This is a genomic window from Bacillus sp. FSL R5-0512, from assembly GCF_038593295.1.
Taxonomy (GTDB): Bacteria; Bacillota; Bacilli; order Bacillales; family Bacillaceae; genus Bacillus; species Bacillus safensis.
The window spans coordinates 2182199-2237411 of the sequence record NZ_CP151982.1 but is presented as its reverse complement, the minus strand read 5'-3'; the positions used below and the strand labels follow the sequence as shown (position 1 = coordinate 2237411).

70 protein-coding genes, 1 tRNA gene and 1 riboswitch (1 of these 72 only partly in view) are annotated in these 55213 nt (G+C 41.7%); of the genes, 58 read left to right on the top strand and 13 right to left on the bottom strand.

Annotated elements, in window-relative coordinates; translation table 11 throughout:
* Positions 1-177 carry the final stretch of a phosphate ABC transporter ATP-binding protein PstB gene (pstB, locus tag NSQ25_RS11480; protein ID WP_041106885.1) on the top strand. 606 nt of this gene lie to the left of the window's left edge, so only the last 177 of its 783 coding nucleotides appear in the window; the start codon falls outside the window, past its left edge; the stop codon is at positions 175-177.
* 43 nt (positions 178-220) lie between these two features.
* Here pstB and NSQ25_RS11475 read toward each other — a convergent pair whose 3' ends face one another.
* Positions 221-721: an endolytic transglycosylase MltG gene (locus NSQ25_RS11475; RefSeq protein ID WP_024422990.1), complete on the bottom strand. Its 501-nt coding sequence runs from the start codon at positions 719-721 to the stop codon at positions 221-223.
* On the bottom strand, positions 718-1065 hold the full coding sequence (locus tag NSQ25_RS11470) for a hypothetical protein (protein WP_024422989.1): 348 nt from the start codon (positions 1063-1065) through the stop codon (positions 718-720). Before NSQ25_RS11470 ends, NSQ25_RS11475 begins: the two co-directional genes overlap by 4 nt.
* 413 nt (positions 1066-1478) lie before the next feature.
* On the opposite strand from NSQ25_RS11470, the gene rpmG reads away from it, so the two are divergent.
* The 11 genes from rpmG to NSQ25_RS11415 all read left to right on the top strand — a co-directional run bounded on the left by rpmG (position 1479) and on the right by NSQ25_RS11415 (position 11117).
* On the top strand, positions 1479-1628 hold the full coding sequence (gene rpmG / locus NSQ25_RS11465; RefSeq protein WP_008360061.1) for a 50S ribosomal protein L33: 150 nt from the start codon (positions 1479-1481) through the stop codon (positions 1626-1628).
* A 48-nt stretch (positions 1629-1676) separates the two neighbouring features.
* Positions 1677-2237, top strand: a complete 561-nt coding sequence (locus tag NSQ25_RS11460) for a 5-formyltetrahydrofolate cyclo-ligase (RefSeq protein WP_061109354.1) — start codon at positions 1677-1679, stop codon at positions 2235-2237.
* 131 nt (positions 2238-2368) lie between these two features.
* Positions 2369-2635, top strand: a complete 267-nt coding sequence (locus NSQ25_RS11455) for a hypothetical protein (RefSeq protein WP_260983450.1) — start codon at positions 2369-2371, stop codon at positions 2633-2635.
* Between the two features lie 297 nt (positions 2636-2932).
* A complete protein-coding gene (locus NSQ25_RS11450) occupies positions 2933-3106 on the top strand; it encodes a hypothetical protein (protein WP_162176177.1) in 174 nt (57 codons plus the stop codon).
* An 86-nt stretch (positions 3107-3192) separates the two neighbouring features.
* Positions 3193-4731 (top strand): rhomboid family intramembrane serine protease, encoded by a 1539-nt coding sequence (locus NSQ25_RS11445; protein WP_144496221.1) that lies wholly within the window; start codon positions 3193-3195, stop codon positions 4729-4731.
* Positions 4732-4801: 70 nt separating this feature from the next.
* Positions 4802-5005 (top strand): YqgQ family protein, encoded by a 204-nt coding sequence (locus tag NSQ25_RS11440; protein ID WP_008342322.1) that lies wholly within the window; start codon positions 4802-4804, stop codon positions 5003-5005.
* A gap of 13 nt (positions 5006-5018) precedes the next feature.
* Positions 5019-5972 carry an ROK family glucokinase gene (locus NSQ25_RS11435; RefSeq protein WP_025092968.1) on the top strand — a complete coding sequence of 318 codons (954 nt, stop codon included), beginning with the start codon at positions 5019-5021 and terminating at the stop codon, positions 5970-5972.
* A gap of 213 nt (positions 5973-6185) precedes the next feature.
* Positions 6186-8105, top strand: coding sequence for an LTA synthase family protein (locus NSQ25_RS11430; RefSeq protein WP_046311768.1), 1920 nt, complete (start codon positions 6186-6188; stop codon positions 8103-8105).
* An 86-nt stretch (positions 8106-8191) separates the two neighbouring features.
* Positions 8192-9316, top strand: a complete 1125-nt coding sequence (locus tag NSQ25_RS11425; RefSeq protein ID WP_065214633.1) for a M14 family zinc carboxypeptidase — start codon at positions 8192-8194, stop codon at positions 9314-9316.
* Between the two features lie 156 nt (positions 9317-9472).
* The gene (locus tag NSQ25_RS11420) at positions 9473-10726 is read left to right on the top strand and encodes an MFS transporter (protein ID WP_065214634.1); all 1254 of its coding nucleotides are present in this window, start codon (positions 9473-9475) and stop codon (positions 10724-10726) included.
* Between the two features lie 76 nt (positions 10727-10802).
* Positions 10803-11117, top strand: coding sequence for an MTH1187 family thiamine-binding protein (locus NSQ25_RS11415; protein WP_024427984.1), 315 nt, complete (start codon positions 10803-10805; stop codon positions 11115-11117).
* Between the two features lie 23 nt (positions 11118-11140).
* On the opposite strand, the gene NSQ25_RS11410 is transcribed toward NSQ25_RS11415, so the two are convergent.
* Positions 11141-11314, bottom strand: coding sequence for a DUF2759 domain-containing protein (locus tag NSQ25_RS11410; protein ID WP_003217333.1), 174 nt, complete (start codon positions 11312-11314; stop codon positions 11141-11143).
* A gap of 157 nt (positions 11315-11471) precedes the next feature.
* Here NSQ25_RS11410 and NSQ25_RS11405 point away from each other — a divergent pair, with 157 nt between their 5' ends.
* Complete coding sequence (locus NSQ25_RS11405; protein ID WP_034280195.1) at positions 11472-12110, top strand: MBL fold metallo-hydrolase; 639 nt, start codon at positions 11472-11474, stop codon at positions 12108-12110.
* A gap of 44 nt (positions 12111-12154) precedes the next feature.
* Here the strand turns inward: NSQ25_RS11405 and NSQ25_RS11400 are convergent, their stop codons facing one another.
* Positions 12155-12397 carry a DUF2626 domain-containing protein gene (locus NSQ25_RS11400; protein ID WP_003217440.1) on the bottom strand — a complete coding sequence of 81 codons (243 nt, stop codon included), beginning with the start codon at positions 12395-12397 and terminating at the stop codon, positions 12155-12157.
* Positions 12398-12609: 212 nt separating this feature from the next.
* Here NSQ25_RS11400 and NSQ25_RS11395 point away from each other — a divergent pair, with 212 nt between their 5' ends.
* Positions 12610-12990 (top strand): Spx/MgsR family RNA polymerase-binding regulatory protein, encoded by a 381-nt coding sequence (locus NSQ25_RS11395; RefSeq protein ID WP_007501232.1) that lies wholly within the window; start codon positions 12610-12612, stop codon positions 12988-12990.
* Positions 12991-13045: 55 nt separating this feature from the next.
* Here the strand turns inward: NSQ25_RS11395 and NSQ25_RS11390 are convergent.
* A tRNA-Gln gene (locus NSQ25_RS11390) sits at positions 13046-13116 on the bottom strand.
* Between the two features lie 97 nt (positions 13117-13213).
* Between NSQ25_RS11390 and NSQ25_RS11385 the strand changes: the two genes are divergently transcribed.
* The 9 genes from NSQ25_RS11385 (at position 13214) to NSQ25_RS11345 (ending at position 18478) form a co-directional block, all read left to right on the top strand.
* The gene (locus tag NSQ25_RS11385) at positions 13214-14089 is read left to right on the top strand and encodes an STAS domain-containing protein (RefSeq protein ID WP_024422979.1); all 876 of its coding nucleotides are present in this window, start codon (positions 13214-13216) and stop codon (positions 14087-14089) included.
* A gap of 177 nt (positions 14090-14266) precedes the next feature.
* Positions 14267-15337 carry a competence type IV pilus ATPase ComGA gene (comGA, locus tag NSQ25_RS11380; RefSeq protein WP_041117979.1) on the top strand — a complete coding sequence of 357 codons (1071 nt, stop codon included), beginning with the start codon at positions 14267-14269 and terminating at the stop codon, positions 15335-15337.
* A complete protein-coding gene (gene comGB / locus NSQ25_RS11375; RefSeq protein ID WP_034280202.1) occupies positions 15318-16358 on the top strand; it encodes a competence type IV pilus assembly protein ComGB in 1041 nt (346 codons plus the stop codon). The genes comGA and comGB overlap by 20 nt, the downstream gene beginning before the upstream one ends.
* 16 nt (positions 16359-16374) lie before the next feature.
* A complete protein-coding gene (gene comGC / locus NSQ25_RS11370) occupies positions 16375-16668 on the top strand; it encodes a competence type IV pilus major pilin ComGC (protein WP_024422977.1) in 294 nt (97 codons plus the stop codon).
* Positions 16661-17107, top strand: a complete 447-nt coding sequence (comGD, locus tag NSQ25_RS11365) for a competence type IV pilus minor pilin ComGD (protein ID WP_070326501.1) — start codon at positions 16661-16663, stop codon at positions 17105-17107. Before comGC ends, comGD begins: the two co-directional genes overlap by 8 nt.
* The gene (gene comGE / locus NSQ25_RS11360) at positions 17091-17405 is read left to right on the top strand and encodes a competence type IV pilus minor pilin ComGE (RefSeq protein WP_034621606.1); all 315 of its coding nucleotides are present in this window, start codon (positions 17091-17093) and stop codon (positions 17403-17405) included. Before comGD ends, comGE begins: the two co-directional genes overlap by 17 nt.
* Positions 17317-17844, top strand: a complete 528-nt coding sequence (gene comGF, locus NSQ25_RS11355; protein WP_260983449.1) for a competence type IV pilus minor pilin ComGF — start codon at positions 17317-17319, stop codon at positions 17842-17844. The genes comGE and comGF overlap by 89 nt, the downstream gene beginning before the upstream one ends.
* On the top strand, positions 17841-18224 hold the full coding sequence (gene comGG / locus NSQ25_RS11350; RefSeq protein WP_326136240.1) for a competence type IV pilus minor pilin ComGG: 384 nt from the start codon (positions 17841-17843) through the stop codon (positions 18222-18224). The genes comGF and comGG overlap by 4 nt, the downstream gene beginning before the upstream one ends.
* 59 nt (positions 18225-18283) lie before the next feature.
* Positions 18284-18478, top strand: a complete 195-nt coding sequence (locus tag NSQ25_RS11345) for a YqzE family protein (protein WP_024422974.1) — start codon at positions 18284-18286, stop codon at positions 18476-18478.
* 34 nt (positions 18479-18512) lie between these two features.
* Here the strand turns inward: NSQ25_RS11345 and NSQ25_RS11340 are convergent, their stop codons facing one another.
* Positions 18513-18791, bottom strand: a complete 279-nt coding sequence (locus NSQ25_RS11340; protein ID WP_061109527.1) for a DUF3889 domain-containing protein — start codon at positions 18789-18791, stop codon at positions 18513-18515.
* 300 nt (positions 18792-19091) lie between these two features.
* Between NSQ25_RS11340 and tapA the strand changes: the two genes are divergently transcribed.
* Genes tapA through NSQ25_RS11325 form a run of 3 tightly spaced genes read left to right on the top strand, consistent with a single transcriptional unit; the run spans position 19092 to position 21102 of the window.
* Entirely contained in the window at positions 19092-19619 is a 528-nt protein-coding gene (tapA, locus tag NSQ25_RS11335; protein ID WP_144496218.1) for an amyloid fiber anchoring/assembly protein TapA, read from the top strand.
* Positions 19620-19671: 52 nt separating this feature from the next.
* Entirely contained in the window at positions 19672-20244 is a 573-nt protein-coding gene (locus tag NSQ25_RS11330; RefSeq protein WP_034280218.1) for a signal peptidase I, read from the top strand.
* A 57-nt stretch (positions 20245-20301) separates the two neighbouring features.
* Complete coding sequence (locus tag NSQ25_RS11325) at positions 20302-21102, top strand: TasA family protein (protein ID WP_034280222.1); 801 nt, start codon at positions 20302-20304, stop codon at positions 21100-21102.
* A 67-nt stretch (positions 21103-21169) separates the two neighbouring features.
* Here NSQ25_RS11325 and sinR read toward each other — a convergent pair whose 3' ends face one another.
* The 4 genes from sinR to NSQ25_RS11305 form a co-directional block, all read right to left on the bottom strand.
* Positions 21170-21505 (bottom strand): transcriptional regulator SinR, encoded by a 336-nt coding sequence (gene sinR, locus NSQ25_RS11320; RefSeq protein ID WP_024422969.1) that lies wholly within the window; start codon positions 21503-21505, stop codon positions 21170-21172.
* Positions 21506-21538: 33 nt separating this feature from the next.
* Entirely contained in the window at positions 21539-21703 is a 165-nt protein-coding gene (locus NSQ25_RS11315; protein ID WP_075623492.1) for an anti-repressor SinI family protein, read from the bottom strand.
* 183 nt (positions 21704-21886) lie between these two features.
* On the bottom strand, positions 21887-22684 hold the full coding sequence (locus tag NSQ25_RS11310; RefSeq protein ID WP_326136241.1) for a YqhG family protein: 798 nt from the start codon (positions 22682-22684) through the stop codon (positions 21887-21889).
* Positions 22685-22698: 14 nt separating this feature from the next.
* Positions 22699-24369, bottom strand: a complete 1671-nt coding sequence (locus tag NSQ25_RS11305) for an SNF2-related protein (RefSeq protein WP_326136242.1) — start codon at positions 24367-24369, stop codon at positions 22699-22701.
* Positions 24370-24622: 253 nt separating this feature from the next.
* Positions 24623-24729, top strand: a riboswitch (glycine riboswitch).
* A gap of 201 nt (positions 24730-24930) precedes the next feature.
* On the opposite strand from NSQ25_RS11305, the gene gcvT reads away from it, so the two are divergent.
* Genes gcvT through gcvPB form a run of 3 tightly spaced genes read left to right on the top strand, consistent with a single transcriptional unit; the run spans position 24931 to position 28844 of the window.
* Complete coding sequence (gcvT, locus tag NSQ25_RS11300; RefSeq protein WP_046311744.1) at positions 24931-26028, top strand: glycine cleavage system aminomethyltransferase GcvT; 1098 nt, start codon at positions 24931-24933, stop codon at positions 26026-26028.
* Between the two features lie 16 nt (positions 26029-26044).
* Positions 26045-27391, top strand: a complete 1347-nt coding sequence (gene gcvPA, locus NSQ25_RS11295) for an aminomethyl-transferring glycine dehydrogenase subunit GcvPA (RefSeq protein ID WP_034280234.1) — start codon at positions 26045-26047, stop codon at positions 27389-27391.
* Positions 27384-28844, top strand: coding sequence for an aminomethyl-transferring glycine dehydrogenase subunit GcvPB (gene gcvPB, locus NSQ25_RS11290; protein ID WP_034280236.1), 1461 nt, complete (start codon positions 27384-27386; stop codon positions 28842-28844). The genes gcvPA and gcvPB overlap by 8 nt, the downstream gene beginning before the upstream one ends.
* 44 nt (positions 28845-28888) lie before the next feature.
* Here the strand turns inward: gcvPB and NSQ25_RS11285 are convergent, their stop codons facing one another.
* Positions 28889-29269 (bottom strand): rhodanese-like domain-containing protein, encoded by a 381-nt coding sequence (locus NSQ25_RS11285; protein WP_024422963.1) that lies wholly within the window; start codon positions 29267-29269, stop codon positions 28889-28891.
* Between the two features lie 219 nt (positions 29270-29488).
* Here NSQ25_RS11285 and NSQ25_RS11280 point away from each other — a divergent pair, with 219 nt between their 5' ends.
* From NSQ25_RS11280 to NSQ25_RS11270, 3 genes are all read left to right on the top strand, one after another.
* On the top strand, positions 29489-30325 hold the full coding sequence (locus tag NSQ25_RS11280) for a biotin/lipoate A/B protein ligase family protein (RefSeq protein ID WP_065214638.1): 837 nt from the start codon (positions 29489-29491) through the stop codon (positions 30323-30325).
* Positions 30326-30410: 85 nt separating this feature from the next.
* Positions 30411-30845 (top strand): transcriptional regulator MntR, encoded by a 435-nt coding sequence (mntR, locus tag NSQ25_RS11275; protein ID WP_024422961.1) that lies wholly within the window; start codon positions 30411-30413, stop codon positions 30843-30845.
* Positions 30846-30949: 104 nt separating this feature from the next.
* Positions 30950-31825, top strand: a complete 876-nt coding sequence (locus tag NSQ25_RS11270) for a patatin-like phospholipase family protein (RefSeq protein WP_024422960.1) — start codon at positions 30950-30952, stop codon at positions 31823-31825.
* Here the strand turns inward: NSQ25_RS11270 and NSQ25_RS11265 are convergent.
* Entirely contained in the window at positions 31822-32217 is a 396-nt protein-coding gene (locus tag NSQ25_RS11265) for an SA1362 family protein (RefSeq protein WP_034280242.1), read from the bottom strand. The two genes, NSQ25_RS11270 and NSQ25_RS11265, sit on opposite strands and share 4 nt — an antisense overlap.
* A gap of 38 nt (positions 32218-32255) precedes the next feature.
* Entirely contained in the window at positions 32256-33212 is a 957-nt protein-coding gene (locus NSQ25_RS11260; protein ID WP_039179902.1) for a DUF1385 domain-containing protein, read from the bottom strand.
* Between the two features lie 223 nt (positions 33213-33435).
* Here NSQ25_RS11260 and NSQ25_RS11255 point away from each other — a divergent pair, with 223 nt between their 5' ends.
* The 26 genes from NSQ25_RS11255 to spoIVB all read left to right on the top strand — a co-directional run bounded on the left by NSQ25_RS11255 (position 33436) and on the right by spoIVB (position 55152).
* Positions 33436-33963 carry a YqhR family membrane protein gene (locus tag NSQ25_RS11255; RefSeq protein ID WP_034280245.1) on the top strand — a complete coding sequence of 176 codons (528 nt, stop codon included), beginning with the start codon at positions 33436-33438 and terminating at the stop codon, positions 33961-33963.
* Positions 33964-34071: 108 nt separating this feature from the next.
* The gene (gene aroQ, locus NSQ25_RS11250) at positions 34072-34515 is read left to right on the top strand and encodes a type II 3-dehydroquinate dehydratase (protein WP_034280247.1); all 444 of its coding nucleotides are present in this window, start codon (positions 34072-34074) and stop codon (positions 34513-34515) included.
* Positions 34512-35573 carry a Xaa-Pro peptidase family protein gene (locus NSQ25_RS11245; protein ID WP_041117955.1) on the top strand — a complete coding sequence of 354 codons (1062 nt, stop codon included), beginning with the start codon at positions 34512-34514 and terminating at the stop codon, positions 35571-35573. Before aroQ ends, NSQ25_RS11245 begins: the two co-directional genes overlap by 4 nt.
* A gap of 25 nt (positions 35574-35598) precedes the next feature.
* Positions 35599-36156 (top strand): elongation factor P, encoded by a 558-nt coding sequence (gene efp, locus NSQ25_RS11240; protein WP_007501192.1) that lies wholly within the window; start codon positions 35599-35601, stop codon positions 36154-36156.
* Between the two features lie 170 nt (positions 36157-36326).
* Complete coding sequence (locus NSQ25_RS11235; protein WP_024422953.1) at positions 36327-36608, top strand: YqhV family protein; 282 nt, start codon at positions 36327-36329, stop codon at positions 36606-36608.
* Positions 36609-36674: 66 nt separating this feature from the next.
* Positions 36675-37598, top strand: coding sequence for a stage III sporulation protein AA (gene spoIIIAA / locus NSQ25_RS11230; RefSeq protein WP_034280251.1), 924 nt, complete (start codon positions 36675-36677; stop codon positions 37596-37598).
* Complete coding sequence (gene spoIIIAB / locus NSQ25_RS11225; RefSeq protein WP_024428003.1) at positions 37592-38107, top strand: stage III sporulation protein SpoIIIAB; 516 nt, start codon at positions 37592-37594, stop codon at positions 38105-38107. Before spoIIIAA ends, spoIIIAB begins: the two co-directional genes overlap by 7 nt.
* A gap of 19 nt (positions 38108-38126) precedes the next feature.
* Positions 38127-38333 (top strand): stage III sporulation protein AC, encoded by a 207-nt coding sequence (gene spoIIIAC / locus NSQ25_RS11220; protein WP_003153142.1) that lies wholly within the window; start codon positions 38127-38129, stop codon positions 38331-38333.
* A complete protein-coding gene (gene spoIIIAD, locus NSQ25_RS11215) occupies positions 38330-38743 on the top strand; it encodes a stage III sporulation protein AD (RefSeq protein ID WP_087978339.1) in 414 nt (137 codons plus the stop codon). The genes spoIIIAC and spoIIIAD overlap by 4 nt, the downstream gene beginning before the upstream one ends.
* 19 nt (positions 38744-38762) lie before the next feature.
* Complete coding sequence (spoIIIAE, locus tag NSQ25_RS11210) at positions 38763-39956, top strand: stage III sporulation protein AE (protein ID WP_326136243.1); 1194 nt, start codon at positions 38763-38765, stop codon at positions 39954-39956.
* A gap of 14 nt (positions 39957-39970) precedes the next feature.
* Complete coding sequence (gene spoIIIAF / locus NSQ25_RS11205; RefSeq protein ID WP_034280256.1) at positions 39971-40603, top strand: stage III sporulation protein AF; 633 nt, start codon at positions 39971-39973, stop codon at positions 40601-40603.
* Positions 40596-41267: a stage III sporulation protein AG gene (gene spoIIIAG / locus NSQ25_RS11200; RefSeq protein WP_034280258.1), complete on the top strand. Its 672-nt coding sequence runs from the start codon at positions 40596-40598 to the stop codon at positions 41265-41267. The genes spoIIIAF and spoIIIAG overlap by 8 nt, the downstream gene beginning before the upstream one ends.
* Positions 41267-41899: a SpoIIIAH-like family protein gene (locus tag NSQ25_RS11195; protein ID WP_034280770.1), complete on the top strand. Its 633-nt coding sequence runs from the start codon at positions 41267-41269 to the stop codon at positions 41897-41899. Before spoIIIAG ends, NSQ25_RS11195 begins: the two co-directional genes overlap by 1 nt.
* A gap of 194 nt (positions 41900-42093) precedes the next feature.
* Entirely contained in the window at positions 42094-42576 is a 483-nt protein-coding gene (gene accB / locus NSQ25_RS11190) for an acetyl-CoA carboxylase biotin carboxyl carrier protein (RefSeq protein ID WP_034280261.1), read from the top strand.
* A gap of 11 nt (positions 42577-42587) precedes the next feature.
* Positions 42588-43937, top strand: a complete 1350-nt coding sequence (gene accC / locus NSQ25_RS11185; protein ID WP_065214640.1) for an acetyl-CoA carboxylase biotin carboxylase subunit — start codon at positions 42588-42590, stop codon at positions 43935-43937.
* A gap of 24 nt (positions 43938-43961) precedes the next feature.
* The gene (locus tag NSQ25_RS11180; protein WP_034280262.1) at positions 43962-44369 is read left to right on the top strand and encodes an Asp23/Gls24 family envelope stress response protein; all 408 of its coding nucleotides are present in this window, start codon (positions 43962-43964) and stop codon (positions 44367-44369) included.
* 210 nt (positions 44370-44579) lie between these two features.
* Positions 44580-44975: a transcription antitermination factor NusB gene (gene nusB, locus NSQ25_RS11175; protein ID WP_012010530.1), complete on the top strand. Its 396-nt coding sequence runs from the start codon at positions 44580-44582 to the stop codon at positions 44973-44975.
* A gap of 11 nt (positions 44976-44986) precedes the next feature.
* Positions 44987-45838 (top strand): bifunctional methylenetetrahydrofolate dehydrogenase/methenyltetrahydrofolate cyclohydrolase FolD, encoded by an 852-nt coding sequence (gene folD / locus NSQ25_RS11170; RefSeq protein ID WP_024422943.1) that lies wholly within the window; start codon positions 44987-44989, stop codon positions 45836-45838.
* A 70-nt stretch (positions 45839-45908) separates the two neighbouring features.
* Positions 45909-47255 carry an exodeoxyribonuclease VII large subunit gene (gene xseA, locus NSQ25_RS11165; RefSeq protein WP_065214641.1) on the top strand — a complete coding sequence of 449 codons (1347 nt, stop codon included), beginning with the start codon at positions 45909-45911 and terminating at the stop codon, positions 47253-47255.
* Positions 47252-47512: an exodeoxyribonuclease VII small subunit gene (locus NSQ25_RS11160; protein WP_003215880.1), complete on the top strand. Its 261-nt coding sequence runs from the start codon at positions 47252-47254 to the stop codon at positions 47510-47512. Before xseA ends, NSQ25_RS11160 begins: the two co-directional genes overlap by 4 nt.
* Positions 47502-48392, top strand: a complete 891-nt coding sequence (locus tag NSQ25_RS11155; protein WP_065214642.1) for a polyprenyl synthetase family protein — start codon at positions 47502-47504, stop codon at positions 48390-48392. Before NSQ25_RS11160 ends, NSQ25_RS11155 begins: the two co-directional genes overlap by 11 nt.
* A gap of 150 nt (positions 48393-48542) precedes the next feature.
* Positions 48543-50444, top strand: coding sequence for a 1-deoxy-D-xylulose-5-phosphate synthase (gene dxs / locus NSQ25_RS11150; protein WP_034280265.1), 1902 nt, complete (start codon positions 48543-48545; stop codon positions 50442-50444).
* On the top strand, positions 50441-51295 hold the full coding sequence (locus NSQ25_RS11145) for a TlyA family RNA methyltransferase (RefSeq protein WP_034280266.1): 855 nt from the start codon (positions 50441-50443) through the stop codon (positions 51293-51295). The genes dxs and NSQ25_RS11145 overlap by 4 nt, the downstream gene beginning before the upstream one ends.
* 163 nt (positions 51296-51458) lie before the next feature.
* Positions 51459-51908 (top strand): transcriptional regulator ArgR, encoded by a 450-nt coding sequence (gene argR / locus NSQ25_RS11140; RefSeq protein WP_024422938.1) that lies wholly within the window; start codon positions 51459-51461, stop codon positions 51906-51908.
* 33 nt (positions 51909-51941) lie between these two features.
* Entirely contained in the window at positions 51942-53675 is a 1734-nt protein-coding gene (gene recN, locus NSQ25_RS11135) for a DNA repair protein RecN (RefSeq protein ID WP_034280267.1), read from the top strand.
* A 199-nt stretch (positions 53676-53874) separates the two neighbouring features.
* Positions 53875-55152, top strand: a complete 1278-nt coding sequence (gene spoIVB, locus NSQ25_RS11130; protein WP_034280268.1) for a SpoIVB peptidase — start codon at positions 53875-53877, stop codon at positions 55150-55152.
* The last annotated feature ends 61 nt before the right edge of the window (positions 55153-55213 follow it).

The following is a 55213-nucleotide window of genomic DNA, read 5'->3' as shown; positions in this document are numbered from 1 at the left end:
AAAGAGAAATACACGATTGCCATTGTGACGCATAACATGCAGCAAGCGGCGAGGGTATCAGATAGAACAGCCTTCTTTTTAATGGGAGAGCTTGTTGAGGTCAATGATACGAATGTGATGTTCTCTGAGCCAAATGATCAAAGAACAAATGATTATATATCTGGTCGATTTGGATAACAAAAACCCCCTGGAGGTCAGCGCCGCCAGGGGGTTTTTGCTGTTATTTTGTTAAGGCTTTGACGATTTGTTTAAACGTCATCCCTGTTTTTAAATTGAACTTGCCTGCACGAATTTCTTTATGGTAGCCGGCGTCAATCACGTAATCATTAAAATCTTTAGACGAATTGATGATTCCGTCCTTTTCAAGCATGTCTGAAACATCACTTGTGCTCATCCCGTTTTTAATAACAAATTTGACCGATTTGCCTTTAGGCTTGTCTGATGTTTCTTTATCATTTTTAGAATCGCCGTCTTCATTTGCCTTCAGTGCTTTTTCTTTATAATCAAGAAGCTGCTGATATGTTTCACGGCTGACGGAGACTTCTTTTTTAGAGTCTAAATAGTTTTTCACATCAGTGTCTGTTACTTTCGCTGCGAGTGTTTCTTTTGTGGTTGTATCAGCCGCAGCTTCATCTTTTCCAGTGAGGAAAAAAACGATCGCCAGAACACCAGTTGCAAGAATCATACCTGCCGCAAACGTTTGGATGCTTTTTTTCGTCATACAAGCACCTTCTCGTTGTCTTTAATGATCATGTTGACTTCATCTACAGATACATGCTCAGCGCGCGCAATGGCCTCAGGAGACATGCCATTTTGATGCTTTGAAATGATTTGTCTTGCGATAGATGGATCAATTTCTGAATGTTTGCGGACGACAATGTTTGTTTCAAGCAATTCTTCTTCAAGAACCTTCATTTTCTTTTTCAGTTTATAGATTTCTTGCATTGCAGATAGTTGAAGTGTTTCAAGTTCCTGCTCGACTTCTTTAATCGGCTCTCTTTGAAAATATGAGAATGCGATCAGTACGATACTGACAACAAGCAATCCGATAATTGCAATTTCCATGTTTCATCACCTTTTATTCATATTTTAATGCTGAAAGCCATAAAAGGCTTTCATGATTGTTTCAGACAGTTTTCGACCCTTCTTTTTTATACCATAAAAAAGCTAGTTTCAAAAGGAATTGCTGAAAAAATCACCTTTTTTTCATCTTTTTTCTTTTTATATGAAAAACGAGTATGAAAATCTTGCTCGCTGTCAAAATAAAAGAGGGTTCCTCATGTATACAGTACGACAAAGATTGAGGTTTTATAGGGGAGCAGGCCATTTTTCATGAAATGACCGTGTGATATGGATCAGAACGTGGATGGATTGCACTGAAATTCAAATTGGTGAAAAAACATTCTAGCATTCCTAAGCTAGAAGTGGTATTATAGTTAGGTCTGAATGTGAATTGATTTTAGTTTGGAGGGAAAAACATGCGCGTAAATATTACTCTAGCTTGCACTGAATGCGGTGAGCGTAACTATATTACTAAAAAGAATAAGCGAAACAATCCAGATCGCGTTGAATTCAAAAAGTATTGCTCACGTGATAAAAAACAAACTTTACATCGTGAAACAAAGTAAGCAGCAGGGAATTTTCCTGCTGTTTTTTTATGAGGGGAGATGATCTGTGTGAAAAAAGAGCTTCGTCTTCAAACATTAGCCAAGCTGGACCAGATGAGTGCCGAGGAATTCAAGCGAAGCACCGCTTTACTTCATGAGCGCTTGTTTCAACTGTCAGCATGGAAACAAGCGGATACGATTGCACTCACCATGTCTAGAGGAAAAGAGGTACCGACAATGCCTCTAATTGAAAAAGCATGGCAGGAGGGGAAAACAGTATGTGTACCCACCTGTTTTCCGGAAACAAAAGAGATGACGTTTTATGAATATACACCGGAAACGAAAATGATATCCCGCTACTTTGGGTTAATAGAGCCAGACCCTCTGGCGTCGGCTGCTGCATCTAAAGAATCAATCGATTTGATCATTGTGCCTGGTGTGTGCTTCGATCGACAAGGCTACCGTATCGGATATGGGGGCGGCTATTATGACCGCTACTTAGCTGACTATCACGGCGAAACGCTTGCCCTTTGCTTGACAGTACAGCAAACTGAGCATATTCCGGCTGAAACGCACGACATCCCGGTCTCAATCATGGTCAGTGAGAAAGGTACCATATATCCAAAATAAAAGTCCGCTGCTTATACGTAAGAACGGGCTTTTTGTGTTGAGCGAAGGTCTTGTTTGTGATCAAAAGTCACAAGAAAGATAGCAATCAACATTCTTCATAAAAAGGCATTTTAGCTGACGGGGGATATGTTTTGAAAAAATTTCGTGGAAAGAAAAGATACTTCCGTCATATGTGGGAGGAAGTGAATACTTGTGACTTAAAACTTGATCGTGATCTATGGTTTTATTTTTGGCATACGCACCTTGATTTTTTTGGAGTCGGGGGAAATAGCTTAAAAATAAGAAGAGAGCATATCAAAGCTCATATCGCTTTATATTATAGGCTGCTAAAACAGCTAGAAGGCTTTGAAAAGCCATACCAAACTTGGATTTGTATTCACGAACATGACCCTGTTTAGACGCTGTATATGTTTATACACCAAATCCATACGACAGTTACTTTCCGCACAAGGTGGAGGAGTTAGAGCAGAATTGTAAGCTGCCTCATACTTTCATGGATTTAATCGACCTTCATCAATTTGACGTTTCTTATGATCAATCAGAGTGCGGAGAGGTCTATTATATTCAATCAAAAGAGCAAGGGATTAGATTGTGAAGGCCTGCTTATGAAAGGAACCTTTTAAGCGATAAAAACGATGGTTCATGCATAAACAAATCCTATTTAAGCCACGATACGAACATAGGAGGGAATATGGATGAATAAAATGATTTGGAGCATTGTGTTCACACTATTTGCATTCGTTCTCGTGCAAAATCGTTATCGGCTCATGAATTTGGTTTTAGGGCAAAATCAAGTCCGACACTTTTTGATTAAATGGCTGATGAAAATCCCATATTTTCGGACGAAATTTATTCGCCAAGCATTCTAATCCCGCAAAAGCCGGGATTTTTTTGTTTAGAAATGCGGATAAGAACGATTCTTGCTATAATAATGTAAAAAATGGAGCGCGAATGTATGAATGTCATAGATAGTTTATTTTGGCGAGTTGTTGATGAACTAAGACAAAAAGGATACGAGATGATTCAAAGTCCATACCCAGAAGATGAAATATTTTTTGAAGCACCACGAAACTCAGGTTATGATCTCATCCGTCTATATAGAAAAGATGTGAATTTCAGGCAGGAGATCGTTCGAGATATCGAGGAGCAAACATATCGGATCAATCAGCTGAGAGAAGCTATGCGTAAACGATCTCTTCATCTCCTGCAGCTGCAATTTACATCTGATGTTCCAGTAGATGATTGGGAAGACCTAAACGGTCAGCCGCAAAAAGAGAATAAGGTGACAGTTACTCCTGTATTACTCAATGCAGACACGCTTCAAAACGATGTAAACGAACTGCAAAAATGGCTGAATACATCGCTTGCAGTAAATGTAGAAGAAGCGAAGGAAGATACAGCTGAGGATGCCATGCAGCTGAAAAGGAACGTGCTTCAGGCATTTGATGATCAGGAAAAGCAGCGAGAACGAGAACGGGCCCTGTTTCAAAATGGCAGACCCATTTTTACCTACTTGCTGATCGCTGTCCAAGTGGTGATGTTTCTTTTACTTGAGCTGTCAGGCGGAAGTACCAATACCGCAACTTTAACAGCATTTGGTGCTAAAAATAATGTGCTGATCTTAGAGGGTGAATGGTGGCGCCTGATGACACCAATGTTTTTACATATTGGCTTGACGCACTTACTCTTTAATACTTTTGCTCTTTGGTCCGTTGGAGCGGCTGTTGAGAGAATTTATGGGTCGGGAAGATTTTTGCTCATCTATTTCATTTCCGGCATTTTTGGCTCCATAGCGAGCTTTGTGTTTAATACGGCAATTGCAGCCGGCGCATCTGGCGCGATCTTTGGCTGCTTAGGCGCACTGTTATATTTAGCCATCTCAAATCGAAAGCTTTTCTTTCGGACGATGGGGACAAATATTATTGTCATTATCCTCATTAACCTAGGAATAGGCTTCACTGTATCAGGTATTGATAACGCAGGGCATCTTGGCGGCCTGGTTGGCGGTTTTTTCACCGCATTAGCAGTCCGTCTGCCTAAACAGGTGCAGCCTGTCAAAATGCTTCTTGCGAGTGCTGCTTTGCTCTTTATTGGCGGTTTTGGATTGTATACAGGGTTTCATTCTGACGATCAAAAGGAAGCAGCGGCAGCAAGTGAAGCAGCGAGTTTATTTGATGAGAAAAAGTACAGCGAAGCAAGTGAACGACTAGAGGAATATGTGCACGATAAAGATGCATCAGCTGAGGCACTTCATATCTATGCACTATCGGAAGCGCAGCAGGGCCGACTTGATAAGGCTATTCAATTTTTACAAAAGTCGCTTGAAAAAGATCCAGATGATCCAAATAAACTGTATCATTTATCGCTTTTATACGTAGAAAAAGGAGAGACAGCGAAAGCAGAGGATCTATTAGCGAAAGCGTTAAAACAAGATCCTCAAAATGATCAATTTTTAAAGCTGAAACAATATATAGAAAATAGTCAAACACGTTGAATGACTTGACTGAAAGCGCATTTATGAATACGCTTATCCTAACTGTTAATGAGAAGAAATGGTGGAAACAATGAAAACGTTATATGATGTACAGCAGCTGCTCATGAGATTTGGAAATTATGTGTATTTCGGAGATCGTGAAGTAGAATTAGAATTTATGGCAGACGAATTGAAGGAAATGTATACATCAGGCATCATTGACCGGACCGAATGGTCAAACGCAATGACGATTCTTCAAATGGAGCTAGCCAAATTAAATCGAAAAACAATGTGAAGGTGGAGGGCATATGACAGGGGATTGGTTTGTAGGTATTGATCTTGGCGGTACGACAATTAAGCTTGCGTTCATTAATCTATATGGTGAAATTCAGCATAAGTGGGAGATTCCTACGGATAAATCCGGGCAGACGATCACAGTCGATATTGCCAAATCAATTGACCATAAACTGGTTGAGATCAGTATGCCGAAATCAGCACTTATTGGGATCGGAATGGGTGCACCTGGACCTGTAGATAAAGTATCTGGCATCGTCTATAAAACAACGAATCTGGGCTGGACAAACTACCCCTTGAAAGATCACCTAGAGGCAGAGACGGGACTTCCATCTGTCATTGAAAATGATGCGAATATTGCTGCACTCGGTGAAATGTGGAAGGGGGCAGGCGATGGCGCAAAAAATATCCTGATGGTCACACTTGGAACAGGGGTTGGCGGCGGCATCATCGTCAACGGTGAAGTTGTTCAAGGGGAAACAGGAGCTGGCGGAGAAATTGGCCATATTTGTGCTGTTCCATTTCAAGGTGCACCGTGTAACTGCGGAAGAACAGGCTGTATTGAAACGATCGCATCTGCAACTGGCATCGTCCGGATTGCAAAGGATAAATTAGAAACCGAGCAGCATACATCTTCACTTGGCAAGCTCGCTTCGCTATCGGCAAAGAATGTATTTGAAGCGGCAGAAAACGGAGATGATCTTGCAATGCGTGTCGTAGAAGAAGTGACGACACATCTTGGACTTGTCCTAGCGAATCTTGCTAGTGCTTTAAACCCAACAAAAATTGTGATTGGCGGCGGTGTTTCAAAAGCAGGTGAGCTTCTTCGCAGTAAAGTAGAGCGCATTGTGAAACAACATGCTTTCCCGCCTTGCGCTGACGATGTTGAAGTGGTAATTGCATCCCTCGGAAACGATGCGGGTGTTATCGGCGGGGCATGGATGGCAAAAACCAAATGGCTGTCTTGAACAAAAAAGTCATAATGATGTCATTTTTATTAAAAAAAGCGATAGATAGGCATGAAATTGGATGTTTAGCATATTCATAAGTTTGTCATGAGGAAAAAGACATTGATTTTCCATCATATACAGGATAAGATATACTTTAGTTATTTTTCTAGAAGCACCAATAATTAGGGTATATCCAGAGCCTGGGTGCGCGCTTAGCATAAGGAGGTTACAATGCGAAAGAATAGATTAAAGGCGATTTCATTTTTACTGATTGCGACATTGCTGATGTGGGTCAAAACCTATGTTATCTATAAATCTAGCTTCAATATTAAAATTGAAAATTTCATGCAGGAGTTTATCCTGTTTATTAATCCGCTTAGCTTTCTCTTGTTTATCTTCGGTATCGGTTTATTTTTCAAAGAAAAAAACCGCAATCGATATATCATCGTGACAAGCTTTATCCTAACATTCGTTTTGTTAGCCAACATTGTGTTTTATCGATTCTATAGTGATTTTCTAACCATCCCCGTCCTATTTCAAACAAACAATATGGGTGACCTCGGGTCAAGTATTACCTCTTTAATTGAACCAGTCGATTTACTGATGTTTGTTGATATCATCATTTTAATTTGGCTCTATAAAAAACAGCCTTCCTTTAGAACAGATGTCACAATTTCACGAAAAGAACGAGCGGCCTATTACTTATTTGTGGCAGCTACATTCTTCTTTAACCTTGGTTTAGCTGAAACAGAACGACCAGAACTTCTTACTCGCTCATTTGACCGTGAGATGCTGGTGAAAAATATCAGCTTATATAACTTCCATATTTATGATGGGGTATTGCAATCGAAGCAGTCCGCCCAACGAGCTCTTGCTGACAGTAATAGCTTAACTGAAATTGAAAACTATGTAAGCGCAAATCAAACGGACCGTAATGAAAAGACATTTGGTCAAGCAAAAGGACGAAATGTCATTCTTGTATCACTTGAATCTACACAGAGTTTCGTGATCAATGAAAAATTAAACGGGAAAGAAATTACTCCGTTTTTAAACAAATTGATCAAGAAGAGCTATAACTTTACTAATTTCTATCACCAAACAGGTCAAGGGAAAACATCTGATTCAGAGTTTATTGTAGATAATTCTCTTTATCCACTTGGAAGAGGGGCTGTGTTCTTCACAAATCCAAGCAATGAGTTTACAGCGACACCTGAGCTGTTAAAGGATGAGGGCTACCACTCTTCTGTTATTCATGCGAATAACAAAAGCTTCTGGAACCGTGACCTTATCTACGATAGCTTTGGCTACGATAAGTTTTTTGATATTAAATCATTTGATGTGAATGAAGAAAACTCAGTTGGCTGGGGACTGAAAGATGGTCCGTTCTTTGAGCAGTCCGCTGAATTAATGAAATCGATCCCGCAGCCTTTCTATACGAGATTGATTACATTAACGAACCATTTCCCTTTTGATTTAGATGAAGAAGATAAGCTCATTGATGAATATGATTCAAAGAGCAAAACGCTGAACAAGTACTTCCCTACAGTGCGTTATCAAGATGAAGCACTTAAGCTTTTCTTTAAAAAGATGAAGGAAGCTGGGTTATACGATAACTCCATTTTTGTTTTGTATGGGGATCACTACGGAATTTCTGAAAACCATAACGAAGCCATGGGACAATTTTTAAATAAAGAGATTACGCCATTTGAAGAAGTACAGCTTCAAAAAGTCCCGTTTGTTGTACACATTCCAGGGGTGACAGATCAACATCCAAAAGAAATTGATACGGTAGGCGGTCAGGTCGATATCCGCCCAACTGTACTCAATCTTCTAGGGATTGATACAAGTAAACAAATTCAATTTGGTCATGACCTTTTATCGAAAGATAAGAATGACTTTACAGTACTCCGTGATGGAAGCTTTATTACGAAAGACAGCATTTTTACAGATGGTGTTTGCTACAATAAAGAAACAGGCGAGCCAGCAGATGATAAAAACGTGTGTCAGTCTTATGAAGAGAAGGCGAAGCAGGAGCTTCAGTTCTCTGATCAAATCATCTACGGGGATCTCCTTAGATTTTATGATCGAAACAGCCCGGACCATTCACCATCCAAAAAAGAAGGTGAAACGGAGCTGAAAAAGGCGTCCTAATAGATGAAAAAACCTCTGCTATTTTTAGAAGCAGGGGTTTTCTTTTTTTGCCTTCCGGCTCATATAGTATGAGAGGAGGGATGTAAATGAAGACAACGTCGTTTGGAAAAATTGAATGGCAGCTGGATGAAGCAGGGAGGGATGCTGTGGCAAAGCAGCTTGGCATAGGAAAAGCGGCTTTTCATTTATCAAATCAAACAAGCACTGATGAGCTTCTTTTACCAGGATATAGACTTCCAGAAGGAGTCCATGTATTTGATTCGATAGGTGATGTGCAGAGATTTATTGCACCTTACAGACTGCAGCAATCCGATGATTGGATCAATGGAACATTTGAATATGATAGCGCTCAATTAGAAGAAGAGCTGAGCCGCTTGAAAGCTGTATTTCCTTTTCTTCATATCAGCGTCATTGGCCATTCAGTGCTTGATACACCTATTTATGAGATCCGAACAGAGCCTGTTCAGCATTTACATTCTATTCATCTCAATGCCTCATTTCATGCAAATGAATGGATCACGACGTCTGTTTTATTAAAATGGCTGAAATCGCTTTGCTTAGCAGCGTCTGACCCAGTGCAGGCAAGACATTATGAAGCGGTTCATATCCTGCAGACCACCGCTTTATCCATCGTGCCAATGGTTAATCCAGATGGAGTCGATTTGGTACGTAATGGACCGGAGTCACTAGGTCTTCATCGTGAAGAATTCACTCTGCTAAACGGTGGATATTCCGATTACCGGGAATGGAAAGCAAATATTCGAGGGGTGGATTTAAACAATCAGTTCCCTGCTTATTGGGAGATCGAGTACTATCGTCATCAGGCGAAAGCACCGTCCTACCGGGATTATCCTGGGCGCGAGCCATTAACAGAACCAGAAGCGAAAGCGATGGCAAATCTTGCGTTGCGAAAACGATTTGACCGGCTGATCGCCCTTCATACACAAGGAGAAGAGATCTATTGGGGTTTTCTTGGCCATGAGCCAGCCATCTCAAAAGAAACGGTCAAACGATTCGAACAAGTGAGCGGCTACAAACCGATCCAATATCTCGACAGCTATGCAGGCTATCGCGATTGGTTTATTTATCAATTTCATAATGAGGGCTATACAGTCGAGCTTGGTCTAGGGAAAAATCCTCTTTCCATGGTTCAATTTGATTCGATCTATGAAAAAACAAAGCGGCTTTTGTGGGAAGCGTGTAAGTGTTAAAAGCACCTGTCTGGTGCTTTTTCATATTCTGAGAAACAATCAATTGCTTATGGTCAATAAAAACAATGTTGAAGCAATTGACGAAGGTCTCCTTGTAAGCTATTGTGAAAGATATGGATGTAAAAAAAAGGATATGATTTAGGGAGATGTCGACTATTGAGTGCGCAAAGCCTGTGGAAAAGAAATTTTACTTATTTATTTGTTTCTAAAATGTGCAAAATTACGGCTGATAGTTTATCTTTCAACACCATCTTGTGGCTTTTAGTACTAGGAGGGAAAGGGGCCATAGGGACAGCTTTTTTTATTGCGGTCAGCTTTGTCCCTCAAGCGATTGTTGGGCCATTTATTACGCCCATGATGAAGCCGCATCAATTGAAATTCTGGATGTGCTTTGCTGATTTAACAAGAGCAGCGATTATCCTTGTAATTGTGGTTAGTTACTTTTATGGTTTCACACCATTAGTCCTCATCATTGGCTGTATGCTGCTGCATTCGGCGACAGGAGGTTCCTATGAACCGGCATCTGTATCGATTATTCCAAAGCTTGTCCATGAGGACCTCATACAAAAAGCGAATGCAACCATCCAATCAGCAAGTCATGTAGTAAGACTTGTGACGGTCACGATTTGTGGTGTCATGATTGCATTTGCAGGCGTAGGTTATACAATGCTTGTGATCATTCCTCTTTACCTTTTGTCCGCTTTATTGGTGTTCTTGATTTCATATCAAACAGACGTCATCATCGATAAAGCCAAAAAAGGATTATCTTACGGCAAAAGATTAATTCGAGGTTTTTCACTTGTTAGAAGCCACCATATTTTGTTTCCATTAGCGATTTTTTGTGTCTGCTCAAACTTTGCTGCGGCACCATGGGAAGCATTGTCTGTTATTTATTTAACAGAAGACTTACATAGTGGACCGGTCGTCTATTCATTCATCAAAGTCACAACTGCACTAGGCGCATTTTTGATGGGGTTTGTTTTGACAAAGATAAAAGTGAATCGGTATGGATTGCTGTTTATAGGCGCTGGGATCGTTGATGGAATCGCCTTCTTCATCACAGGTATGAACGCATTGTTGCCTCTTGTGTTTATATCAGCTTTTGCTTTAGGAGCAGCAATTAGTGCAGTTAACGTACCCGAACATACGATGATTCAATTGTCAGTAAAGGCAGAGGATCAGCCGCAAGTGTATGCGATCATCAACATGATTTCCTACTTAATGATTCCGTTAGGCGCCCTCCTTGGTGGCTATATGGCAACAATATTTGGATCTGGGTATGTCATTGCGGCCGGCGGCATCATTGAAGCTGTTTCAGGTATATGCCTGCTTCTGTTTACAAAGATCGGGAAGGTAGAGAGAGCGGATTTGACGATAGAACGAGACAAACCTGCCGTAAACGCAACGTAAGCATGGCATGATTGAATGAGGATAGGTTACAATGAGGACGAGAAAACATGAGAATTTAATGGAAAGGGGAAAAATTATGGCTATAGCAGACGTCACCATCATTCCGATAGGCACTGAAACACCAAGTGTCAGTGCTTATGTAGCAGATGTACAAAGAATTTTAGAAGGCTTTCAACAAGAAGGGAAAATCAAATATCAATTAACACCGATGAATACGTTAATTGAAGGTGAATTATCCGTTTTATTTGAGGTCATTCAGCGCATTCATGAAGCCCCTTTTGAAAAGGGATTGCACCGAGTAGCGACCAATATTCGCATCGATGACAGACGGGATCAAACCACAACACTTACAAGCAAATTAGAAAGCGTGAATAAGCATTTAAATCAATAAAAAAGCCTGCTATAAGCAGGCTTTTAATGTGCAGTTGGATAACCGCTATAGATGATGGTCATGACAGTGAACCATCCAAAAACCAAAAATGTAGCGCCTGCAAAAGCGATGGCAAGTACGTTCACTTTTTTTAGTGAGCGATAGATGCCAAGCGCAGCTAAAATCGTGACTAGACCAAAAATAATGACGAGCATCATATGAAAGTCCCCCTTTGTCATCAATCCCCTTGATTTCCTTTCTTTTCATTTTAACCGTTTTCATAAAGCTTGTCGAGTAGATTCCAGTTGACGATTGTTTGAATTTTTATTGAATAGCCTTCATAATAAAAAAGAATGAATAAAGTAGGTGATGAAAATGAATTGGAGAAGAATGCCACTAGGCTATGTACAAGCGAACGCATATATTTGGAAAAATGAACAGGGAGAATGCTTAATTTTTGATCCAGGCGGTGAAGCGCAAAAGCTGATTTCCTATGTAAAAGAAAAACAGCTCACACCGCTTGCTGTCTTATTGACACATGCTCATTTTGATCATATTGGCGCGGCAGATGAGGTGCGCGAAGAGTGGGGAGTGCCGCTGTATGTACATGAAAATGAAAAAGAATGGCTCACGAACGCTGAATTAAACGGTTCAGCTCGATTGATTGGGAATGGAATTACGGTCAAAGAAGCTGAAAAATTGATTACGTCAGAAGGAACGCTTCAAATTGGGTCGTTTACATTAGAAATGTTCCATACACCAGGGCATTCACCTGGCAGTGTGTCTTACTATTCGGCGGAAGAAGGATTTGTTATTTCTGGTGACACGCTATTTGAAGGCGGTATCGGAAGAACAGATTTAGTAGGCGGCAGTCAGGAAGTGCTGCTTCAATCAATCCATCATAAATTATTGTCATTGCCAGAATCAACTCTTGTTTTAAGTGGACATGGCGGAGAAACCACTGTGCTGACGGAGCAGGAGCAAAATCCGTTTATTAATGGATTTTCTCTTTAAACGTATGAAAAAAGCATCTCTTTTTATAGAGATGCTTTTTTCAATTAATGTCCGGTACCGGGAACCATGATGAAAATCGAATAATATGTAAATCCGGCAAAGAAAATCGTCAAGTACGCTCCGAAAATGTAAATATACATTCTTTCGGATAAATTCAAGTAGGATAAAAATACAAAAAGAACGGTTTGACCGAAGAATAGCAGCGATGCATCTTTCATATGTCCTAAATAGAACATGACAGCAAAAATACCCGTCCAAAAGCCAAGAACGCGGAACATGCGATTCATTTCTTTCCCTCCCCTTAAAAACCCCTTTGATTCATATTATAGCTGATCATCACTTGTTATGTAAACATTTACATTTTTGACATCATGTGAACAATTTATTTTGAATGTAGAAAAAATTTTTTTGAAAAAATGATGAAAAAGTGTTTATGCCGAAAAACATGAGGGTACTTACTCCATAAGAGAAAAGGTTAACGACCTAAGGAGGAAGACTAATGAGTGACATTACTTTTTATTCATACCCGAGCTGCACGTCTTGCCGCAAAACAAAACATTGGTTAAAGGCGAATCAAATTGATTTTAAAGAGCGTCACCTTTTCAGAGAAACGCCAACACTAGATGAATTAAAAAAGATTCTTTCTTTAACAACAGAAGGAATGGATGAAATTTTAGCCACACGAAGTCAGGCTTTTAAAAGCTTAAATTTAAATATTAATGACTTAAAAGTAAACGAGGTCTTACAGCTTCTCATTGAAAAACCAAAGCTGCTCCGGAGACCAATCATCATTGATGGGAATAAATTAGTGGTCGGCTATAATCCCGGAGAACTCATGAAAATATCAAAGAAGAAAGCGATTCATCAATCGGTATCCTAATAAAAAACGAAGATCAGCTGAAACAAGCTTCAGCCGTCTTCGTTTTTGTGCTGAACTGGGCTAGCTGGGTTCGAACCAACGATCACGGAGTCAAAGTCCATTGCCTTACCACTTGGCTATAGCCCAATATCAAACGTGTAATGTTATTGTTCACCATCTGCGGTCATTTATACATAAAAGTTGTATGTCACGAGTTTTAGTGAAAAAGGAGCGAAAGAAATAAATGAAAAATGAAAAATCAAAGCAATTATACGAATTTATCCTAAAAGAAGCCCCTGTCATGACCGAAGAATGGCTAAAAACAAGAACAGAAGAAGGCTCATTATATTCTAAACATGCTTCAGAGGAAACGGAAAAGAAGCTGAAGGAACAGAACACAGCGTTTATTCAAACCATTGCAGCCACGCTTGTGACACTGTCTGACAAAGTAGAAAACCATTTGAAAAAGTGGTCTGTTGATATTGCACGTGATCGAGCAGTGCACGAGGTGCCGTTATATGAAATCATTGGACAGTTTAAGATTTTCCGCCACATTTTCTGTTCGAGAATTGAGACATTCACCCAAGAAACAGAGCTTGAAGTGACGCTGCAAGATGTGTGTCAGTGGAATCAGCATTTTCACGCCACATTTGATGACATGATTGAGCGTTTATCAGAAGAATATGACCGCGTGACACTTAGTCAGCTGAATGCACAAAGAGAGATGATTCAAGAGCTAAGTGCCCCAGTTATTCCAGTATCAAAGGAAATTGGGATTTTGCCGCTGATTGGGGAAATCGATACGTACCGGGCCAAAATCATTCTGGAGTCCGTACTAGAACAGGCTTCAAGACTGCGTCTAACACACTTATTTATTGATATTTCTGGTGTTCCCGTTGTTGATACGATGGTGGCTTATCAGCTGTTTAAAGTGGTCGATAGTGCGAAGCTGCTAGGAATTGAGACGATTATTTCAGGCATCCGCCCAGAGATCGCTCAAACTGTAGTGAAACTGGGCATTGATTTCTCAAAAGTAAATACTGAGCATAGCCTTGCAAAAGCGTTAGAAAAAAGAGGATTTCGTATCTTTGAAGAGCAGCCGCAAGAAGCCACATCATGACCAAAAAACCTGTACTTGTAAAAGTCAGGTTTTTTTATATGCTCTTTTCTAAAAAATGATGTAATGCATCGTGAGTTGAGGGTTTTCATCATTGATTAGTCATGAAAATCATAAATTGCTCTTTTGTCATTCACGTTCCGCCATTCTACAATGTGATCAGAGAAAGGAGTGATCCACTTGTATGGGATTGAATATTTAAGGCAAGAGCTGCTAGAAGAAGCATGCCGCATGAGGGCTTCTGATGTGCATATTGTGCCAAAAGAAAAGGAAGCTTCGGTGTCATTTCGTGTTGATTCAGATTTAATCCAGCAGCGAACGATTGATAAAAAAAGCGGAGAGAGGCTTATTGCACATTTTAAGTTTTTATCTTCTATGGATATCGGGGAAAAAAGGAGGCCGCAAAATGGCTCGCTAGCTGTAATGCTAAGAAACGGTCAAGTGTTTATTCGGATGTCTACCTTGCCGACAGTGAATGATGAGAGCTTAGTGATTAGAATTTTACCGCAGGATCATGTTCCGAAAATAAAACATCTATCATTATTTCCGAAAGCCTCAGCCAGATTATTATCCTTTTTAAACCACTCGCATGGACTCATTTTATTTACTGGGCCAACAAATTCAGGGAAAACAACAACACTATATTCATTGATCCAGTTTGCAAAAAAGAATTTTAACCGAAATATTATTACACTTGAAGATCCTGTCGAAACAAGGAATGAAGAAGTGCTGCAGGTTCAAGTGAATGAAAAAGCCGGCATCACGTATGCCGCTGGATTACGCGCTATTTTAAGACATGATCCAGATGTGATTGTGCTAGGAGAAATAAGAGATGCTGAAACGGCTAGAACGGCGATTAGAGCAGCACTGACAGGCCATTTAGTATTGAGTACGCTCCATGCAAAAAATGCAAAAGGAGCCCTTTACCGCATGCTTGAATTTGGTGTGACGATGAATGAACTTGAACAAACCATGGTTGCGATTGCTGCCCAGCGATTAATCGAGCTCACCTGTCCTTTTTGCGGAGAAAGATGTCAGCTTTACTGTAAATTAAATCGACCGATCAGACGAACAAATGTATTTGAGCTGCTGTTCGGAAAAGAGCTTGGTGAATGTATCAAGGAGGCTAAAGGAGAATATGCTCACTCGTCATATGAAACACTGCAAAGATTAATTCGTAAAGGAGTGGCACTCGGCTATTTATCAAAAAACACTTACCATCGCTGGGTTTATGAAGAAGCGAGCCTCTAAAGTATGGTCTAAAAAGGATCAAGCTGAATGCCTATCAAAACTGGCTCAATTAATTCAGGCTGGATATACATTGATTGAGGCATTAGTGATGGTGAATATCCAGTTATCAAAACAACAGCGGCAGCAATTAAAACTAGGTATTCAGTGGCTGCACGAAGGCGAGCCTTTTTATGTAGTGCTGGAGAGACTCCATTTTCAGAGGGAAGTCATCGCTATACTATGTTTTTCTGAGAAGCATGGCAGTCTAGCCCGTGCTTTAGAACAAAGCGCCCGTTTTTTAGAGAAAAAAATCAAACAGTTAGACACGTTTAAACGTATGTTACGTTACCCGCTTTTCCTCATCTTCACGGTTTTGGTCGTGCTGGTACTCGTTCAGCAAATGATCATTCCTCAATTTTCTGTTTTGTACTCATCGATGGATACCCGCATGTCTTGGCTGATTCAAGGGATGTTTGGACTATTTCAATTCCTTCATGCTTTTCTGCTCATCACTAGTTGTCTGTGTATCTGTCTTATTGGATATTATGCTGTTTTTTTTAGGAAAAAGTCGACCCTTGAGAAATTGAGGGTGATGAGTAAGCTGCCTTTTTTATATAAAGGGATGCAGCTGATGCATACGTACCTTTTTTCTCTTCAGCTCAGCGGACTGCTTCAGGCTGGGTTATCGATGTACGAAGGTTTGCAAGCTTTTAAACAGCAAAGCTACCTGCCTTTTCTTCAAGAAATAGGTGAACAAATGATGGAAGAGTTAAGAAAAGGAGAAAGCATGGCCCATCAAGTAAGCGTGTCTCCTTTTTTCGAAAAACATTTTGCAGCCATCATCAAGCATGGTGAAGCCAGTGGAATGCTTGCGAGAGAAATGTACACGTACAGCCAATTTCTATTAGAGAATGCAGAGCTAAAAATTGAAAAATGGATTTCTTGGCTGCAGCCGGTTATTTATGGGGTAACAGCACTTCTTATACTCATCGTGTATTTATCTATTCTTTTACCAATGTATCAACTAATGGAGCAAGTGTAAGAAGGAGGACAGAGTCATGAATGATAAAGGATTTACCCTGTTAGAAATGTTAATAGTCATGCTCGTAATATCCATTCTTTTACTCATTACCATACCGAATATCACACGTCATCACCAAGCTATTCAGGCAAAGGGCTGTGAAGGGCTTAAATCAATGGTCAGCACACAAGTGATGGCATATGAATTGGAGCATGATGGGAAGACGCCATCTTTAGCTGAATTAGAAAAAGAAGGTTATGTCAAAAAGGGGTTAACTTGTCCTAATGGAAAAGCGATTGTCATTCAAAACGGCAACGTGAAGCATGAATAAATTATTTTTACATGAGAAGGGTTTTACCCTGATTGAACAGCTGTTGATTTTACTTGTTTTATCGATTGTATTGTCGATCATGGGAGGGAAAATCCCAAATATAATAGAGAGCGCTGAAGCCAAAAGACAAGTAAACATCATGAAACAAGATCTTCAATTGGCATCATATACTGCATTTATCAAAAAAACACGTGTACATGTTGGGATCCATCCGCCGCAGGTATCTTATCAGGTAATAGATCAAAAGAGTAACGAAGTCATTGCTTCATATCAACATAAAAAGGGCAGCATCAAAACTTCTACATTCTCGCAAGGTATCTATTTTAATGCAAACGGACATCCAAGCAGCGGTGGATCTCTCATTGTCGAATTTGGCAGTCAATCGTATAAACTCACGATTTATTTAGGAAGCGGGCGAATCCATGTTCAAAAACAATAGAGGATTTAGTACGTTTGAGACACTGTTTGCCTGTCATCTCTTTCTATTTGCTGCTCTAGTGCTCATTCCAGCCTATGAAAAACTCATGATGGGGAAAAAGGAAGTGAGAGCCAAGCTTGAAGCTTATCAGGTTTTACATGAACAGATGAATGAAGCGTTCATAAATGGGACAACATCTTCCATCAAAAAGAAGAGAGGCGAGATCACGTATGTTTTCAATTGGCGTAAACAGAAGGGATGTGTTTCATACAAAGTACAAAAAAAAGAGACCATATGCTTTCAGCATGTGGAGCGATGACAAAGCTTTTACCCTTTTACAAGCTTTGTGGCAGTTGCAGCTATTTCTATTACTTTCTTTTGGCTGTGGACTGATCTTTTCAGCAGCTGAGAAAGCTCGTCCATTTGAAGACATCAACGGATTTTCCCAAATGGAGTGGAAACAGACTGTCCTGCAATTAGATGAGGAATTAAGTCGTGCCGATGCTGTGAAATCAGTGAAAGATGGAAAAGCGTTAGAGTATATTTCTGATCAAGGGCGAGTGGTAACAATTGAGCCATACCAAGAGATGCTTCGAAAACGAACGGATCAAGCTGGACATCTTCCTTTATTGCATAAGGTGAAACAATTTCACGTGAGAACGAGTCAGCATAGAGCGATTCTAAAAGTCACAGATGGATCTGGTAAAGTGTATGAAGCCGTTTTTTTCACATATAAAGGAGTGGTTCGTAAATCGTGAAAAGAGAGGAAGGGTTTATCTATCCGCATGTACTTGCGGCGATTTTATTTTTTCTCTTGATCCTAGGGTCGATAACAATGGGGTTTCAAAAAGAACTGAAAAGTGCAGAGCTGACGATTTCTTTTTATAAAAAACAGCAGCTTTTTAGGGTGGGTGTGAGTGAAGCTGCCAGCACAGTAGAACGTATTTGTGCGAAACAGAAAACCCATATTGATACTGAAGAAGGCCGTGTGACACTGAAGCGGATGAAATGCGATCTTAAGAAAAAACTTGTCCTTGTTTTGGTGAAGGTGAAAACAAAAGATGGTTTATCCGATGAGCGTGAACTGATGCTGGATTGGAAGACCGGTGAAATCATGATATGGGCAAATCCTGATTAGCCAGTGTATAAAATCATCCTCTTCCTGGTAAGACTTGAAGGAAGAAGAGGTGAAAGTGCTTGAAAACAAATGACTATGTAAAATATATGACGCAGGAAATCATTAAATATATGAATACACCACGTGACGAACGGAAGGAACACAAACAAGAAAAAATAGAAACGAAACCGCCGTTTTCACAGCGTTTATTTGGGGTTCTGCCGTTTGGCTTATCCATGATGCTTAAAAAACGCCAGCGCCATAGACGAAAGTAAAAAGCCGCCCAGCAGGCGGTTTTTCTATGCCGTTTTAGCTGTATTCCTCCACAACAATCACTTTATTCACCTTATTTGAGTAAGGATTATAGGAAATGGTGACAAACACCCCAAATTCCTTTGTATGGTCTTTTAAGGTAATATGATACTGCTTCACAGATTCCTTATCGCGGTGGCGGTCCCATACTTTTTGTTTAAATAATACTTGCGTTAGCGGGTATCTTTTTTTTGCTTCTTTAACTGCCCGCGTTTCCCATTGATCTGCGGCGGCAGTCAAACCTCTCGCATCAACGGGTTTGAACTCTAGCATCATAGGACTCAGCAGTAAACTGAGCATGATTATGATTTTTCCATATTGCACTGTAACATCACCTCACCTCTTCATATCCTGACCAAATCCTACATTTTTATGTAAGTTTTAAGAAGTACAAATGTCACACAAAAAAATATTGAATATGGTGAAAAAATGAGAAAATGGGAGAATTTTCTCGTAATGGTTCTTGTTTAAGAACAAAATGGACTAATTTGACGTTTTGGGTTTTATAGGTATTTCCTTATACTGTATATAATCGTTCTTTTTAAAGAACAAAAGTTCAAGGAGTTGAAGGAATGAATGAAACAGTCGCTCTTTGTACTCTTTTGTGCCATTTGTTTGATTTTGACGTCTTCCATCATGACACCAACGAATGCTTCTTTTAACGATGTCGAGCACAAAAACTTTGTCATGAAAACATGTGAAAATTTTGAACAGACAGATCAGCATTGTCAGCCTAAAAAATGGGACCTAAGTCAATTGGAGCTTATCGATCAAACGATGATCGAAGGAACAGTCTGCGCACCTCAAAAACTGAGCATGACACTAAAAAATAGTGGACAGCCTATTGCGTACTCTGAATGGAAGTGGGAATTACATAAAATAGGAAATGATCAGAAGCCATTACAAGATGGTCATATTCTTGAAAAGGGCTCCATAAAGTCCCTGTTGTCGCAAGAAACAGCGACTGTCACGACAGATAAAGCAAAAACAAATGGAAGCTATGCATTTAAAATCTATTATCCTAAAGGGTTTGGCGCATCTGATCAGGCGTACTTTTGGTCTAAACCGATGGTGCTCTCAAAGTGTCAAGAAAAGGCGTCCTGAATGGAGCTGACTTTTAAAGTGAAAAAATGATAGGCGAAGGGGAGAAGGGGTTATGAAAAAATGGATGAAGATGTCTGGGAGTATTCTTTATGTGATGGTGTTCACGGTGATGATAGCCTCTATTATTGTCGTGTTGTCATCAAGAACAACAGGAGGAGAACCTCAGATCTTCGGTTATCAATTGAAGCAAGTATTATCAGGTTCGATGGAACCAGAATTTTCAGCTGGGTCACTGATTGTCGTAAAACAGGTCGCCTCACCTGAGACGCTCAAAAAAGGAGATATTATTACGTTTCAAACAAAGCAGGATCAGTCCTTTGTGACCCACCGCATTGTTGGGGTGAAGGGAAAGGGTGCATATAAAGCGTTTGAGACGAAGGGTGACAACAATATGTATCAGGACGGCACGCTGGTAAAAGCGGATCAGGTAACTGCGCAGTATATGGGAGTGAACATTCCTTATGCGGGTAAGCTTCTTTCGTATGCAGGGACATCTGCTGGAACTGCTTTACTCCTTATCATACCAGGTGTCATGCTGCTCGTTTATTCAACCATTCATTTTGTGGGCGCAGCGAAACATCGTAGACACACGGCTGATGTACATATGAAAGAGGAACAAGCTTAAATCGTTTGTAACCTAATCAGGTTTCAATAAAACAATAAATTAGGGGGTTTATTATTCATGGCAATGAAGAAATCAATTCGTTTAGGTGTATTATCAGGGGCTTTAGGTCTTGCATTAATTGGCGGGGGAACATGGGCGGCGTTTAATGATATTGAAAAGGCAAACGCGGTCTACTCAACAGGAGAGCTGGATTTATCTGCTAAAGAGAACTCCGGCGCCATCAACCTTGCGAACTTAAAACCTGGTGATCGGATCAAGAAAGAATTTCATTTTGATAATAAGGGATCATTAGCGATAAACCAAGTGCTGATGAGTCTTGATTATAGCCAGTTTACAGATGGATCTTCCGCGAAGAATGGCGGTAAAAATACAGCTGAAGAATTTCTCAGCCAGTTTCAGGTGAGTGTTCTTACGGTTGGAGCCGAAGGTGGAAATGGTTATCCGAAAAATATTATTTTAGACCATGCAAACCTGCTTGACTTGCATCAATTAACGTCAAAACAGGATCAGACCGCATTTGAAAAGCTTCGTCATGCCGTCGATGAGAAGTTTTTACATGAAAGTGGGAAAATTAATGTAGCAACTGTTGATGGAACAGTGGCTCCAGAGTATGACGGCATTCCAAAGAATCCGTTTGATTACGATAAAGTGGAAATGATCATTGAATTTATCAATGACCAGACGAAGGATAAAGCTGGTCACTATATCCAAAATAAATACCAAGGCGATGCGATTCAAATTGATCTTTCCTTCGAAGCGACTCAGTGGAATGGTTTAACGATCAATCCAAAAAAGCATACGGATGAAAAAGGCTACGTGAAAGAAAACGAAAAAGCACACAGCGAAGATAAAAAATAAAGCCAGTCTTTAGGCTGATATCAAGGTCTGCATAGCAATTGGAGGAGTATGCGCTAAAACGTGCGCTTTACTCCTCTTCTTGCTTTTTTCTCCAGATTTGATAATCTAAAAATTCACGAAATTGCTTTTTCGAAACCCCTGATGTCATTGCATCTCGAACTAGTTTTTCCCATTCACTATCTAATTGACCATCGTATTCGGTTTCATCTTTTTCGTTTAAAAGTGTATGAACCGAGACGTCCAGAACAGCGGAGACTTTTTCAAGAAATTGAATGGAGGGGTTTGTTTGCAAGTTTCTTTCTATTGAGCTTAAATAAGACTTCGCTACCCCAGCCTTTTCGGCCAGTTCTGATAGTGAGTAGCCTTTTTCATTGCGGTATTGTTTAATACGCTGGCCAATCAATGTCATCACCTTCCTTTCGATATTATAGCACATTCAGAAAGGTTTGATAGAATGACTTCTTACCAGAGGGGGAGACTCAGAGGACTTTTCATTTGATTTGAGGAAATGACGGACTTCTTCAACTGTTAGTCCTGCCTTGCGAGCTTCGCGTAATAATTGGATCCATTCACTGTCTAATTTGTTCGTTTTCTTTTCCATACAAATACCCTCCTAAAATACTGAATCATGTATTTCAGGCACTTAACGCATGAAATGGAAAGACATAGGTGGTAAGACCTCATAGTTTGCTTGCGTCATGTTTCCGCCCAATACAAACAGACAAACTTTGCTTTAGACTGATCGAAAATTGTATGTCACATAAAAGGGGAGGGGGACCATGAGTCAACCTCCTCTTTTTTGCTGTAAGTAAAAAAGTCCGCCATTTTCAATCGTAAGACTGATTTTTGGTTCATATAAAGTTTTAAGTGCTTGTCTTTCTATTTCATATTCTACAGATGTGTCTGAAGTCCCTTCATAAAATTGGTTTAAAAGTTCGGAGTCTTCCTTCCATTTTTGAACGGCTCGCACTGCCCAGTCATCTGGCTCTTTATGGGCATAACGCTCCATGAGGCTGTAGAGCCGTTTGATTCCGCTTTCTGGCTTAATCATTGTACTCATCGTAAAGCAATAATCGGGAATTTGAGATGACAGCTCACGAGCTTCCAGCTTCTCTTGAAATTGTTCAATGACTTCTCCGCGAATGAGATGAAGGCCTAATGATAAAAGCTTATCCTTCTTCCGGTCTGCCAGATAAGAGATTTTTACATTGAGACCAAGCCATGGCTCAAGGGCGATCTGGTTGTTCGTGAGCGGGCTGACTCGTTCATAAAGCCGGATAAAACGGCCCTGCTCTTTGACCGCCTCAAATATTTGAAATAACCGTGGGGAGCCGAAATGGATAAATTCACCACTGGTCGTATCACCCGCTTTTTTTTGATCTGTGATGAATGTCAACTGCCGCGGTTCAGGTACACCGCCAGTTTTTTCAAGCCAGTGCCAATAAAAAGGACGGTTCATAATTAATTTATCCATTTCGATTGTCAGCTGTACGGTCATATGTCCTGCACTTTCTTCTAATATGCTGCATTGATTCGCCTTGAAAAAACGGAGAAGAAAGGTGTGAATGTCATGCTGCTCCATTGATCAACTCTCCTTTATGAGCCCTGCTGTCTTTTTTCTAAAAGTGGTGTTTGTGCTTCAGTTAAATAAGAAGCAAACTGGGTTAATTTCTTTTTCATGTCTCCGCCTGAATCATGCTGGAAGAGGATTTGATGCAACTTTGTTTCGACATCTTCAATATCAATTCTCGTTAAAATATCATCTAAATCGCCTATGACGTTTTCAAACAGCTGAATTTTCTCATATAAAAGCTTTAAAATATGCTCTTCAACTGTTCCGTTTGTTGACATATTGTAAATGTGCACATCCCGCTCTTGGCCAAGGCGGTGGATACGTCCAATTCTCTGTTCTAAACGCATCGGGTTCCACGGGAGGTCGTAGTTGATGATTTGGTTACAAAACTGAAGGTTGATCCCTTCGCCGCCAGCTTCTGTCGCAATTAACACTTGCGCCCGTTCTCTGAATAAATCTTTCATCCAATCTTTTTTGCCCCGCTTAAAGCCGCCCCGAAATGGCACAGAGCTGATGCCATTTTGCTGTAGAAACCATTGTAAATAAATTTGTGTGGCACGGTATTCGGTGAAAATAATGACCTTCTCATTTAACTGCTGAATGAGTTTGACCACTTCAAGCGCCTTTGAGTTTTGCTCCACTTGATTGATTTTCTCCATGATTTGCGTTATAGCAGAAGATCCGAGAATATGCTTTTCTTCTTCCTGCATTTTTTTAATCGTCATATAAACTGCTTCACGGCTTGAACAGCATTCTCGTTCCAAGGTCATAATGGAAAACATATGCTTTGTATAAGACGGATTCTCTTTCAGCTTGCAGATTTCATCATACAATGCTTGTTCTGTCGGAGAGAAATCAATGGAAATCGTTTTGACATGCCGTTTTGTCCACTCGATGCCTGTGTCTTGTCTTCGGTTTCGAATCATCACTTTATTGACGAGCTGTTTTAATCGGTCATGGTCTTCAAGCTGCAAGTCCTTTTTGGCAAAGAGATCTTTAAATTGATGTTCATTTCCTAGGTGGCCTGGCTTCAGAAGGGAAACGAGATTAAATATTTCTCCGATCCGGTTTTGAATAGGTGTCGCTGTCAGCAGCAGGCAGAACTTCTTATTCAGGTTTCTCACAAATTCATAGTTTTTCGTTTTATTGTTTTTCAGTTTGTGTGCTTCATCGATAATGACCATATCGTAGGCAATCGATAAAATTGTGTCTCGATGTGGCTGTCTTTTGGCGGTGTCAATGGAGGAAACGACAACGTCACACTGCTCCCACACATAGCTCTTTTTTTGTTCAACAGCATCAATATAAAATTTCGTCCGCAGCTCCTGTACCCACTGAGACACAAGGGAGGCGGGGACGAGAATGAGAATCTTTTTGGCAAGTCCACGAATCATGTATTCTTTGATAATGAGTCCTGCTTCTACGGTTTTTCCAAGTCCCACTTCATCTGCTAGAATGGCTTTCCCATTCATTTCTTCTACGACTCTTCTGGCTACTTCGAGCTGGTGCTTTAAAGGTGTGAATGCAGGCAGGTGCGCGGGAGCTTGCAGCCCCTCGAATGAATCAATGGCTGTGACTTTTTGAACCTGCGTCGCTAAACGATACATATCCCAGTTCGCCCAGGGGCCGTCTGCTGAAAGCCGCTGCTGAAATTCATTTGCCCATTCCTGATCAAAAATCGTTTGAATATTCAATGTGGTCGCCTGCCTTTCTTTCTAGTAGGGTCTGATAAAATTGTTCTGTTTTTAAACGCTTCATTTTTTAAGAGGTCTCTAAAAGACTAGATATATGAATAAAAGCGAACGATATCGAAAGGTTGTTTTAAAAATGTTAATGATTTTTCTGTTGCTCTTCATCCATTTCTAATGGTAGGATGTTGATAAGTGATCTAGAAAATAAGTCACCCATTTTGATAGTATGTCCAATAAATGTGAAAAATATGAGCGGATGATGGTATGGGGAGAGACTTGGCGGTTATTTTGCACTGGCAGGCGCCGAAGGAGCAAGCTGAATGATTCAGTGAATCTCTCAGGCAAAAGTACTCTTACCGGACGCAACTCTGGAGAGTGTTTGCTTAAGGGTTTTAGCAAACCACCAAAGGGGAAAACGCACAAGGATATTGTGCTGTAAACTTTCAGGTGCAAGGACAGAGACTTCTTTTTGATAAAAGGGAGCGCTCTGTCCTTTTTTGCTGTGATTTTTTTCTGAAAATTCAGCTTGCATTTGCACTGTAAGAAAAAAGGGGGAAACGATTGATGTTGAAACGAACACCGCTTTTTCATGCGTATGAAACGTTTGGCGCAAAAACCATTGACTTCGGGGGCTGGGAATTACCTGTCCAATTTTCTTCCATTAAAGAAGAACATGAAGCTGTTCGAACAAAAGCAGGGCTTTTTGATGTGTCTCACATGGGTGAGGTGGACGTCAAAGGTCAAGATGCCCTTCCATTTTTACAAAGGTTATTAACCAATGATGTGTCTAAGCTGACAGACGGTAAGGCACTATATACAGCGATGTGTTATGAAGATGGCGGAACGGTAGATGACCTGCTCGTCTACCAAAAAGAAAAGAATCACTATTTACTTGTCATCAATGCATCAAATATCGATAAAGACGTGGATTGGCTATTGAAGCACCAAGAGAAGGATGATGTATTGATCAAAAATATTTCTGATCAAACCGCCTTGCTAGCGCTTCAAGGACCTCTTGCAGCTGACATCATCAAAGAGGTGGCAGATGAAGAGGTGACATCGCTTAAGCCATTTACGTTTTTATCAAAAGCTGAGGTCGCAAATAAAGAAGTGCTCGTTTCCAGAACAGGCTACACAGGTGAAGACGGCTTTGAAATCTACTGCCAGTCAGAAGATGCGGTCCACCTTTGGTCAGCTTTATTAGAAGCGGGGCAGCCAAAAGGACTCATTCCATGCGGACTCGGTGCACGTGACACCTTGAGATTTGAAGCAAGACTTCCGCTTTATGGCCAGGAGCTGACAAAGGATATCTCTCCATTAGAAGGCGGCATTGGTTTTGCTGTCAAAACGGATAAAGAAGCTGATTTTATCGGAAAAGCTGCACTTAAAAAACAAAAAGAAGAGGGACTGAAACGAAAGCTTGTCGGCATTGAAATGATCGATAAAGGGATACCGCGTACAGATTATCCAGTCTTTTCAGGAGAAAAGCAGGTTGGGATTGTGACAACAGGCACTCAATCCCCAACATTAAAGAAAAATGTCGGGCTTGCTTTGATCGAAACCTCAGTGGCAGAGCTTGGGGCAGAGGTGGAAGTACAAGTTCGCAAAAAACGTCTAAAAGCCAAAATCGTCGCAACACCATTTTATAAAAGAGCCAAATAACGAGGGGGAATAGAGGATGAAGCACAGGTATTTGCCGCAAACAGAGCAAGATCAAAAAGAAATGCTGGATGTCATCGGCGTTCAGTCGATTGATGAGCTTTTTTCAGATATCCCAGAGAAAGTTAGATTCAAAGGAGCATACAACATCAAAGAAGCCGCATCTGAAACAGCGCTTGTCAGGGAATTATCCCGACTAGCTGCAAAGAATAAGGATACAGTTTCCTATGCATCGTTTCTTGGTGCAGGTGTATATGATCATTACCAGCCTGTCATTGTCGATCATGTGATCTCACGCTCTGAATTTTATACTGCGTATACACCTTATCAGCCGGAGATTTCGCAAGGTGAATTGCAAGCGATCTTTGAATTTCAAACAATGATTGCTGAGCTGACGGGTATGGATCTTGCCAACTCCTCGATGTATGATGGCGGGACGGCACTTGCTGAAGCGGCAATGCTCGCTGCGGGACATACAAAGAAGAAAAAAGTGGTTGTTTCTGAAACGGTTCACCCTGAATCAAGAGCGGTGCTGAAAACATACGCCAAAGGACAAAACATTGAAGTTGTTGAAGTGCCTGCGAAAAAAGGGCAGACAGATCTAGCTGCATTGGAAAAGACGGTCTGCGATGATACAGCAGCAGTTCTCGTGCAATATCCAAACTTTTTTGGTGTAGTCGAGCCGTTAAAAGACATTGAACCCATTGCACATAAAGGAAAAAGCCTGTTCATTGTCTCTAGCAATCCCCTCGCACTCGGACTATTGACGCCTCCTGGAAAACTCGGGGCAGATATTGTCGTTGGTGATGCGCAGCCGTTCGGCATCCCGGCTGCATTTGGCGGACCTCACTGCGGATATTTCGCCGTGACGAAAAAGTTGATGAGAAAAGTGCCAGGTCGTTTAGTCGGGCAGACAGAAGATGAAAATGGTGTTCGTGGATTTGTCCTGACCCTTCAAGCGCGTGAGCAGCACATTCGAAGAGATAAAGCGACGTCAAATATTTGCTCAAACCAAGCATTAAATGCATTAGCTGCTTCTGTTGCCATGACGGCACTAGGGAAAACAGGCATAAAAGACATCGCCTATCAAAACGTGCAAAAAGCCCATTATGCCAAGTCGCAGGCAGAAAAATATGGACTGCAGGCGGATGTAGAAGGAGCTCATTTCAATGAATTTGTGATCAAGTTACAGGAGCCTGTGAAAGAAGCCAATAAACGATTGCTTGAAAAAGGAATCATCGGCGGCTACGACTTGGGGCTATACTACCCAGAGCTTCAGCAGCACATGCTTGTAGCCGTGACAGAGCTAAGAACAAAAGAAGAAATTGATACGTTTATCAAGGAATTGGGGGATCGCCATGAATAAACAAGATCAGCCGCTTATTTTTGAATTATCTAAAGAAGGAAGAATTGGGTACAGCCTGCCTGATTTAGATGTACCTGAACAGGAGATCCCGTCTTTATTTGATGAGACGTACATCCGTGATGAGGAAGCTGAGCTTCCTGAAGTATCTGAGCTTGATATTATGCGTCATTATACAGCATTATCAAGACGCAATCATGGGGTCGATTCCGGATTTTATCCTCTTGGCTCATGCACGATGAAATATAATCCAAAGATTAATGAAAAGGTTGCACGGCTTGCAGGGTTCTCACAGGTTCATCCGCTACAAGAGGCAGACACTGTGCAAGGTGCATTAGAATTACTATACGATCTAGGTGAACATCTTGAAGAAATTACGGGAATGGACGCTGTGACATTACAGCCTGCGGCAGGAGCACATGGCGAGTGGACGGGACTCATGATGATCCGTGCGTATCATGAAGCAAGGGGAGATCATCAGCGTACAAAAGTCATTGTGCCTGATTCTGCTCATGGAACGAACCCGGCATCTGCGACAGTCGCTGGATTTGAAACCATTACCGTCGCATCTGACGAAAACGGGCTTGTTGATTTAGAAGATTTACGCCGCGTTGTTAATGAGGAAACAGCTGCTTTAATGCTTACAAACCCGAATACACTCGGCCTCTTTGAAGAAAATATTTTAGAAATGGCTGAAATCGTTCACGGAGCTGGCGGTAAGCTTTATTATGACGGAGCCAACTTGAACGCTGTTTTAAGCAGAGCAAGACCAGGAGATATGGGATTTGATGTTGTCCACTTAAATCTTCATAAAACCTTTACAGGCCCGCACGGAGGCGGAGGTCCTGGCTCAGGTCCTGTTGGCGTTAAAAAGGAATTAATTCCTTATTTGCCAAAGCCAGTGCTTGTGAAGAAGGAAGGCCGTTTTTACTTTGATCATGACCGTCCAGAATCAATTGGGCGCGTGAAGCCATTCTATGGCAACTTTGGCATTAACGTCAGAGCTTATGCGTACATCCGCTCTATGGGGCCAGACGGTTTAAAGGCTGTAACCGATAATGCCGTGTTAAATGCGAACTATATGATGCGCCGCTTAAGTGCTCATTATGATTTGCCGTTTGATCGTCACTGTAAGCATGAATTTGTTCTTTCAGGTAAACGTCAGAAAAAATTAGGTGTGCGGACACTGGATATTGCCAAACGATTACTTGATTTCGGCTATCATCCGCCAACGATCTACTTCCCGCTCAATGTAGAGGAATGTATCATGATTGAACCGACTGAAACAGAATCAAAAGAAACACTTGATGCATTCATCGAAGCAATGATTCAGATAGCGAAAGAAGCAGAAGAGAATCCTGAAGTGGTGCAGGAAGCGCCGCATACAACGGTTGTCAAACGTATGGATGAAACAAAGGCCGCACGGAATCCAGTTCTCGTTTTTGAAAGAAAATAAAGAAAAAAGACTCAGGGGGAATCATGCTCCCAGAGTCTTTTTAGTTAGTTCTTCGTTTTAATGCGGCCGCCCCATTTTTTAAAGCCGCCTTTTAAATTATAAATCTCACGGCAGCCATTTTTACGTAAAGTTTGGGCTGCTTTTCCGCTTCTAAAATTATTTTGACAATAGAGATAAACAGGCTTGTCAGGACGTATTTCGTTTTTACGCTGCTTTAGCTGGGAAAGGGGGATATTTCTTGCCCCTAAAATATGTCCGCCTTCAAACTCATTTGGCTCTCTCACATCAATGAGCTGGGCTTTGCGGTAACCTTTAATAAATTCTTCTTCCGTCAGCGTTTTCATAATGCGCTGCTGATAAATGTAGCTGCCGATGGAATAAAGAACGAAAAGTCCACAAAGTGAGAGGACGATATAGTTGAATATTGACAATACAACTCGACTCCTTCTTGAGCATCAGCACAGTAGCCTGTCTGATGGTACGTTTTAGACAAATACTATTATAGTAAAGCATAAGAAACTTGTCATCATAAATGGTAAGAATTATTTTCAATTCCGTCCCTATTTGATAGACTGATGAAGAGAGAAAACCGGTGGTCACCACCATCATCTAACATTGACTACGTAAAAGAGAAGGGATTTTATATGCAAAAAGAGAAATGGTGTTTCATTGATTCAGGAAACCAAGACCCTGCCTTTAACATGGCAATGGACGAAGCTTTGCTTTATTGGCATAGTGAGAAGCTCATCCCGCCTGTTATCCGCTTTTATGGATGGGATCCGGCGACATTATCTGTTGGGTATTTTCAGAACGTTGAAAAAGAAATCAACCTAGAAGCCGTCAAGCGATATGGTCTTGGATTTGTCCGCAGACCAACCGGAGGACGGGGAGTACTTCATGACCAGGAGCTGACCTACAGCGTGATTGTGTCAGAGGAACATCCAGAAATGCCAGCGACGGTGACAGAGGCGTACCGCGTTATTTCAGAAGGCATTTTAGAGGGCTTTAAAGAGCTGGGACTCGATGCGTATTTTGCCATTCCTCGTACAGATAAAGAAAAGGAAAGCTTAAAGAACCCAAGATCATCTGTATGCTTTGATGCCCCTTCTTGGTACGAGCTTGTTGTAGAAGGCAGAAAGGTAGCGGGCAGTGCTCAGACGAGACAAAAAGGTGTCATTCTCCAGCATGGATCTATTTTAATTGATCTTGATGAGGACAAATTGTTCGATTTGTTCCTTTATCCAAACGACCGGGTGAGAGAGCGGATGCAGCGAAGCTTTAAAAACAAAGCGGTTGCCATCAATGAAATCTCAGGCCGAACATGTACAATAGACGATGCGCGTGCTGCGTTTAAAAGAGGGTTTGAAAAAGGATTAAATATTGAGCTTGAACCTTATGAGCTGACAGATGAAGAATTAGCGTTTGTCCATCATCTCGCAAAAACGAAATATGCCTCAGATGATTGGAATTACAAGCGTTAAGCCGAAGGACACTCCTTGTTTTTTAATGAACGATGGTGTAGAATTGGGTTGATTATTAAGTAAAGGTGCATTATGGAGGGGTTTTATGACTACACCTAGTATGGAAGATTACATTGAACAAATTTATATGCTGATAGAAGATAAAGGATATGCCAGAGTCTCTGATATTGCAGAAGCACTCGCTGTCCATCCCTCCTCTGTAACAAAAATGGTTCAGAAGCTAGATAAAGATGAATACCTCATTTATGAGAAGTATCGTGGTCTAATTTTAACCCCGAAAGGCAAAAAAATTGGAAAACGTCTCGTATACAGACATGAACTGCTAGAGCAATTTTTAAGAATCATTGGTGTAGATGAAGAGAAAATTTATGATGATGTAGAAGGCATTGAACATCATCTCAGCTGGAACAGCATTGACCGCATCGGCGATCTCGTTCAATTTTTTGAAGAAAACGATGAGCGATCTGTTCAGCTGAAAGCGATTCAAAAGAAAAACGAACAAACAAATCAAGAATCTTAATCAAAAAGGACACCCTCAGCATGGGTGTCCTTTTTGATTAAAGTTCTAATTGAAAGCAAAAGCTCCTACACTATTATTAGCGTGAAATCAAAGGGGGCTCCTTGATGAAGATAGATGGTGTGTTCTCAGGTGGAGGCATTAAGGGGGCAGCGCTTGCAGGTGCCTATGAAGCGCTTGAAGCGAGAGGATTTCAATTTGTCCGTCTTGCTGGTACAAGTGCTGGAGCAATCATTGCTTCACTCATCGCAGCAGGTTTTACAAGCCAGGAAATTCGAACGCTTTTAGATGAAATGGATGAGCATCAATTGCTTGATAGGAGATGTCAATTCATCCCGTTTAAAATGCTCAGGTGGGTATCCATTTACTGGCGTCTCGGTCTTTATAAAGGAGACCGGCTGGAAAAATGGCTGACCGATGTGCTAAAACGAAAAGGGGTCACCGTGTTTGGAGACCTCAAAAAAGATTCGTTGAAAATTGTTGCGTCCGATTTAACGAATGGAAAAATCCTCGTGCTGCCAGACGACCTTCCTTCATACGGCTTAAATCCAGAGCGGTTTTCCGTTGCGAGGGCCATTCGAATGAGCTGCAGCCTGCCGTATTTTTTCGAACCTGTCAAACTGAAGTCATCAAAAGGCATTTGTACCATTGTAGATGGAGGAGTGCTTAGCAATTTTCCAATTTGGCTGTTTGCTGAAGAGAAAAAAAGACCGTTCGTCGGTGTCACATTAACGCCAAACGAAAAAGAACGCCCTCAACACTCCATCCGCAATGCGTTTGAACTGTTTGGCGCTCTTTTTGAAACGATGCGTGGTGCTCATGACGAAAGACATATCGCCACAAAACACGAACGTCATATTATTTTTATTCCTGTAGAACACGTCATTGCCACTGATTTTCAACTCATGACAGAAAAGAAAAAGGCGCTCGTCGATCTAGGCAGACAGAAGGCCGAGCAATTTTTAAAAAGCTGGACATTTTAAAATAAGGCGCGATTCTTCTTTTTATTTTTCTTGCCTTCAATCACAGTCAAATGTGTTTGGCTTTTCTTTTTGAGAAGGACGGGCTTAGACTTGTGGTCAGTCGGCACGCTTCGCAGATGAGTGACCCGATTTTTCATCTGGCTTTTCGTTTTTGGCTTAGGCTGCTGGTAGCGACGTTTTGATTGTTTGACTGCTTTACGATAAAGATTACCCTCTGTTCCAGTTCTTCGATTCATCAGCCATCTAAATAGGAAAAATAGAGCCGCTCCAACGATCACAACAGACAGCAGCATGGTAAAAAGTCTGCCTGGGTTCGTTGTGAGTAAGTACACAAACCCCAAAACACCTAAAGCGAAAATAATGGTAAAAGCAGGATGTACTCGGCGATTCATAACTGTCCACCTCCGAAGGAATTTACCGGATTTATAAGTTAGATCACTTGATGAGCAGAATCTGACGCTTGTTTCAGTGACGCTTCCTCTAAACGAAGAAGTTCATTAAAACTTGCAATGGCTACCTCGACTTGATCGTCAGAAGGTTCTTTTGTTGTGAGCAATTGCAGCCAAAGGCCAGGATAGCCAAGCACTTTAAGCACAGGCACTTCTCGGAGTTTGTTCGTGAGCTGAAGCACTTCAAATGAAATGCCTAGAACAACCGGAATAAGTGCCAAGCGGTTCAGAACTCTCACCCATAAAGGATCTGTCGGTACGAGTAAATAGACGAACATCCCGACAATGACAGTGAATAAAATAAAGCTGCTGCCGCATCGATAATGCAGGCGGGATTGCTTTTGGACATTTTCCACTGTGATGTCAAGGTTCTGTTCATAGCAGTTTATGACTTTATGTTCTGCCCCATGATATTGAAATACTCTTTTAATTAAAGGGGTCATGGAAATAAAGTAAATATAGCCTAATAAAAGGACCAATTTGAAGAATGTTTCCACTGCGATTTGTGCGAAATTCCCTGAAAAGATAGGGCGCACAAGCTCTGCTAAAAAGACAGGTACCAGGGTAAAGACAAATTTACTAAAGAGTAGAGAGAGAACTCCGATCACAGCAATGCCGAAGATCATGGATAATTTCGAGCCTTTTTGTTCTTTTTCAAGAGTATGATCTTCAGAAGGATCTAAGTCATATCGCTCACTAGAGAAGTTTAAGTGCTTACTGCCGTTTGCGCTTGCTTCAACAAGTGCAGCAACACCCCTGACAAAGGGGATTTTCTTGAGAAAGGCGGTTCGTTTATTGGAGGTCCGGGGAAGCTTCAAAAACTCAATGGACTGGTCCTTTCGCCGAATCGCTGTCACATAGTTCTTCTTACCACCGAACATGACACCTTCGACAACTGCCTGCCCTCCATAAGCTGGAGGTTTTGTTTGATTGGACATATTTCATCAACCTGCCTGTTTCCTGTAATTTACATGCATTTCCTTATACCTTTATTGTACAGGAAATGAGCGGAAATCACTAGCTCGCAGGTCGATTATCTACTAGAATTCTATCTACCTCTTTTTAGCCAGTATACCCTGTTTTAAAAATTTTACACTCACGCATGGAAATCCTTTTTTTTCATGACATTTTGGACATACTACTTGCTGGAGGTGTTCACAAATGAAACGTGATGAAAAGAAAAACCAAGAAGAAAAAAATCAGTCCGTGCAAACGACATCACTTGTGGCAAGAGCGGCTGCTACAGGCTTTGTCGGCGGTGTTTTTTGGGGCTTTATCGGGTTTCTGACCCATGTGTTTCATTTTTCAGAGGTGAGTCCCAATATGCTGCTTCAGCCATTTGTGCTTGGAGAATGGAAAAAGGGAGGACTTGGTACTTTTATCAGTATTGTGCTGTTAGGAATTTTATCGATTGGAGCCGCCTTTATTTATTTTGGGCTTTTAAAAAGGATCAAAGGCTTTTGGATGGGTTTAGTATATGGCGGGCTTTTATGGCTGCTCGTTTTTTACGTATTTAATCCCATTTTCCCAGATGTAAAGCAAGTACAAGAGTTGCAGCAAAGCACCATTGTCACGACATTTTGCCTATATATTTTATACGGCATGTTTGTCGGGTACAGCATTTCGTTTGAATATAATGAATTGACGAGTCAGAAGCTTGCGAGGGCCCTCGGGAAAAAGACAGAATAAAGTGTAAATCACCTATTCATATGATAAAATATTTTTGGAAACGAAAGGTTTCTAAGGAAAAAGAAACAGATCTCGATATAGATTGAATTAGGGTGAAGGAGTGGTCATATGCCTCATTTTCTTGTACTAAATGGACCCAATTTAAATAGGCTTGGCAAAAGAGAGCCTGCTGTTTATGGAAGTAAGACGCTGACAGATTTAGAGACGGATTTGTTCCAGTTCGCAGAACGAGCAAACATCCAATTAACGTTCTTTCAATCAAATCACGAAGGGGATTTGATTGATGCGCTCCATGAAGCAGAAGATCAGTACGATGGTGTCGTGTTTAACCCGGGTGCATTTACCCACTACAGCTATGCGCTGAGAGATGCCATTGCAAGTATTTCTTTATCAGTCATTGAAGTACATATCTCAAATGTTCATAAGAGAGAGGAATTCCGTCATCATTCTGTACTTGCTCCAGTATGCCAAGGGCAAATCGTTGGGCTTGGCTTAGAAGGGTATAAATTGGCGATTCGTTATTTAGTCAGTGAAGGGGGAGCAGTATCATGAAACTTGAAAAACTAAGAACACTTTTAAGTGAATTAGAGATCGATGGCCTTGTCATTACAAGCAGTTTTAATTTACAGTATATGACCAGTTTTACCGGATCAGCCGGTCTTGCTGTCGTTTCAAAGGACCGGGCAGCTTTTATCACGGACTTCCGCTATACAGAGCAAGCGAAGGACCAAGTCAAAGGCTATGACATCATTGAACATAAAGGAAACATTGTGGAAACGGCTGCTCAAACGGCAAAGGAATTTGGAGTGAAACGCCTTGGGTTCGAACAAAACCATATGACATTTGCCACGTACCAGCAGTACGCAGCCAAAGCAGGCGGTATAGAGCTTGTTCCAGTCTCTGAATCAGTTGAAAAGTTGCGCTTGATTAAGTCTAGTGAAGAGATTAAGATATTAGAGGAAGCTGCGAAGATTGCAGATCACGCCTTTGATCATATTCTCACTTACATCAAGCCGGGCCTGACGGAAATTGCTGTCATGAACGAGCTTGAATTTTTCATGAGAAAAGAAGGTGCTGAAGGATCTTCATTCGATATGATAGTGGCCTCAGGTGTTCGTTCAAGCCTGCCTCACGGAAGAGCGAGTGAAAAGGTGATTGAATCTGGTGATTTAGTGACACTCGATTTCGGTGCTTACTATAAAGGCTATTGTTCTGATATGACAAGAACGATTGCTGTCGGAACACCAAGCGACAAGCTAAAGGAAATTTATCATATCGTATTAGAAGCAGAAAACGCTGGTGTGGATAGAATCAAGCCAGGCTTAACAGGAAAAGAAGCTGATCGCATCACACGAGACATCATTGAAAAGTATGGCTATGGTCAATACTTCGGGCATTCAACCGGGCACGGGCTAGGTATGGAAGTACATGAAGCGCCAGGTCTTTCCTCACGATCAGAGGTCGTCTTAGAAGAGGGAATGGTCGTCACAGTTGAGCCGGGGATTTACTTGCCAGATGTCGGCGGCGTGAGAATTGAGGATGATATTGTCCTGACAGCTGACGGCAATAAACGATTGACCCACTCACCGAAAGAACTTATCATATTATGATGGTGAAATGTAGGAGGATGACAAAATGATTTCAGTAAACGATTTTCGTACTGGCCTGACAATTGAAGTGGACGGCGGTATTTGGAGAGTAGTGGATTTTCAGCACGTAAAACCAGGGAAAGGCGCAGCGTTTGTTCGTTCGAAACTGCGTAACCTGCGTACAGGTGCCATTCAAGAAAAAACATTCCGCGCAGGCGAAAAAGTAGCGAAAGCACAAATCGAAACAAAAACAATGCAATACTTGTATGCAAATGGCGATCAGCACGTCTTCATGGATACAAGTTCTTATGAACAGCTTGAACTAAGTGAAGCACAAATTAAAGATGAGCTGAAATATTTGCTTGAAAATATGTCTGTTCAAATCGTGATGTACGGTGATGAAACACTTGGAGTAGAACTTCCAAACACAGTAGAACTAGAAGTAGTAGAAACAGAGCCTGGTATTAAAGGTGACACAACATCAGGCGGCTCAAAACCTGCAAAAACTGAAACTGGTTTAATCGTCAACGTTCCTTTCTTTGTGAACCAAGGAGATAAACTAGTGATTAATACATCTGACGGCTCATACGTTTCAAGAGCGTAATGAACGAAAAAAGACTGTAAACCTCGTGTTTACAGTCTTTTTTTATTGGAAAAATGACTCCTCAAGACAGGCCTTCTCTCAATTCTCTCATTCATCTCTCTTCCTTCCTGAAAAACAAGACTACTTCCAGCTGGTCAAGCATATAGTGTAAAAAAAGCTGGAGGTTCTATATGAAACAATTTCTCCCAGGTCTACACCCGTCAGTCGCTGCAATGGCAGGCATGAGATTCTTATCCGCCGCCATTGAACTGACGGCAGCCATCCTTATTTTAATCACAAATGATGTACGGAAAGCGGTAGTCATCAATAGTATATTGGCAATCATCGGGCCGCTCATTTTTATTATCACGATGACGATTGGAATCTATCAAATTGCCGGGCAGCTATCCTATGCAAAGCTCGTGTTCATTTTCATTGGTGTCGTGTTTATTCTTGTTGGGATCTATAAGTGAAACGGCTTGGCATAATTAACGGCTCACATCATACATTTTAGAGAAGAAAAAAAGGAGGGGAATTCGTTGCGGAGTTTGTTGGATATTCTCCCGCACTCGATTGGACAAGAACTCAGGCTGCTGAAAGAGGCAGAATGGGCGCAAATAGAAGAAATCCGCATTCGCACGGATCGTCCTATCGAATTGATGCAGGGAGGAAAACCACGTTTCCTTTCTTATCACACCACCTGGGAAGATGCGTCTCAGCTATTAGGCAGGCTGAGCAATTACAGCATGTACACACTTGAGGAAGAGCTAAAACAGGGCTATATCACCATATCTGGCGGACACCGGGTGGGACTTGCAGGAAAGGTGATCGTTGAAAACGGATTCGTCAAAGGGTTAAGAGATATCTCTTCATTTAATATCCGCATTGCCAAAGAAAAAATCGGAATTGCGCTTCCTTTTCTTCCTTATTTATATGAAGAGCACTGGCACAATACACTCATCATCGGTCCCCCGCAAACGGGGAAAACCACACTGCTCCGGGATATAGCACGTCTTGCTAGTACCGGCACAAAGACAATCCCTCCTAGAAAAACAGGCATTATTGATGAGCGTTCTGAAATCGCTGGATGTATCAGAGGGGTGCCGCAGCACCATTTTGGCCACCGGATTGATGTACTCGATGCGTGTCCAAAGGCTGAAGGGTTGATGATGATGATTCGGTCTATGAGCCCAGAGGTCATGATTGTCGATGAAATCGGAAAAAGTGAGGATGTAGAGGCACTTTTAGAAGCGATTCATGCCGGAGTCAGCATCATCGTCTCAGCTCATGGCTATTCACTTGAAGATGTATATAAACGACCTTCATTTAAACCGTTATGGGAGCTTCGTGTGTTTGAACGATATGTTGAATTAAATCGAAACAATGGGCCTGGCACGATCGGGCGGATGTACGGCGGGGACGGCCAAGAGATGAAATGGAGGCGGGGAGTGGACGTATGTTAAAGCTCATTGGCGCTATTTTCATTGTCGCGGCCACGACATGGGGAGGATTCGAGTTTGCCAAACGATATAGCGACAGACCTAAACAAATTCGGCAGCTGCGGTTTGCTCTCCAGTCTCTTGAAGCTGAAATTATGTATGGTCAAACCCCTTTAGCACGGGCGGCAGAGCAAATTGCAGCGCAGGTAGGTCCACCTGTCAATCAGCTGTTTGAACAATTTGCAGAAAAGCTGAAAGTGGGGACCTTTTCTGCACGCCATGCATGGAACGAAAGTCTTGAAGATGTTTGGAAAAAAACCGTATTGAAAAAAGGCGAATATGAGGCGTTGAAGCACTTTGGAGAAACACTTGGCCAGCATGATGTCACTTCTCAGCAAAAGTATATCAAGCTTGCTTTAGGCCATTTGGAATCAGAGGAGAAAGAAGCTGAAATCGCCCAAGCGAAAAATGAAAAAATGGTCAGAAGCCTCGGATTTTTAAGCGGATTACTACTGATTCTTTTATTGATGTGAGAGGAAGGGAGTCGAGAGCATGGGCGTTGATGTAAACGTCATTTTTCAAATTGCCGGAGTAGGCATCGTCGTGGCCTTTCTCCATACGATTTTAGACCAAATGGGGAAGAAAGAGTACGCTCAGTGGGTGACGCTGCTTGGGTTTATCTACATTTTGTTTATGGTGGCAACCATTGTAGACGATTTGTTTAAAAAGATTAAAGCCGTATTTCTATTTCAAGGATAGGGGAGGGCTTACAAATCGAAATCATACAAATTGTTGGACTTGGTTTAATCGCTACTTTTTTAGCATTAATCGTCAAAGAACAAAAGCCAACCTTCGCCTTTATGCTTGTTGTGTTTACCGGATGTGTCATTTTTCTTTATTTAATTGATCAAATCTATGCCATTATCTCGATGATTGAAAAAATTGCAGCAAGTGCCGGCGTCAATATGAAGTATGTTGAAACCATATTGAAGATCATTGGCATTGCCTATATTGCGGAATTTGGCGCTCAGCTGACAAAGGATGCTGGACAAGGCGCCATTGCATCCAAAATAGAGCTAGGCGGCAAGATCCTCATCTTGGTGATGGCAGTCCCGATTTTAACAGTCATCATTGAGACGATCTTAGGAATGATCCCGTCCATGACGTAAATGAAAAGAGGTGATGACAATGAAACAGGTGACCGCTGTAATGGGATTGATGCTTTTCTTTTGGCTGATTGCTCCGCATGCAGGGGCAGAAGAAAAAGAACCTTTATCTAATGAACAGCCAGCAGCACAGGAAGTGGCGAATGGACAGGCTGATGCACTTGAGCTTCATTCCATCAGTGACTTTTGGGAAACCATTTTGGACGAGTATGGCGGCTTTTTGCCAGAAAGCCAAAAGGGCACAGTGAAGGAAATGATTGACGGCGATAAAGAGCTGTCTCCCCAAACATGGCTGAAAGCCTTTGTACATTATCTGTTTCACGAGGTCATTGCAAACGGAAAGCTCCTAGGTACTCTGATTTTACTCACCATCTTTTGTTCGCTTTTGCAGCTTTTACAAAATGCCTTTGAACAAAGCACCGTCAGCAAAGTCGCATATGCTCTTGTTTATATGGTGCTGATTATTATTGCACTCAACAGCTTTCATGTGGCGATTTCTTATGCCACAGAAGCCATTCAAACGATGACCAGTTTTATTCTTGCTCTTATTCCTCTTTTACTAGCGCTTATTGCTTCATCAGGCGGGCTTGTCTCAGCCGGATTCTTTCATCCCGTTATTTTATTTTTAATGAACACGAGCGGTGTTTTCATTCAGTATGTCGTTCTCCCGCTCATCTTTTTATCTGCAATATTGAGCATTATCAGTACGTTGACCGAACAATACAAGGTCACCCAGCTTGCCCAGCTGTTAAGAAATGTGGCAATTGGCGGGCTTGCCGTTTTTTTAACCGTTTTTCTCGGCGTCATTTCCGTTCAGGGTGCATCTGCGGCCGTTACGGATGGAATCGCTCTTCGTACAGCCAAATTCATTACCGGAAACTTCATCCCTGTCCTAGGCAGAATGTTTACAGATGCGACCGATACCGTGATCAGCGCCTCTGTTTTACTCAAAAATACAGTCGGACTAGTTGGGGTTGCCATTTTGATTTCAATTGCCGCTTTCCCGGCGATTAAAGTACTTTCGTTAGCCCTTATCTATAAGTTTGCTGCTGCCATCCTTCAGCCGTTAGGAGGCGGACCCATCATCAGCTGTCTTGATGTCATTTCAAAAAGTGTGCTGTATATATTTGCCGCACTTGCTGTTGTGTCGCTCATGTTCTTTTTAAGCATTACCGTCATCATCACTGCGGGTAACCTGACCATGATGATGAAGTAAGGAGGGGACACCTTTTGAGTTTTCTCACGGAATGGATCACAAGTATTATTCTCTTTATCTTATTTGCGATTGTTATTGATCTTCTGCTTCCCAATTCGAGCATGCAAAAGTATGCAAAAATGGTCGTCAGCCTGCTGCTCATCGTGGTCATGCTCAATCCGATTTTTGCTTTATTTCGAGCGGATCCTGATCAAATTTTTTCAGAATTGATGAAAGGGAAGGAAGAAGCGCAGTCAGAAGAAATAAAAAATCAGATGAATTTAGAAAAAAAAGAAATACAAGCCTCTCAGCGTGCATATATTTTAAAGCAAATGGCTGTCCAACTAGAAAAAAGCGCAAAGGAGCCACTGGAGAAGGAGAGCTATGAAATGAAACACGTAGAAGTGCTGGCTGATGAGGAGCATCTGGATCAGAATATGGAGGCGGATCAATTTCGCATCAAAGCAGTTCTTTCCCCGCTCACAGGTGATGCTGTAGAAACGGTGGCAAAGGTGGACATTGATCTCTCCAAGCAAAAGGAGGAAAGCGCTGGATCTTCTAGCAAAGAGATCACGAGGGTGAAAGAGACACTTGCTGATGTTTGGAATACGAGTCCTGAGCACATCGCGCTGAACATTGAGGGAGGTGACGCAGCAGATCATGAATAACAAGGACTGGAAACAAAAGCTGAAATCATTCTTCCAGCCGCCTGAAAAAGGTGAAGGGAAACCCAAATTAACGAAGCACCATTACTTGCTGCTTGTATTCATTATCGGCGTATCTTTCATGTTAGTCAGTCAGATCTTGTCACCGCCATCAAGCAAACAACAAGCTGCGGTTCCTGCTTCTAAAAAAACATCCTCAGAAGAGCAGGAGGTATTCAAACCGGCGTCCTCAGGTAAGCCAAAGAATTCAATTGAGGACGTGGAGCGAGAATACGAAAATCAGCTGAAAGAAATTTTAGAGACCATTATCGGCGTTGAGGATGTATCAATCGTGGTCAATGTAGATGCAACTTCTTTAAAAGTGTTTGAAAAAAACAAATCCAATAAAAGTACAACGACCGAGGAAACAGATAAAGAAGGCGGCGTGCGAAGTGTCACCGATCAAACAAAGGAAGAAGAAGTCGTCATCATTAAAAATGGCAATGAAGAAACACCAGTCGTTGTTCAAACGAAAAAACCAGAAATCCGAGGTGTCCTCGTTGTTGCTCAAGGAGTAGACAACGTTCAAATAAAGAAAACCATCATTGAAGCGGTTACACGAGTGCTTGATGTACCGAGCCATAGAGTGGCTGTTGCCCCTAAAAAAATCAAGGAGGATTCGGAATGATGTTAAAAAAACAAACGGTTTGGCTATTAACGATGCTAAGTTTAGTTGTCGTATTAAGTGTGTACTATATCATGTCTCCACAGGGTGAAAATGCAGTGACAGTAGAAGATACGAAATCAAAAGGCACTGAAGAGAAAAAGGTTGAAACAGAAAAAGGGACGGATAAAGGAACGGAAAAAGGTGCTGATAAGAAATCCACTGACAAAGAAACAAACGGCAAACAAGAGGATATCGAAACAAGCGGTGAAGAAGGAAAGGCTGTGTCAGAGCAAACAGACGATGAGCTTTTTACAACATACAGACTAGAGCTTGAAGATAAACGAAGCAAGCAGCGCGAAGAATACAACGAAATTGTCTCCAGTGACGATGCAACAGCCCAAGAAAAAAGTGAAGCATACGATCAAATGACAGCGCTCAGTGAAGCAGAAGGAACTGAGCGTCAGCTTGAGACCTTGATCAAAACAAAAGGCTATAAAGACGCGCTCGTAAGTGCTGAAGGAGATAAAGTGAGTATCACGGTTCGTTCTGATAAAAAATCAAAATCTCAAGCGGCCGATATTATTGATATGGTCACAAAAGAAATGAGAGGTCTTGATAACGTAGCTGTCACTTTTGAGCCCACTAATCAATAAAAAAGAACTGGCGCCCTTTGCGGAAAAGGGCGTTTTTTGATGCGGCTTGACGCCCTCTCCAAGGTGCTTACGCGAGGCGCTTCGCCACAATAGTAGTTGAATTCATCGAAATCCTCCTGTAAGATGGTTATAGTATGTACTTTTAGTACTAGCCTATAATAAAAAGATAAATCCATACATAGGGGTGCAAATCCATGTTAAAAATCGAAGAAATTCATGAACTGATTAAATTAATTGACGACTCTACTATCGATGAGTTTACTTACGAAAACGAAGGTGCAAAAATCAAACTGAAGAAAAATAAAGAAGTCGTTCAGCAAGTTGCGGCACAAGCACCAGTGGCTCCTGTCCAAGCAGCTCCAGCTCAACAAGCTCCTACAGCACAAGCTCCAGCTCAGACCGAAGCCCCTGCACAAGAGGCAGCTGCGTCTGAAAATCTGCATAAAATCACATCCCCAATGGTTGGCACATTTTATGCTTCCTCTTCACCAGAAGCAGATCCATACGTGACAACAGGCTCTAAGGTGAAGGAAAACACTGTTGTATGTATCGTAGAAGCGATGAAACTGTTTAATGAAATCGAAGCAGAAGTAAAAGGTGAAATCGTCGAAGTATTAGCTGAAAACGGTCAGCTTGTAGAATTCGGACAACCCCTCTTTCTAGTGAAAGCAGAGTAAGGAGTACGATCATGATTAAAAAGCTATTAATTGCAAACAGAGGAGAAATCGCAGTTAGAATTATCCGCGCTTGTAAAGAGCTTGGAATTGAAACTGTTGCGGTATTTTCTGAAGCGGATCGTGATGCGCTGCATGTACAAATGGCTGATGAAGCATATTGCATCGGACCGACTGCTTCTAAAGATAGTTATTTAAATGTCACAAATATTGTCAGCGTAGCAAAATTAACAGGAACAGATGCCATCCATCCAGGATACGGCTTTTTAGCAGAAAATGCAGACTTTGCAGAGCTTTGCGAGGAATGTAATGTGATCTTTGTTGGACCAACTGCGTCAGCGATTTCCAAAATGGGAACGAAAGATGTCGCGCGAGAAACAATGAAGAATGCAGGCGTTCCGATCGTCCCTGGTTCTCAAGGAATTGTAAAAGATCTTGATGATGCTGTTTCAACAGCAGCTAGTATTGGGTATCCTGTGATTATTAAAGCAACTGCAGGCGGAGGCGGTAAAGGAATCCGTGTGGCTCGTACAGAAGAAGAGCTTATTAACGGAGTCACCATCACGCAGCAGGAAGCGGCGCAAAACTTTGGGAACCCTGGTGTCTATTTAGAAAAGTTCATTGAAGACTTTAGACATGTGGAAATTCAAGTGCTTGCAGATCAGCATGGCAATACGATTCATTTAGGAGAGCGTGATTGCTCGATCCAAAGAAGAATGCAAAAGCTTCTTGAAGAAACGCCATCACCAGCACTAAATGCAGACATCCGTGAGCAAATGGGTGAAGCAGCCGTAAAAGCAGCAGAAGCTGTTGAATATACAGGTGCTGGAACAGTCGAATTCATTTATGATTATAATGAAGAGAAGTTCTACTTCATGGAAATGAATACTCGTATTCAAGTAGAGCATCCTGTGACAGAAATGGTCACAGGTGTAGACTTGATCAAAGAACAGATCAAGGTTGCATCAGGTGAGAAGCTTTCACTTACACAAGAAGATGTCGTATATGAAGGCTGGGCGATCGAATGCCGTATTAATGCAGAGAACCCAGAGAAAAACTTCATGCCTTCAGCTGGTGAAATTAAAATGTATCTTCCGCCAGGCGGTTTAGGTGTACGAGTTGATTCTGCCGCTTATCCGGGCTATGTGATTCCGCCATATTATGACAGCATGATTGCCAAAGTGATCACATATGGTAAGACAAGAGAAGAAGCGATTGCAAAAATGAAACGTGCGCTTCAAGAATTCGTCATTGAAGGAGTCTACACAACGATTCCATTCCACCTTAGATTGCTCGAGCATGAAACATTTGTGAGAGGTAACTTTAATACGAAGTTTTTAGAAACATACCAAATCATGAAATAATCACAGCTTTCGGAGGTGAATGATGTGTCAGAAAACAATTTGCTTGAAATGAACCTTGATGAAGATCAATTGGGAAAAGTGCAAATTGCACCAGAAGTGATTGAAGTCATTGCTGGGATCGCCGCTTCAGAAGTCGAAGGCATTGCCGAAATGCGCGGCAATTTCGCTGCTGATGTAGCAGAACGCTTTGGTAAGAAAAATCACCGTAAAGGTGTAAAAGTAGATGTCTCTGATGAAGGCATCACAATCGATGTGTATTGTGTGGTTGAATTTGGCCTATCCATTCCAAAGGTATCCACTGCTGTACAAGAAAATATCCGTCAAACCCTTTTGAACATGACTGCCTTAACAATTAATGAAATTAACATTCATGTCGTTGGCATTCAATTTGATACAAAAGCACCTGAGGCTGAAGTAGATCAAGAAATGTAAAAAAGGGTTCAAGTGAAACCAAGGAGGCATTGCCTCTTTGGTTTTTTAAAGCCCATTTTTGAGTAATTTCCGAATATTGATAACGTCACACGTTGATTGATTCGTTTTTCGTCACAGCTCGCATGGATCTTGGTGCGACCACGGTCAAAATATGTTATGATCTCTGTATGGCTTAACGACAAGCGGATAAAGTGGTTAAAGGAGTAAATAATGAAAAGAAGAACTGCAAGAGAAAAGGCGCTACAAACATTATTTCAAATTGATGTGAGCAATATTGATCCGAAAGAGGCCATTACACATGCGCTGGATGAACAAGAATCAGATCCTTTTTTCGAGGAACTGGTTTTCGGTGTGCTTGAACAAAAGGACAAGCTTGATGACATGATCTCACAGCATCTAGTGAATTGGAAACTCGACCGTATTGCAAACGTAGACAGAGCCATTTTAAGGCTGTCTGTGTACGAGATGGTGTATCAAGAAGACATCCCAGTTAGTGTCTCAATGAATGAAGCGATTGAACTCGCCAAATTATTCGGCGATGATAAAGCACCGAAATTTGTAAATGGTGTACTTTCGAACATTAAAAACGACCTAAAGCAGCAATAGGAGGATTCGACATGACAGCAACAATCATCGATGGGAAAGAAACAGCAAAAGAAAAACGTGAACAATTAGCAAAAGAAGTAGAAGAGCTAAAACAAAAAGGAGTCACACCTGGTCTTGCCGTTATTCTAATCGGTGATGATCCGGCCTCACTTTCTTACGTACGCGGGAAGAAAAAAGCAGCAGAAGCAATGGGCATGCACTTTCAGCTTGATCATTTAGATGCTTCTTTAACAGAAGAAGAATTGCTTCAACTGATTGATCAGTACAATGCGAACGATCAATTCCACGGGATTCTTGTTCAACTTCCACTGCCAAAACATATTTCTGAAAAAGCCGTCATTGAACGTATTTCACCTGAGAAAGATGTAGATGGTTTCCATCCATTAAATATCGGGAAAATGCTGCTTGGAGAAGATACATTCCTACCTTGTACACCAGCAGGCATTGTTGAATTACTGAACAAAACGGGTGTCAGTCTTTCTGGAAAAGAAGTGGTTGTTGTAGGGCGCAGCAATATTGTCGGCAAACCAGTTGGACAATTGCTGTTAAATGAAAATGCAACGGTTACTTACTGCCATTCAAGAACGGCGAATATTTCAGAACATACGTTAAAAGCGGACATTTTAGTTGTTGCCGTCGGTCGAGCAAACTTTATTAAAGCTGACCAAATCAAAGAAGGCGCAATTGTCATCGATGTAGGAGTCAATCGTTTAGATACTGGGAAGCTTGTTGGGGATGTTGATTTTGAAGAAGCGAAAGAAAAAGCTTCTTATATCACACCAGTCCCTGGCGGAGTCGGTCCAATGACGATTACCATGCTTGCACACAATACGGTTAAATCAGCAAAACGTACATTAGCATAAGCTTTATCCATTCATCCACCTGCATGCTGCCGGTGGATGAATGTGCGTTTTTGAAGAGGAGGAATACGTCATGAGTGAAAAAGCCTTTGTGACGGTCACAGCCCTTACAAAATACATAAAAAGAAAATTTGATGTTGATCCGCATTTAGAAGATATTTGGATTAAAGGTGAGTTATCCAATGTGAAGATTCATTCAAGAGGTCATGTGTACTTCACCTTAAAAGACGAAAACGCACGCATGCAAGCTGTCATGTTTCAGCGTTCCGCAGCAAAGCTGCCTTTTTCACCAAAGAGCGGAATGAAAGTATTTGTACGCGGCGGGATTCAAGTCTATGAACCAAGCGGCAACTATCAATTATATGCAAAAGAAATGCAGCCTGATGGTGTTGGTGCTCTTCATCTCGCTTATGAAGAGCTGAAGAAAAAGCTGGCAAGTGAAGGCTTATTTGATGCGCGCTATAAAAAATCAATTCCTGAATATCCAGAGGTTGTTGGTGTCATTACATCACCAACAGGAGCGGCTGTTCGAGATGTCATCACAACGATTAACCGGCGCTATCAGCAGGCGAAAATCATTGTGCTTCCGGCGCTTGTTCAAGGTGAAAATGCCATTCGTTCAATCGTAGAGCGGATCAAGGAAGCAAATGAAAAACAGCTCTGTGATGTCTTGATTGTCGGAAGAGGAGGCGGTTCGATCGAAGAACTTTGGGCCTTTAATGAAGAAGCTGTCGCAAGAGCGATCTTCGCATCAGACATTCCAATCATTTCTGCAGTAGGGCACGAAACGGACTTTACGATCAGTGATTTCACTGCAGACATGAGAGCACCCACACCAACAGGAGCAGCCGAGCTCGCTGTTCCAAGCACAGCCGATTTAATAGAACGAATCAAATCCATCGATATTCGGCTTACAAGGGCCGTAAAGAATCGAACTTCACAAGCGAAAGACCGTCTTGTGGCGCTGCAATCCTCTTATGCCTTCCGTTTTCCAAAACGTTTGCAGGAGCAAAAAGAGCAGCAATTCGATTTGGTATTTGACCGTTTTCAAAAACAGCTGACGAGACAAATTGAACAAAAACGCAGTCAACTAGACCGCCAGACATACAGGCTGAAGCCGCTTCATCCAAAAGAGCAGCTGCTTCAGGCGAAAAAACGCCACGCCAATGAAACAGAACAGCTCATCCGCAGCATGAATGTGCAAATGAAAACAATTCATTCGCAGTTCCAATCTGTTCTTGGTAAACTAAATGCATTAAATCCACTTCAAGTGATGGAAAGAGGCTATAGTTTAGCTTATAAAGACGATGAACTGATTAAAAGTGTAAACCAAGTCGATACGAAAGATCAGCTGGCTATCACCATGAAAGATGGACGGCTGATTTGTGAGGTTATTGAGAAGGAGGGGCAATCATCATGACAGAATCAAATAAACAAAAAGAAGAACAAATGACATTTGAAGAAGCGATGAAAGGTCTTGAGGAGATCGTTGGAAAGCTCGAAGAAGGAGATGTACCACTTGAGCAAGCCATTCATTATTTTCAAGAAGGCATGACACTTTCAAAGCTTTGTCATGAAAAATTACAGCACGTTGAAAAGCAGATGGATTTCATTTTAAAAGAGGACGGTGAGCTGGCTCCTTTCTCGGTGAAGGAGGCAGATGCTGGTGACAAGTAATTTGCAGGATTTTTTAACAACACGAAAACAGGCCATTGAAGAGTATTTATTTACATATGTTCAGGAATTGATGATTCCAGAAGAACTAAAATCTTCGATGCTTTACTCTCTTGAAGCTGGAGGGAAAAGACTTCGCCCTGTTCTCGTTCTTGCTTTATTACATGCCTACGGAAAAAACGAAGAAGATGGCATACCGGTTGGCTGTGCTGTAGAAATGATTCATACGTATTCATTGATACATGACGACCTGCCTTGCATGGACGATGATGACCTTCGCAGAGGAAAGCCGACCAACCATAAAGTATACGGGGAAGCAACCGCGGTTCTCGCTGGTGATGCACTTTTAACGGAAAGCTTCCGCCTGATCACATCGCAGCTATCTAGCAGCGTCTCTCCTGACCAAAAGCTCAGAATCGTAGATGAGCTTGTGCGGTCAGCAGGTGCACTAGGAATGGTAGGCGGTCAATTTGATGACATGGAAGCAGAGCAAAAACAAGTCCCGCTTGCTGAACTAGAATCCATTCATGCCCGGAAAACAGGAAAGCTTCTCACATTCAGCGTCACAGCAGGTGCAATGCTGGCAGGAGCATCAGATGACGATATCGAAAAACTAAGAGAGTTCAGCTATCATATTGGCATTGCTTTTCAAATCCGTGATGACATTTTAGACCTCGAAGGTAGCGAAGAAAAAATAGGAAAACGGGTCGGCTCTGATACAGCGAATGAAAAGTCGACATATCCTTCTTTATTAACGCTTTCAGGAGCAAAAGAAAAGCTGCACGAGCACATCACACGTGCAAAAGAAATTGTCTCAAATCTTGAATTAGAGCAGCAATTGCTGCATGAGTTATGTGATCTGATCGCCTCAAGAGATCATTAAAAACAGCCTAGATTTGAGGGTCTTCGAGCAATTGTGGTAAACTGTAAACAGTTTATCATGATGAGACAACTCTTATTCCCGCTTGGTTTTCATAGGAATAAGGCATTATATATGTAGATAGAAATTTTGTTGAAAGCGAGTTGATCCTGATTGGATCTTTTATCAATAAAAAATCCAACGTTTCTAAAAGGAATGTCAAATGCAGAATTAGAGGAGCTTAGTGCTGACATTCGCATGTTTTTAATTGAGTCCTTGGCTAACTCTGGCGGGCATATCGGTCCGAACCTGGGTGTCGTTGAACTCACGGTTGCCCTTCATAAAGTATTTGACAGCCCGAAAGACAAATTCCTTTGGGATGTTGGACATCAGTCTTATGTTCACAAGCTGTTAACTGGAAGAGGGGCGGAGTTTGATACACTTCGTCAATATAAAGGACTTTGCGGTTTTCCTAAACGAAATGAAAGTGAGCATGATGTTTGGGAAACAGGCCACAGCTCAACCTCATTATCTGGCGCGATGGGGATGGCGGCGGCGCGGGATATTAAAGGGACAGATGAATATATCCTGCCGATTATCGGAGACGGTGCATTAACCGGAGGTATGGCGCTTGAAGCTCTGAATCATATCGGTGATGAAAAGAAAGATATGATCGTCATCTTAAACGATAATGAAATGAGTATTGCACCAAACGTCGGTGCAATTCACACCATGCTTGGCAGACTGCGCACAGCAGGCAAGTACCAATGGGTAAAGGACGAGCTCGAGTATTTATTTAAGCGGATCCCAGCTGTAGGCGGAAAGCTTGCTGCTACAGCAGAGCGTATTAAAGACAGCCTCAAGTATTTACTAGTGTCTGGCATGTTTTTTGAGGAAATGGGATTCACATACTTAGGTCCTGTTGATGGACATTCTTATGAAGATCTTTTTGAAAACCTTGAATATGCAAAGAAAACAAAAGGTCCTGTCCTGCTGCATGTCATCACGAAAAAAGGAAAAGGCTATCAGCCGGCAGAATCCGATAAAATTGGGACATGGCACGGCACAGGTCCATACAAAATTGATACAGGTGATTTTGTAAAACCAGCAGCTGCTGCACCGTCATGGAGTGGTCTTGTCAGTGAAACAGTCAGAAAGCTGGCGCGGAAAGATGAGCGAATTGTGGCCATCACGCCTGCGATGCCTGTTGGCTCAAAACTTGAAGGCTTTGCAAAGGAATTTCCTGAGCGAATGTTTGATGTAGGGATCGCTGAGCAGCATGCAGCCACAATGGCAGCTGGGCTTGCGACGCAGGATATGAAGCCATTTTTAGCGATTTATTCAACGTTCCTGCAAAGAGCTTATGATCAAGTGCTGCATGATATTTGCCGCCAAAACCTCAATGTTTTTATCGGAATTGACCGTGCGGGTCTTGTCGGTGCTGATGGAGAAACGCATCAAGGTGTGTTTGATATTGCCTTCATGCGTCATATGCCGAATATGGTGCTCATGATGCCGAAGGATGAAAATGAAGGCCAGCACATGGTCAATACAGCCATTCAGTATGATGACGGTCCTATTGCCATGCGTTTCCCGCGCGGAAATGGGCTTGGTGTGAAAATGGATGAACAGCTCAAAACCATTCCGATTGGATCTTGGGAGGTTCTTCGCCCAGGGAAGGATGCCGTCATCTTAACATTCGGTACGACAATTAAAATGGCGCTGCAAGCAGCTGAGGAACTTCAAAAAGAAGGGAAATCAATTCGTGTCGTCAACGCTCGGTTTATTAAGCCGCTTGATGAAGCGATGCTAAACGACATTCTTTCTGAAGGGATTCCGATTTTAACGATTGAAGAAGCTGTGCTCCAAGGCGGGTTTGGCAGCAGCGTATTAGAATATCTACACGACAAGAAAGCATCACATATCAAAGTAGAACGCATGGGTATCCCAGATCAATTTATTGAGCATGGAAGTGTTGATGCCCTGCTTGAAGAAATTGGACTGACGAAAGCACATGTTGCTGAGACTTTACGTGACCTGCTTCCAGCAGCACCAAGAAAAGGAATTGGATCATGACATCAAAGAAAGAACGACTTGACGTTTTATTAGTCGAACAAGGACTAATGGAAACAAGAGAGAAAGCAAAGCGTGCCATCATGGCAGGGATCGTTTACTCAAATGAAAACCGTTTGGATAAACCAGGAGAGAAAATTGCTCGTGATACGCCGCTTACAGTGAAGGGGAACCCTCTCAAATACGTAAGCCGCGGCGGGTTAAAGCTCGAAAAAGCGCTCAAAGAATTTGACCTGACAGTTGAAGGGAAATTGCTGATTGATATTGGCTCATCCACAGGCGGATTTACAGATTGTGCTCTTCAAAATGGAGCAGTCAAATCATATGCTGTAGACGTTGGCTACAATCAGCTTGCGTGGAAATTAAGGCAGGATGACAGGGTCATCGTCATGGAGCGCACCAATTTCCGCCATTCCGTCCCAGCTGATTTTACTGAAGGGTTGCCAGAAGTGGCATCGATTGATGTATCTTTTATCTCACTCAAACTCATTCTGCCGGCTTTAAAGCATATTCTTGTGCCGGGTGGTGACTGTATTGCGCTCGTCAAGCCTCAATTTGAAGCAGGCAGAGAGCTTGTTGGGAAAAAAGGCATCGTGCGTGAGCCCTCTGTCCACCTTGGTGTACTAGAAGAGATGAATCAATTTGCTGCAAAAGAAGGTTATGATGTAAAGGATGTATCATTTTCGCCTATCACTGGTGGAGATGGAAATATTGAATTTCTGCTTCATTTAGTGCTTCATCCTGATCAAGAAGAAAATGCGGCACTTCCTGCTTCACAACTTGAGAAGGTCGTGAAGGAAGCCCATTCTGTATTGAAAGAAAAGAAAAACAGCCCTGAGCCGGCTGACACATGAAATCATTGAAACAAAAGGAATAATAGCTCGCTATTATTCCTTTTTACATGGTCAAAAGACAAGAATTGGCCGTATCTCACGTAATGCTTGTTTTTTGAACTGTGCTTCATATAACATAGAACGTAAAGACAAACTGAGAATAAAACGCCTAGGGGGGTCAAATATGAATAAAGGTCAAAGGCATATTAAAATTAGAGAAATCATTGCGAGCCAAGAAATCGAAACACAAGATGAATTGGTCGATATTTTGAAAGCCGATGGATATAACATCACACAAGCGACCGTTTCTAGAGATATTAAAGAATTACATTTAGTGAAAGTTCCGACGAACAATGGAACATATAAATACAGTCTTCCTGCGGATCAGCGGTTTAATCCGCTGTCAAAGCTGAAGCGGTCCCTAATGGATGCATTTATTAAAATGGATGCTGCCAGTCATTTAATTGTTCTTAAAACAATGCCGGGTAATGCTCAGGCGATTGGTGCTTTAATGGATAATTTAGATTGGGAAGAAATTATGGGAACGATTTGCGGGGATGATACCATTTTAATCATTTGCCGCACCCCAGATGATACAGAGACAGTTTCGAGCAAAATTTTAGAGCTTCTATAAAGAATCAGGTTTATTAAAAGAGGTGTCAAATGAGTGTTAGCAGAACTAACCATTAAAAACTTTGCAATCATTGAAGAGTTAACGGTTTCATTTGAAAAAGGACTAACGGTTCTAACGGGGGAAACAGGTGCCGGAAAATCCATCATGATTGACGCTGTCTCACTTCTCGTGGGAGGAAGAGGTTCCTCTGAATTTGTCCGCTACGGTGAAAAAAAAGCAGAGCTGGAAGGGCTTTTTCTTGTACCAGCCGATCATCCTGTATTTGCTCTATGCGAAGAGCAGGGAATTGACGCATCAGATGAAATGATGATCCTCCGCCGTGATATTAACAACAGCGGGAAAAGCATTTGCCGGATTAATGGAAAGCTTGTCACCATCTCACTTTTACGGGAAGTAGGACGGCTTTTGCTTGATATACATGGACAGCACGATAACCAACTGCTCATGGAAGATGAAAATCATCTGCATTTGCTCGATCAATTTGGAGCAGAAGAAATTGCACCGGCTCTCTTGCAGTATCAAGAAGCATATGATCAATATATGAAGACGGCTCAAAAGCTCAGGCAGCTGTCTGAGAATGAGCAGGAAATGGTGCACCGCTTAGATTTACTGCAATTTCAGCTAGAGGAGATTGAGGCGGCACAATTAGAGCCGGGGGAAGATGAGAGGCTTCAGGAAGAGCGACATCAAATCAGCAACTACGAAAAAATCTATTCTTCACTCCAAAACGCGTACAACGCTTTGCGTAATGAGCAAGGAGGACTAGATTGGGTTGGTATGTCCTCAAGCGAGCTTGAGCAAGTGTCTGAAATCAACGATGATTTGAAAAAGTTATCTGAACAAGTGTCGAACTCCTACTACTTATTAGAGGATTCAACTTTCCAAATGCGAAGCATGCTGGATCAATTAGAATTTGATCCGGCTCGTCTTGATTTTATTGAGTCCAGGCTGAATGAAATGAAGCAGTTAAAACGAAAATACGGCACAACCGTTGAGGAAATTTTGGAGTATGCGGCGAAGATTGAAGAAGAAATAGATCAAATCCAAAATCGAGACAGCCATCTGCAGACGCTCAAAAATAAATTAGATGCGATGAGCCGTGATGCTCTGCTGGAAGCACTTAACGTTTCGGAGCTGCGTAAAAAATGGGCCAAAAAGCTAGCAAAGCAAATTCAAACAGAGCTCAAGGATTTGTATATGGAGAAGTCATCATTTGACACAGCTTTTTCTGTTCGATATGCGCCATTTGGCAGCACTGATTGTCCGCTATTAGACGGAAAACCTGTCCAGCTCGGGAAAAATGGAATCGACCAAGCACAATTTGTCATTTCTACAAATACAGGCGAACCGATGAAATCTTTATCGAAAGTAGCCTCAGGTGGAGAAATTTCACGTGTCATGCTCGCTGTGAAGAGTATTTTCTCAGCTAAACAAGACGTCACATCCATTATTTTCGATGAAGTTGATACAGGTGTCAGCGGCAGAGTGGCACAAGCCATTGCTGAGAAAATTTACAAAGTTGCGTCTGGATCACAAGTGCTCTGTATTACACACCTGCCTCAAGTAGCCGCAATGGCTGACACGCATCTCTTCATTTCTAAACGCTCGAAAGCGGGCAGAACACTGACGAGTGTCAAACCATTAAGTCATGAAGAAAAAGTGAGTGAAATTGGCCGGATGATTGCCGGTGTGGAAGTGACTGAGCTGACAAAACAACACGCAAAAGAACTATTGCACCAAGCAAATGATGTCAAAACAACAGGGTAGCTGAATCATCAGCTGCCTTTTTTTATGTTGTGTAAAAGCCGGCGTATATACCCATAAAATCGTCTTTTTCTTTTATCAATTTATCCAATCATTTTCTAAAGCTGCCGGTTATAAATCCTCTCGAAGAAGGCAAAAGTAAAGATGTAGCCAAAACATGAGTGTTCTGGTGTGGGTAAGGAGCGAGGAGAGTGAAAAATGAATGCCCGAAAAGATGAGAAAAGCCATTGGTGTGATTCTCCTTGTTTCTTTAATAAGTACAGGGTTTATGAGCATAGTGAAGGAGTACATCAGCATTCCAACAAATGTTGCTGTATTTGAAAAACAAAAGCACTCAATTGACACATCGATTGAAGCGTCAGCCAATGCTTCTTCACCAGCCTTTAGCCTTTCAGAGAAAAAGAATCAGCTGGATATTACAGGACAAAAGGCGGGAAAAGCCGAAATTGTTTATGATTTTAAAGGATTTCCTATTAAGAAAACAAAAGTTGACGTTCTCCCTGAATTAAAAGTCATTCCTGGAGGACAATCCATTGGCGTCAAGCTCCACTCTGTAGGAGTTCTCGTTGTAGGTTTTCATCAAATCACAACAGCAGACGGCAAAAAATCACCAGGTGAAGCCGCAGGCATTCAATCAGGGGATATGATCATTGAAATCAATGGTCAAAAAATGGAGAAAATGAATGACCTCACCCCATTTATTCAGAAAGCAGGGAAAACGGGTGAAACGCTTCGTTTGCTCATAAAGAGAGATCATAAAACCTTTCAAACAACATTAACACCCGCAAAAGATGCAAGTGAAGGCATCTATCGAATTGGTCTTTACATTCGTGATTCTGCAGCAGGAATCGGCACGATGACCTTTTTTGAACCTTCATCTAAAAAATATGGTGCCCTTGGGCATGTGATTTCTGACATGGATACAAAAAAACCAATTGTTGTCGACAATGGTGAAATTGTTAGATCAACCGTGACATCGATTGAAAAAGGCACAGGAGGCAATCCTGGAGAAAAATTGGCGAGATTCTCTTCCGAAAGAAAAACAATAGGAGATATCTCCCGCAACAGCCCTTTTGGTATCTTTGGTACGTTAACCGAAAAGCTTGAAAATCATGTAGCAGATAAACCACTTCCAGTCGCTTTATCTAATGAAGTAAAAGAAGGCCCAGCAGAAATTTTAACCGTTGTGGATCATGATAAAGTGGAGAAGTTTAATATTAAAATTGTCAGCACAACACCGCAGAAATTCCCAGCAACTAAAGGAATGGTATTAAAGGTAACAGATGAGCGGCTCTTAAGCAAAACGGGCGGAATCGTCCAAGGAATGAGCGGAAGCCCCATCATCCAAAATGGCAAAGTCATTGGAGCTGTCACACACGTATTCGTCAATGATCCGACTAGCGGGTACGGCGTACACATTGAATGGATGCTGTCAGAAGCAGGAATCGACCTTTATCAAAAAAACAAAAAAGCAAGCTGATCAGCAAACTGCCGCGAATTTTCCGGCAGTTTTTTTCTACCCTTTCTTTCTCTTCCATCAT

Coding starts and splice junctions, on each gene's coding strand:
- NSQ25_RS11475 (WP_024422990.1), bottom strand. CDS start 721: ATGACGAAAAAAAGCATCCAAACGTTTGCGGCAGGTATGATTCTTGCA.
- NSQ25_RS11470 (WP_024422989.1), bottom strand. CDS start 1,065: ATGGAAATTGCAATTATCGGATTGCTTGTTGTCAGTATCGTACTGATC.
- rpmG (WP_008360061.1), top strand. CDS start 1,479: ATGCGCGTAAATATTACTCTAGCTTGCACTGAATGCGGTGAGCGTAAC.
- NSQ25_RS11450 (WP_162176177.1), top strand. CDS start 2,933: ATGAATAAAATGATTTGGAGCATTGTGTTCACACTATTTGCATTCGTT.
- NSQ25_RS11445 (WP_144496221.1), top strand. CDS start 3,193: ATGAATGTCATAGATAGTTTATTTTGGCGAGTTGTTGATGAACTAAGA.
- NSQ25_RS11440 (WP_008342322.1), top strand. CDS start 4,802: ATGAAAACGTTATATGATGTACAGCAGCTGCTCATGAGATTTGGAAAT.
- NSQ25_RS11435 (WP_025092968.1), top strand. CDS start 5,019: ATGACAGGGGATTGGTTTGTAGGTATTGATCTTGGCGGTACGACAATT.
- NSQ25_RS11430 (WP_046311768.1), top strand. CDS start 6,186: ATGCGAAAGAATAGATTAAAGGCGATTTCATTTTTACTGATTGCGACA.
- NSQ25_RS11425 (WP_065214633.1), top strand. CDS start 8,192: ATGAAGACAACGTCGTTTGGAAAAATTGAATGGCAGCTGGATGAAGCA.
- NSQ25_RS11415 (WP_024427984.1), top strand. CDS start 10,803: ATGGCTATAGCAGACGTCACCATCATTCCGATAGGCACTGAAACACCA.
- NSQ25_RS11410 (WP_003217333.1), bottom strand. CDS start 11,314: ATGATGCTCGTCATTATTTTTGGTCTAGTCACGATTTTAGCTGCGCTT.
- NSQ25_RS11405 (WP_034280195.1), top strand. CDS start 11,472: ATGAATTGGAGAAGAATGCCACTAGGCTATGTACAAGCGAACGCATAT.
- NSQ25_RS11400 (WP_003217440.1), bottom strand. CDS start 12,397: ATGAATCGCATGTTCCGCGTTCTTGGCTTTTGGACGGGTATTTTTGCT.
- NSQ25_RS11395 (WP_007501232.1), top strand. CDS start 12,610: ATGAGTGACATTACTTTTTATTCATACCCGAGCTGCACGTCTTGCCGC.
- NSQ25_RS11385 (WP_024422979.1), top strand. CDS start 13,214: ATGAAAAATGAAAAATCAAAGCAATTATACGAATTTATCCTAAAAGAA.
- comGB (WP_034280202.1), top strand. CDS start 15,318: ATGAAGAAGCGAGCCTCTAAAGTATGGTCTAAAAAGGATCAAGCTGAA.
- comGC (WP_024422977.1), top strand. CDS start 16,375: ATGAATGATAAAGGATTTACCCTGTTAGAAATGTTAATAGTCATGCTC.
- comGD (WP_070326501.1), top strand. CDS start 16,661: ATGAATAAATTATTTTTACATGAGAAGGGTTTTACCCTGATTGAACAG.
- comGE (WP_034621606.1), top strand. CDS start 17,091: ATGTTCAAAAACAATAGAGGATTTAGTACGTTTGAGACACTGTTTGCC.
- comGF (WP_260983449.1), top strand. CDS start 17,317: ATGTTTTCAATTGGCGTAAACAGAAGGGATGTGTTTCATACAAAGTAC.
- NSQ25_RS11340 (WP_061109527.1), bottom strand. CDS start 18,791: ATGATGCTAGAGTTCAAACCCGTTGATGCGAGAGGTTTGACTGCCGCC.
- tapA (WP_144496218.1), top strand. CDS start 19,092: ATGAAACAGTCGCTCTTTGTACTCTTTTGTGCCATTTGTTTGATTTTG.
- NSQ25_RS11330 (WP_034280218.1), top strand. CDS start 19,672: ATGAAAAAATGGATGAAGATGTCTGGGAGTATTCTTTATGTGATGGTG.
- NSQ25_RS11325 (WP_034280222.1), top strand. CDS start 20,302: ATGGCAATGAAGAAATCAATTCGTTTAGGTGTATTATCAGGGGCTTTA.
- NSQ25_RS11315 (WP_075623492.1), bottom strand. CDS start 21,703: ATGGAAAAGAAAACGAACAAATTAGACAGTGAATGGATCCAATTATTA.
- NSQ25_RS11310 (WP_326136241.1), bottom strand. CDS start 22,684: ATGGAGCAGCATGACATTCACACCTTTCTTCTCCGTTTTTTCAAGGCG.
- gcvT (WP_046311744.1), top strand. CDS start 24,931: ATGTTGAAACGAACACCGCTTTTTCATGCGTATGAAACGTTTGGCGCA.
- gcvPA (WP_034280234.1), top strand. CDS start 26,045: ATGAAGCACAGGTATTTGCCGCAAACAGAGCAAGATCAAAAAGAAATG.
- gcvPB (WP_034280236.1), top strand. CDS start 27,384: ATGAATAAACAAGATCAGCCGCTTATTTTTGAATTATCTAAAGAAGGA.
- NSQ25_RS11280 (WP_065214638.1), top strand. CDS start 29,489: ATGCAAAAAGAGAAATGGTGTTTCATTGATTCAGGAAACCAAGACCCT.
- mntR (WP_024422961.1), top strand. CDS start 30,411: ATGACTACACCTAGTATGGAAGATTACATTGAACAAATTTATATGCTG.
- NSQ25_RS11270 (WP_024422960.1), top strand. CDS start 30,950: ATGAAGATAGATGGTGTGTTCTCAGGTGGAGGCATTAAGGGGGCAGCG.
- NSQ25_RS11265 (WP_034280242.1), bottom strand. CDS start 32,217: ATGAATCGCCGAGTACATCCTGCTTTTACCATTATTTTCGCTTTAGGT.
- NSQ25_RS11260 (WP_039179902.1), bottom strand. CDS start 33,212: ATGTCCAATCAAACAAAACCTCCAGCTTATGGAGGGCAGGCAGTTGTC.
- NSQ25_RS11255 (WP_034280245.1), top strand. CDS start 33,436: ATGAAACGTGATGAAAAGAAAAACCAAGAAGAAAAAAATCAGTCCGTG.
- aroQ (WP_034280247.1), top strand. CDS start 34,072: ATGCCTCATTTTCTTGTACTAAATGGACCCAATTTAAATAGGCTTGGC.
- NSQ25_RS11245 (WP_041117955.1), top strand. CDS start 34,512: ATGAAACTTGAAAAACTAAGAACACTTTTAAGTGAATTAGAGATCGAT.
- efp (WP_007501192.1), top strand. CDS start 35,599: ATGATTTCAGTAAACGATTTTCGTACTGGCCTGACAATTGAAGTGGAC.
- NSQ25_RS11235 (WP_024422953.1), top strand. CDS start 36,327: ATGAAACAATTTCTCCCAGGTCTACACCCGTCAGTCGCTGCAATGGCA.
- spoIIIAB (WP_024428003.1), top strand. CDS start 37,592: ATGTTAAAGCTCATTGGCGCTATTTTCATTGTCGCGGCCACGACATGG.
- spoIIIAC (WP_003153142.1), top strand. CDS start 38,127: ATGGGCGTTGATGTAAACGTCATTTTTCAAATTGCCGGAGTAGGCATC.
- spoIIIAE (WP_326136243.1), top strand. CDS start 38,763: ATGAAACAGGTGACCGCTGTAATGGGATTGATGCTTTTCTTTTGGCTG.
- spoIIIAG (WP_034280258.1), top strand. CDS start 40,596: ATGAATAACAAGGACTGGAAACAAAAGCTGAAATCATTCTTCCAGCCG.
- NSQ25_RS11195 (WP_034280770.1), top strand. CDS start 41,267: ATGTTAAAAAAACAAACGGTTTGGCTATTAACGATGCTAAGTTTAGTT.
- accB (WP_034280261.1), top strand. CDS start 42,094: ATGTTAAAAATCGAAGAAATTCATGAACTGATTAAATTAATTGACGAC.
- accC (WP_065214640.1), top strand. CDS start 42,588: ATGATTAAAAAGCTATTAATTGCAAACAGAGGAGAAATCGCAGTTAGA.
- nusB (WP_012010530.1), top strand. CDS start 44,580: ATGAAAAGAAGAACTGCAAGAGAAAAGGCGCTACAAACATTATTTCAA.
- folD (WP_024422943.1), top strand. CDS start 44,987: ATGACAGCAACAATCATCGATGGGAAAGAAACAGCAAAAGAAAAACGT.
- xseA (WP_065214641.1), top strand. CDS start 45,909: ATGAGTGAAAAAGCCTTTGTGACGGTCACAGCCCTTACAAAATACATA.
- NSQ25_RS11160 (WP_003215880.1), top strand. CDS start 47,252: ATGACAGAATCAAATAAACAAAAAGAAGAACAAATGACATTTGAAGAA.
- NSQ25_RS11145 (WP_034280266.1), top strand. CDS start 50,441: ATGACATCAAAGAAAGAACGACTTGACGTTTTATTAGTCGAACAAGGA.
- argR (WP_024422938.1), top strand. CDS start 51,459: ATGAATAAAGGTCAAAGGCATATTAAAATTAGAGAAATCATTGCGAGC.
- spoIVB (WP_034280268.1), top strand. CDS start 53,875: ATGCCCGAAAAGATGAGAAAAGCCATTGGTGTGATTCTCCTTGTTTCT.